Origin of the sequence: Streptococcus sp. 17.1 (assembly GCF_016648655.1) — a bacterium.
Classification (GTDB): domain Bacteria; phylum Bacillota; class Bacilli; order Lactobacillales; family Streptococcaceae; genus Streptococcus; species Streptococcus salivarius_E.
Genome location: NZ_JACLQM010000003.1, coordinates 6,773 through 64,443, shown reverse-complemented (window position 1 = coordinate 64,443; position 57,671 = coordinate 6,773). Strand labels below are relative to the sequence as shown.

Here is a 57,671-nt window from a genome sequence, read left to right as displayed (position 1 = left end):
AATTGCTTCGTGATGTCAACTATTTCGGTGTTATGCTAGTTAAACTTGGTCTTGCTGATGGGATGGTTTCAGGTGCTATTCACTCAACAGCGGATACGGTACGTCCGGCCCTTCAAATTATCAAAACAAAACCTGGTATTTCTCGTACATCAGGTGTCTTCCTTATGAACCGTGAAAATACCGATCATCGCTTGATGTTTGCTGACTGTGCCATCAACATTGAACCAAATGCTCAAGAATTGGCAGAAATTGCAATTAATACTGCTGAAACAGCTAAAGTTTTTGGTATTGATCCTAAAGTGGCCATGCTTAGCTTCTCAACAAAAGGTTCTGCTAAATCGCCAAAAGTTGACAGGGTTGTTCAAGCAACAAATATTGCAAAAGAAATGCGTCCTGACTTGGCTATTGATGGGGAGTTGCAGTTTGATGCAGCCTTTGTTCCTGCAACAGCAGCGATTAAAGCACCAGATAGTGATGTAGCAGGACATGCTAATGTCTTTGTCTTCCCAGGTTTGCAAGCAGGTAACATTGGATATAAGATTGCCCAACGTTTGGGAATGTTCGAAGCTATCGGACCAATCTTGCAAGGTCTTAATAAACCTGTTAACGATCTCTCTCGTGGTGCCAGTGCTGAAGACATCTACAATCTAGCGATTATCACTGCTGCTCAAGCTCTAAATAATTAATAAATTGAAAAAAGTAAGGTCTAGCTTAGTTGCTAGGCCATTTTTGTTTTATGCAAGGCTTATGATTAAAAATTAGCTGGCTAAAAGTTCCGATAATGCTTTAACCATAGGGAAATACCTTGCTTGATGGGTTTCATTACTCACCTAGCTTGTGCAAAATATTCTGATAATGACTACTTTTCTTGATTATTTATGCTATAATGAAAAGGTAAAATTTTATTTTTTGGAGAAATCTTATGAAAAAAAGCAAATGGTTAGCCCTTGCGGGTGTAGCACTCCTCAGTGTAGGTGCCTTAGCGGCTTGTTCTTCTAAGTCAAGTACTAGTGGAACGACTTATGGTTATGTTTATAATTCAGATCCAGAATCATTGGATTACATCACTTCAAATACAGGACCTACTAAGACAGCTGTGACAAACGGTGTAGATGGTCTTATGGAAGCAGATAAATATGGAAATCTTGTCCCTTCAGTAGCTGAAGATTGGTCTGTCTCTCAAGATGGTCTGACTTATACTTATAAAATCCGTAAGGGAATTAAATGGTATACTTCTGATGGTGAAGAGTATGCTGATGTGACTGCTAAGGACTTTGTGACTGGTCTTAAGCATGCGGCTGATTCCAAAGCTGGAGCCCTCTATTTGGTACAAGATTCTATTGCAGGCTTGTCTGACTACCTCTCTGGTGCCAATAAAGATTTCTCAAATGTAGGTGTCAAAGCAATCGACGATCACACATTGCAATATACCCTTAAAAAACCAGAACCATACTGGAATTCTAAGACAACCTATGGTTTGCTCTTCCCGGTTAACGAAGACTTTCTTAAGAATAAAGGAAAAGATTTTGGTAAGTCAACAGACCCAACCTCTATCCTTTATAACGGTCCTTTCCTTCTTAAATCTTTGACAGCTAAATCATCTATCGAGTTGACTAAGAATGAGAATTATTGGGATAAGAAGAACGTGCATTTCGACGCTATCAAATTGTCATATTATGATGGTTCTGACCAGGAGGCTCAAGAGCGTAGCTTCTCAGATGGTGCTCTCAGCATTGCACGTGTATTCCCTATGAGCTCTAACTATGCGTCAGTAGAAAAGAAATATAAAGATAATATTTATTACACAGCACCAGGTGCGTCTACAGCAGCTATTGGTGTGAATATTGATCGTCAAAGCTATAAATTCTCAGCTAAGAAGTCAGATGCTGAAAAGACATCAACTAAGAAGGCTCTTCTAAACAAAGACTTCCGTCAATCAATCAACTTCGCTATTGATCGTACAGCTTATCAATCTCAAGTTAATGGTAAAGATGGGGCAGCTCTTGCTCTACGTAACCTCTTTGTTCCTTCTGATTTTGTCAGTGCAGGGGATAAGACCTTTGGTGACCTTGTGACAGAGAAAATGAGCACTTACGGTGATGAATGGTCTGGTGTCAATTTTGCGGATGGTCAAGATGGTCTCTACAATGCAGAAAAAGCTAAGACTGAGTTTGCCAAAGCCAAAGAAGCTCTTCAAGGTGAAGGTGTTCAATTCCCAATTCACTTGGACCTTCCAGTTGATCAAAGTTCTAAACTTAATGTTGCTCAAGCTCAATCATTGAAACAAACGATTGAAAAATCATTGGGCAGTGAAAATGTCGTTATCGATATCAACCAGTTGTCATCTGATGATATGCAAAATGCTACTCTTAATGCGGCTAATGCGGCAGCAGAAGACTGGGATATTTCAAACGGTGTGGTTTGGGGTCCAGACTATCAAGATCCATCAACTTACCTTGATATCTTTAAGACAACTTCAAGTGAAAATACCAAGACTTTCATGGGTTATGATGATCCAAACAATGCGGCCGCAGCCCAAGTAGGTCTTAAAGATTATGATGCCTTGCTTGATTCAGCAGCTTCAGAAACAACAGACCTCAACGCTCGTTACGACCGTTATGCTCAAGCTCAAGCTTGGTTGGAAGATAGCTCACTTGTCATTCCATTGACTGTTGGTAACGGTGCAGCACCAGTTATCTCACGTTTGACACCATTTACGGGTGCTAGCATGCAGGTGGGTGATAAGAACTCATCAGACTACTTCAAATATGTGAAACCACAAGAAAAAGTAGTTACTAAGAAAGAATATGAACAAAGCCGTGAAAAATGGCTTAAAGAAAAGAAAGCATCTAACGAAAAAGCTCAAAAAGATCTTGAGAAACACGTTAAATAATAATCTTGAGGAAAAGGCAGTTTGCCTTTTTCTTTTGTCAAAAAAGGGCTAATTCCTAGTGTTCATAAGGGGTATAATTGTGAGAAAGTCAGTATAAGACAAAATATTCTGAAAATTGTACTCATCTTATTTTTTATGGTATAATGTTGGTACATAAAAAAAGATTTTTTGGAGAATGCTTATGAAAAAAAGTAAATGGTTGGCCCTTGCGGGTGTTTCCCTCCTAAGTGTTGGGGTTTTAGTGGCTTGTTCATCAAAATCAAACACTTCAAGCAATACTTATAACTATGTTTATACTGCTGATCCTGAAACATTGGACTATCTTATTTCCAATAAAGGTTCAACGACTGATGCTGTGACAAATGGTGTCGATGGCCTTTTGGAAAACGATAAATATGGTAACTTGGTACCTTCTATTGCCAAGGACTGGACTGTTTCAGCTGATGGTTTAACTTATACATACAAACTTCGTAAGGGAGTTAAATGGTATACTTCAGACGGTGAAGAGTATGCAGAAGTAACAGCTAAAGACTTTGTAACAGGTCTTAAGCATGCTGCTGATAAAAAGACTGAGTCAATTTACTTGGCAAAAGATTCTGTAGTAGGTCTTGCTGATTATTTCAATGGTACTGATAAAGACTTCTCTAAAGTTGGTGTTAAAGCTCTTGATGATTACACTCTTCAGTACACACTTAAACAACCAGAACCTTACTGGAATTCTAAGATGACTTATTCTCTCTTCTGGCCTGTAAATGAAGAGTTCCTTAAGTCAAAAGGGGATAGCTTTGGTAAATCAACAGATCCATCATCTATCCTTTATAATGGTCCTTACATCCTTAAGTCATTGACAGCTAAATCATCTATTGAGTTGGCTAAAAATGAAAACTACTGGGATAAGAAAAATGTCCATTTCGATGGCATTAAACTTTCTTTCTACGATGCTTCTGACCAAGAATCGCTTGTTCGTAATTTCACTGATGGCGCTTATAGTCAAGCACGTCTATATCCAACAAGCTCAAACTTTAATTCAGTAGAAAAACAATATAAAGATAATATCTTCTATACACAACCATCTGCAGATATTGGTGGGGTTGGTGTTAATATTGACCGTCAGTCTTACAACCATACATCTAAGAAGACTGATGCTGAGAAAGATTCAACTAAGAAAGCTCTTCTTAACAAGGACTTCCGTCAATCAGTTAACTTTGCTATTGACCGTACAGCTTATTCAGCACAACTTAATGGTGAAAAAGGTGCAGCACTTGCTGTTCGTAACATTCTTGTGAAACCTGATTTTGTTTATGCTGGTGACAAGTCATTCGGTGATTTGGTAACTGAAAAGATGCCTTCATATGGTGACGAGTGGTCAGGTGTTAACCTTAAAGACAGTCAAGATGGTCTCTTCAACGCTGATAAGGCTAAGACTGAATTTAATAAGGCTAAGGAAGCTCTCCAAGCACAAGGTGTTCAATTCCCAATTCACTTGGACCTTCCAGTTGACCAAGCTGCAAAACCAACTGTAGCACGTGCACAATCTTTGAAACAATCTGTTGAAAAGACACTCGGAAAAGAAAATGTGGTTGTAGACGTTCATCAAATGTCTCAAGATGATCTTCTTAACAGTACTTTGTATGCAGCTAACGCAGCAGCAGAAGACTGGGATATCAATATTTCAGTTGCTTGGGCACCTGACTACGAAGACCCATCAACATTCCTTGATATCTTCAAGACAACAGCTAGTGAGAACACAAAAACTTACATGGGATTCGACGATCCTAACAATGCAGCAGCAGCTCAAGTAGGTCTTAAAGACTTTGATGCTTTGGTTGATAATGCAGCTAAAGAAACAAGCGACCTCAACGTACGTTATGAACGTTATGCAGAGGCACAAGCTTGGTTGGAAGATAGCTCACTCTTCATGCCACTTATGGTTAACAAGGGTGCTGCTCCAATGGTAGCTCGTTTGACACCATTCTCAGGTGCTTACTCTCAAGTAGGACCTAAGGGTTCTGACAGATACTTTAAGTACCTTGAGCCTCAAAAAGATGTTGTCACTAAGAAAAACTATGATAAAGCCCGTGAAAGCTGGCTTAAAGAAAAGTCTAAGTCCAACGAAAAAGCTCAAAAAGACCTTGAGAAACACGTTAAATAAAAGGACGATGGAACTTTCTCATTAGATTGGGAAAGTTCTTTTGGAATTAAAGGAAGAGACATGAAAAAATACATTTTATTGAGAACCCTCCGTTCTCTATTGTCAATATTTGTCGTGACGGCCTTGACCTACACGATTATCTATACCATGGTGCCGAGGCGTCTGATTTTCAGACAGGACCCTAACTACAACAAGATTGCTAAAACAGCCGATTCTAAGGCTAACTATGAAAATACAATCTATGAACGTATGGGTTACATTGATTACTATGACACCAAGGAGTTGCAGGAGAAAGCTAGCTCCCTCGATAAGTCAGTAACCACTAAGCCAACAAAAGAAAATAAAGCTATTTACCAAAAATATGTGGATAGTTTAGGACGTGGCTGGCGTTTGCATCAATTCAAGCAAAGTAAACAATTCTATGCGACACGTGATGTGCCGGTGCTTGAACGTGTGTTTGGCTTCTATGCACACCTCTTTGAATTTGACAATACCGGATGGGTTAAAGATAAAACAAATCCAAACTTGAAGCGTTACATCCGTATTGAAAATGACCCAGCTATCGGTTGGTCAGTTGTCGGTTCAGGGACTAAGCATAAATATTTGCTTTACTTTAACAGTCAGTTCCCATTTGTTCACCAAAACTTTGTGAAGATGAACCTTGGTACATCTTACCCAACTTATGCTGAGCAAGGTGTTCTTGATGTTATTACACAAGGGCAAGGGCAAACACAAAGCTCTGAGGTCAACTTCCCTACTGGTAAGAAAGTATCTTCAGTAGATATCTACTCTCGTACTTATAAATCACCAAGTCAGGCTGATGCTAGGGATCGTTCTTACTATGGTGATGACCCATACACATCTACTAAGAGTCGCTACCAATACCCATCAATGGTGACAAGTTCTGCCATTGCTGGTTTGATTGGTTTGGTCTTGTCTTATGCTTTGGCAATTCCATTGGGATCATACATGGCACGCTTTAAAAATACACTCTTTGATAGTATTTCAACTGGTGTCTTGACTTTCTTGCTCTCACTACCAACCATCGCCTTGGTTTATATCATTCGTTTGATTGGTTCTGAGATTGGTCTTCCAGATTCCTTCCCTATCTTGGGTGCGGGTGACTGGCGTTCATACGTCTTGCCATCTGTTATTCTCGGTCTTTTGTCTACACCAGGTCTTGCCATTTGGATTCGTCGTTACATGATTGACTTGCAGTCACAAGACTTCGTTCGTTTTGCACGTGCCAAAGGGTTGTCAGAACAAGAAATTTCGAATAAACACATTTTCAAAAATGCTATGGTTTCCTTGGTTTCAGGGATCCCAGCATCTATCGTTAGTGTTATCACAGGGGCAACCTTGACAGAAACAATCTTTGCCTACCCTGGTATGGGTAAAATGTTGATTGACTCTGTCCGTGCTTCAAATAACGCTATGGTTGTGGGTCTTGTATTTATTTTCACAGCCCTCACCATCTTCTCATTGCTTGTGGGTGATATCCTTATGACTATGATTGACCCACGTATCAAATTGACATCTAAAGGAGGTAAATAATGGCTTCAATTGATAAAAGTAAGTTCCAATTTGTAAAGCGCGATGATTTTGCCTCTGAAACAATTGATGCGCCGGCCTATTCATACTGGAAATCGGTGATGCGTCAGTTCTTCAAGAAAAAGTCAACAACTGTCATGTTGGGAATCTTGATTGCTATCATTTTGATGAGCTTTATCTACCCAATGTTTTCAAAATTTGACTTTAATGACGTGTCTAAGGTTAATGACTTTAGTGTACGTTATGTGCATCCAAATGCTCAATACTGGTTCGGTACGGACAGTAATGGTAAGTCTCTCTTTGACAGTGTTTGGTTTGGAGCTCGTAATTCTATCCTTATTGCTGTTATCGCTACCTTCATTAACGTTGTTATTGGTTTAGTCGTTGGTGCTGTTTGGGGGATTTCTAAGACCTTTGATATGATTATGATGGAGATCTACAACATCATCTCAAACATTCCTGCCCTCCTTGTCGTTATCGTCTTGACTTACTCATTGGGTGCAGGTTTCTGGAACATGATTTTTGCCATGACTGTCACAGGTTGGATTGGTATTGCTTATACTATCCGTATTCAAATCATGCGTTACCGTGATTTGGAGTACAACTTGGCTTCTCGTACTTTGGGAACACCAACTCCTAAGATTGTGGTTAAAAATATCATGCCACAACTAGTGTCAGTTATCGTGACTATGGCTAGTCAGCTCTTGCCAGGATTTATCTCTTACGAAGCCTTCCTTTCTTACTTTGGTTTGGGGCTTCCCGTTACGACGCCTAGTCTTGGTCGTTTGATTTCAGACTATGCACAGAACGTTACAGTCAATGCTTACCTCTTCTGGATTCCATTGACTACCTTGATCCTCGTTTCCCTCTCTCTCTTTATTGTCGGTCAAAACTTGGCGGATGCCAGTGACCCACGTACGCATAGATAGGAGTCCAATATGACAGAAAATAAAAATGTAATATTATCGGCTCGCGATATCGTCGTGGAATTTGACGTTCGTGACCGTGTTTTGACAGCTATTCGAGGGGTTTCCCTTGATTTGGTTGAAGGTGAAGTTTTAGCCTTGGTTGGTGAGTCTGGTTCAGGTAAATCAGTTTTGACCAAGACCTTCACAGGGATGCTTGAAGAAAATGGTCGTGTCGCTAGTGGTTCTATTGATTATCGTGGCCAAGATTTGACCAAGCTTAAGAGTCACCAAGATTGGGCAGCAATTCGTGGAGCTAAGATTGCAACTATCTTCCAAGATCCTATGACCAGTCTTGACCCAATTAAGACTATCGGTAGCCAAATTGTTGAAGTCATTGTCAAACACCAAGGAAAATCAGCCAAAGAAGCTAAAAAAATGGCCATTGATTACATGGACAAGGTTGGTATTCCTGATGCTGAAAAACGTTTCAACGAATATCCTTTCCAATACTCTGGTGGGATGCGTCAACGTATCGTCATTGCCATTGCCTTGGCTTGTCGTCCTGATGTCCTTATCTGTGACGAGCCAACAACTGCCCTTGATGTGACCATTCAAGCTCAAATCATTGACCTTTTGAAATCACTCAAAGAGGAGTATGGTTTCTCAGTGATTTTCATTACCCATGACCTTGGTGTGGTAGCAAGTATCGCTGACAAGGTTGCTGTTATGTATGCTGGTGAAATCATCGAGTACGCAACGGTTGAGGAAATTTTCTATGAGCCTTGTCACCCATACACTTGGAGCTTGCTTTCAAGCTTGCCACAGTTGGCTGACGATAAGGGTGAGCTTTTCTCTATTCCAGGGACACCACCATCACTTTATACACCAGTTGTTGGAGATGCCTTTGCCTTGCGTTCAGACTATGCCATGCAAATTGACTTCGAGGAAAAAGCACCACAATTCCAAGTTTCAGATACTCACTGGGCTAAGACCTGGCTCTTACATGAGGATGCACCAAAAGTTGAAAAACCTGAGGTTATCCAAAATCTACATGAAAAAATCCGTACTAATATGGGATTTGCACATTTAGGAGATGAGGAGGAAGGCAATGCCTGAGAAGTTAGTTGAAGTAAAAGATGTGGAGATTTCCTTCGGTGAAGGAAGCAAGAAATTCGTTGCTGTCCACAATGCTAATTTTTTCATCAACAAGGGTGAAACCTTTTCCCTCGTTGGTGAGTCTGGTAGTGGTAAAACTACTATCGGTCGTGCCATTATTGGTCTGAATGATACAAGTAATGGTGAGATTATTTTTGACGGTAAGAAAATCAATGGGCACTTATCTCACTCTGAGAAAAACGACCTTATCCGTCGTATTCAGATGATTTTCCAAGACCCTGCGGCTAGTTTGAATGAACGTGCAACAGTTGATTATATCTTGTCTGAGGGCTTGCATAACTTCCATCTCTATAAGGATGAGGAAGATCGTAAAGCTAAAATCAAGGAAATCATCAAAGAAGTGGGACTTCTTGAGGAGCACTTGACACGTTACCCTCACGAATTTTCTGGGGGACAACGTCAACGTATCGGTATTGCGCGTTCCTTGGTTATGCAACCTGACTTGGTCATCGCTGACGAACCAATCTCAGCCCTTGACGTGTCAGTTCGTGCCCAAATTTTGAACCTGCTTAAGAAATTCCAAAAAGAGTTGGGATTGACCTACCTCTTTATCGCTCACGACTTGTCAGTGGTCCGTTTCATTTCTGACCGTATCGCTGTTATCTACAAGGGGACAATCGTGGAAGTTGCTGAGACAGAAGAACTCTACAATAATCCTATCCACCCTTACACCAAGTCACTCTTGTCTGCTGTTCCTATTCCAGACCCAATCTTGGAACGTCAGAAAGTCTTGAAGGTTTATGATCCAAACCAACACGACTATTCTGTCGATAAACCAGAAATGGTTGAAGTACGTCCAGGACACTTTGTTTGGGGTAACAAGGCCGAAATCGAGACTTATCGTAAAGAACAAAGTAAATAAGTCTTTTCAATGCAAAAAAAAATCGTGTTCCACAAGGAACACGGTTTTTCTTTAGTCTAAATTTAAGCGTTTGGTCATGATATAGTAGGTACCAAAGTAACTTGCTCCGATGAGAATGAGAGACTGAACTAGACTAAATATATATGACGAGTTATTAATTGCAGTATTTGTTGCATCTCCGGTCAAGGCTGCACCGATTCCAAAGAAGAAACCAATAAAGAATAGGATAGCCTGAATGGCAAAATAAGCGACAAATCCCATAAGAACTTTGTTAGTGTTAAAGAGGTTACCGATACTAATACAGAGGTAATAGAAAAGGATACCAGCAATCATTGACAAGATTGTAGAAGGGATGAAGAGGTAGAAAGCGCCTATCTCTTTTAGGATCTGGCCAAAGTAGCTGGTAGCTAGTAGGATATCTTTCATATCAAGGCAGAAAGCAGCTATAATTCCAATCGAAAGGAGTATAACGAGTGATGAAATGATATCTAAAATAAAGGCTACCAAGAGTTTAGACAAGATTAATTGGTGAGCAGAAACTGGGAGCGTATTGGTTAGATAACCTTCTCTCCCAAAGACAGTCTTTGCAAAGCGTCTGACAATGAGGACTATTGTCGCTATATAAATGGTTCCCCATACGATAATGGTAGCAAAAACCATCAGTGTGAAGAAAGCAAAGAAGAGTAGACTAGGTTCTTGGTGGCTCTGTTCAGTTACAAAAATAGATTTTCGAAGCATTAAACCCAAGGGGATAGAGAGTAGGATGGCAATACCATAGATGCCAAGATACCATTTACGGACCGATTGTAATTCATATTTAACTAATTTCCAAAACATGCTCATACCTCCTAGTTGTGGAACATCTCTCTAAAGAGTTTGTCGATAGATTTGCCATGGGCTTGACGGATATTATCAGCATCACCCTGAAGTTCAATCTGACCGTATTTTAAGAAGACAACTTCATCTAGGACGGATTCAATATCTGCAATCAAATGGGTTGAAATGATCACAGAAGCATCTTCAGAGTATTGGTTGATGATGGTTTTAAGAATGTAGTCACGTGACGCGGGATCGACACCACCAATAGGTTCATCGAGGAGATAGAGTTTAGCCTCACGACTCATAACCAAAATCAACTGAACTTTTTCTTTGTTACCTTTTGAGAGGTCTTTAAGGCGCAAATCAGGCTGGAGCATTAAATCCTGCAAGAGTTGCAAGGCAAGAGGATAGCGGAAGTCAGCATAGAAATCTTGGAAGAAGTCCAAGTAGTATTGGATAGTCTTACTTTCATCTAAATAGGTTGTGTCAGGCAAATAAGCCACTTGCGCCTTAGTGATAGGTGACGGCTGAAATCCATTAATGGTTACTAAACCAGAAGTTGGTTGGAGGAGGCCATTCAAAATCTTGATGAGAGTTGTTTTACCACTACCGTTTGGTCCTAAGAGACCAATGATTTTACCAGAAGGGATGGACATGGTCACATCTCTAAGGGCTGGAATACCATTATAGGTCTTGGTGAGATTTGTTAGAGTTACAATATCAGTCATCGGTCTATAAGTCCTTTCCTGTTTGTTCGATGTAGTCAGTGATGATAGCTTTGATTTCAGGTGAGTTAAAACCAATGGCTGCCATCTCAGTGACAAAGTTTTTCATGAGACTTTGGGCAATCTCGTGTCGTTTTTGATCAATTAGTTTTTCATCTTCGGTAACAAAGCGACCAGAGGTACGGGCAGAATAGACCAGCCCCTCTTTTTCAAGTTCTTGGAAGGCTCTTTGTACAGTGTTAGGATTGACCCCAGCTTCTTGAGCAAATTCTCTAACGGGTAGGAGTTGTTGTCCCATACTCAATTCCTTGGAAGCTATCTTCAGTTTGACGCGATAGGCGATTTGGAGATAAATTGGCGATTTTTCATCAAATGTCCAAGCCATAAGAGACTCCTTTCTAAAAGTATAATAGTGTTATTTTTGTACTATCGTAATGATACAACTAAAATACTGAATTTGCAAGTAAAATGCCATATTTTCTCTAATTTCTTTGGCTTTTCCCAAACTTATATTCCTATTTTTGGTACAATAGGGGCAAGTATGTTCGACCTGAAGGGAGATTATTTTGAAAATTTTAGCAACAGATATGGATGGTACCTTTCTAGACCATCTTGGTGCCTATGATAAGGCGCGTTTGGAAAACCTTTTGGATGCGTGTGAAGCTAAAGATTACGTTTTTACAGTAGCTTCTGGCCGAGCTCTCTTGGCCTTGGAGGAGCTTTTTGATGGTTTTGTGGACCGCATTGCTATTATTGCGGAGAATGGGGCCTTGGTTCAGTATAAGGGTGAAGTCCTGTTTGAGTCCAAGTTAGAACCTAAAGATTATTTAGAAATTGCAGACACGACTTTAGCCTTGCCAACTTGTGAAGGGGTTCTCTTGTCTGGACGTCGAGGTGCCTATGCACCAAACGATGCAGATCCAGCCTATCTTAAGGCCATGGAACGTTACTATGAAAATGTCATGGTAACAGACCTTGAAGCGGTCACAGATGATATTTTCAAGGTAACTGCTAAGTTCCAAGGGGATACCATTATGGAACGTGGTGACTACCTCAACACAATTTTTGAGGATATGACAGCTGTGACAACTGGCTTTGATTCCATGGATATTATCCTTAAAGGGGTGGACAAGGGCTTTGGTCTCTACCATCTTTGTCAAGAGTTGGGACGTCAGGCTTCAGATGTTGTAGCCTTTGGTGATAACCTCAACGATATGGAGATGTTGACCTTTGCTGGACGTGCAGTTGCTACGGAAAATGCGCGTGATGAGATTAAGGCAGTGGCAGATGAGGTGATTGGTCACCATAAAGATGGTGCAGTCTTTGACTACATGGAAGGGTTGGTGGGCTCAGATGTCTGAGATTAAATTACTAGCCTTGGACCTAGATGGAACCCTCTTTACTAAGGATAAGCAAGTAACAGCTGAAAATAGAGCTGCTTTGAAGGCGGCAGAAGCTAAGGGGGTTCATGTGGTCATTACGACTGGTCGTCCTCTACCAGCTATTACTCATATCTTGGAAGATTTGGGCTTGTTAGATGATAAGCACTATAGTGTGACCTTCAATGGTGGCTTGGTTCAGCGTAATAATGGGGATATCCTCATAAAGAAAGAGATGAGTCGAGAAGATTTAAAGCAGATTTATGCTGTCTTCGAACCTCTAGGGCTTCCTATGGATGTTATCAGTGATGGCATTGTCTATGGTGTTCCGAGTAAAGGCAATCATTCTCTCTATCGTCAGGCTAATCCTACCTTGACCTTCGTTGATGTGGAGAGTATTGATGACATTCCTGAAAATATCGTCTATAATAAGGTAGTTACGGTCTGTGAGGAAGAGTTTTTGGATGCCCAAATTCAAAAACTACCTGACCATCTATACCAAGCGTTTGAGGTATTTAAGTCTCGTGAGATTATCCTAGAAGTCATGCCGAAAGGGGTTCATAAAGCTGTAGGCTTGAAACTTTTGTCTGATTATCTTGCCCTTGATAAAAGTCAGGTTATGGCTATGGGAGATGAGGAAAATGACTTGACCATGTTGGAGTGGGCTGGTCTAGGTGTGGCTATGGCAAATGCTGTTCCTAAGGTTAAGGCTGTTGCCAAGGCAGTAACGACAAAAACTAATGAGGAATCTGGAGTGGCTGAGGCCATCCACAAGTATATTCTAGAGAAATAAGGAGAACCAAATGGGTCTATTTGATCGATTATTTGGACAAGAGGAAAACCAATCACAGGAAACTGTAGCAAATCAGGAAATTTCAGAAACTGAGGCTCTTGATAATCAAGACTTGTCAACAAGTGAAAGTCAAACAGAACAGCTCAGTGAGTCAGAGACTCAAGTAGAAGAGATTTCGTCTACAGAATCTGTTGAAGAAAGCGAATCTACAGTGACAGAAGAAAGTGAAGTAGCGTCTGATGAGGACCTATCTGTTGATGATCAGGCCTCAAGCGAAGCAGAGGGCGTATCAGAGTCAGAAGAAAGCCAAGTCGCTGTGGATAACCACTTCGCAGATGTCATGGCTGATTACTATGCTAAAAAGGCTCAGGTAGCTGCTGCTGCAGAAAAAGGTGAAACGGTTACTTTTGAGGCTGTTCAAACTCGTAAAGTTGAGGAAAAACCTGAAGAAGTTCAGGCTTCAAAAACTGAAACAGAACAAGAAAAATACAATCGTACCCTTAAGAAGACGCGTACAGGTTTTGCTGCCCGTTTGAATGAATTCTTCGCGAATTTCCGTCGAGTTGATGAGGAGTTCTTCGAAGAATTGGAAGAAATGCTGATTCTTTCCGATGTTGGTGTTAATGTTGCAACGCAATTAACGGAAGACTTGCGCTATGAAGCCCGCCTTGAAAATGTCAAAAAGACTGAAGATTTGCAACGCTTGATTATCGAGAAACTTGTGGACATCTACGAGAAGGATGATGTCTACAAGGAGCAGATTAATTTCCAAGATGGTTTGACAGTCATGCTTTTCGTTGGTGTCAACGGGGTTGGTAAGACAACGTCTATCGGTAAGTTGGCGCATAAATACAAACAAGAAGGCAAAAAAGTCATGTTGGTAGCTGCCGATACTTTCCGTGCAGGAGCGGTTGCTCAGTTGGTTGAGTGGGGACGTCGTGTTGATGTGCCGGTAGTGACTGGTGCAGAGAAGGCTGACCCAGCTTCAGTGGTTTATGATGGTATGGAAAAGGCCCTTGCTGAGGGAGTTGACGTCCTTATGATTGATACTGCGGGTCGTTTGCAAAATAAAGACAATCTTATGGCAGAGCTTGAAAAGATTGGTCGTATTATCAAACGTGTGGTTCCAGAAGCACCTCATGAAACCCTCTTGGCCTTGGATGCCTCAACAGGTCAAAATGCCCTTAGTCAGGCTAAGGAATTTTCAAAAATTACACCTCTTACAGGTCTTGTCTTGACTAAGTTGGATGGTAGTGCCAAGGGTGGGGTGGTTTTAGCCATTCGCCAAGAGTTGGATATTCCAGTTAAGTTAATTGGTTTTGGTGAGAAAATTGATGATATTGGTGAGTTCCATTCAGAAGAATTCATGCAAGGTCTCTTGACTGGTTTGGTTTAAAAGAGTATTTAAAAAAGAGTGAGTACTGAGAAAAGGAATTCACTCTTTTTAATGGTGTCCTCACCTTGAAAAAAGTCGCTTTTATTGGTAAAATAGTAAGGAAAAACGCATGCTCTGAAAAGTGAGCTGTAACTTAATCACTGAACAACCCCTAAGCCAAAAAAAGAGATGATTGTTTTCTCTTTTTTAAGGTGAGTCATAAGAAGATTTTTAATCTTAGTTTAAGGAGAAGACATGTCTGAACGTGGACTTTTGATTGTTTTTTCAGGGCCTTCTGGTGTCGGAAAAGGAACTGTTCGTCAGGAGATTTTTTCAACACCTGACCATAAATTTGAATACTCAGTATCAATGACCACACGTGCTCAACGTCCTGGTGAAGTTGATGGAAAGGATTATTTTTTCCGTTCGCGTGAGGAGTTTGAAGAGCTTATTCGTAAGGGTCAAATGTTGGAATATGCTGAGTATGTGGGTAACTACTACGGAACACCTTTGACTTATGTTAATGAAACCTTGGATAAAGGTATTGATGTTTTCCTTGAAATCGAGGTTCAAGGGGCCCTTCAGGTTAAGAAAAAGGTACCAGATGCTGTCTTCATCTTTTTGACGCCACCGGATTTGAACGAGCTTCAAGAACGTTTGGTTGGTCGTGGGACAGATTCTGAGGAAGTTATTGCTCAACGTATCGAGCGTGCGCGTGAAGAGATTGCTCTTATGAGCGAATACGATTATGCCATTGTTAATGACGAAGTGCCTTTGGCTGCTGAGCGTGTCAAACGTGTTATTGAAGCAGAACACTTCCGAGTTGACCGTGTGATTGGTCGCTATCGTAATATGATTTCAGAAAAGAAATTATCAGATAAATAAATTAGAAATAGGTATAGAATTATGATGTTGAAACCCTCTATTGACAAACTTTTGGATAAAGTGCCTTCAAAATATTCATTGGTTATTTTGCAAGCCAAACGTGCCCATGAATTAGCCGCTGGTGCTGAACCAACTCAAGAGTTTACGTCAGTAAAACCAACCCTTCAAGCCCTTGAAGAGATTGAATCTGGTAATGTGACTATCCACCCAGATCCAGAATCTAAACGTGAATTGGCACGTTTGAAAGTGATTCAAGCACGTCTTGCTGCTGAGGAAGAAGAACGTAAAATCAAAGAACAAATCGCTAAAGAAAAAGAAGAAGGCGATAAGATCTAAAATCAAAGTCTTGCTTTGGTTTATGAGGAGAGGGGAGCTGAGGCATAGTGTCTCAGCTTCCTTCTTTATGACGAAAATAGGCAGCTCACATTTTCTTGAGTTTGGAAGATACTGGTCTTAAGGAAGTGACAGGAGGAAATTTATGGTTTTAGTAGCACAAATTATTGTAGACGTTCCTCTGATGCAGACGGATAGGCCTTATAGTTACCTTATCCCTGAAGCCATGCAAGAACAAATCGCCATCGGTATGCGGGTTCATGTGCCTTTTGGTAAAGGAAATCGTCTACTTCAAGGTTTTATTATTGGCTTGGAAGAGCAGGAAAATTTAAGAGATTTTCCTGAACTAAAAACCATCGCTGAGCTTTTAGATTATGAGCCAGTGCTTAATCAGGAACAGCTGGATTTGGCTGATCAGATGCGACATACGGTCTTTTCTTATAAGATTTCCATCTTGAAGTCAATGCTACCCGGTCTCCTTAATTCGCAGTACGATAAGGTTATCATGGCAACTGATAAACTGGGTGAAGAGGAAAAAGCGACTCTCCTTCAAGGGCAGAATCATATTCTTTTCTCGCAGTTGTCAGAGGTACAACGTCAAGCCATTCCTCGTCTGGTCCAGTCTGGGCGTGTAACGGTTGATTACCTTGCTAAAGATAAGCAGAATATTAAGACTGAGAAGCACTATAGTGTTCAAAAGGGGATTCTCGAGACTTTGGCAATTTCGCAAAGGGCTAAGAAACGATTGGAGTTGCGAGACTTCTTGCTAGAAAAGAGTGAGTCTGGCAAGTTGACGGATCTCCACAAGCTTTTTTCACGAGATGTGGTTAAGTTTTTCATTGAAGCTGGTGCCTTGGTCATCACCGAAGTTGAGGTCAATCGTGCCGATAGCTACTTTGAAAAGGTAGAAAAGACAGATTTTCTTGAGCTTAATGCCCAACAGGCGCATGCGGTTGAAGAAATGACGTGCCAAATTGGACAAGGTGGCAAACCTTTCTTATTGGAAGGAGTGACGGGATCAGGTAAGACAGAGGTTTACCTGCATCTTATCGAGAGGACCCTGGCTATGGGAAAAACCGCCATTGTCTTAGTGCCAGAGATTTCCCTAACACCCCAAATGACCAATCGTTTCATTTCGCGTTTTGGGGACTTGGTGGCGATTATGCATTCAGGCTTGTCAGACGGTGAGAAATTTGACGAGTGGCGTAAGGTTAAATCTGGTCAGGCCAAGGTTGTGGTAGGAGCGCGTTCGGCTATCTTTGCTCCTTTGGACAATATCGGGGCAATCATTATCGATGAGGAACATGAGGCTACTTATAAACAAGAGTCCAATCCTCGCTATCATGCAAGAGATGTTGCCTTGCTTAGGGCTAAGAGTCATGGAGCTGTGCTTGTCCTTGGGTCAGCAACACCCTCTATTGAGACACGGGCGAGAGCTCAGAAAGGGGTTTACCATTTTCTTGAGTTGACACAAAGGGCTAATCCTCATGCTAAAATTCCGCAGGTGGAAGTGGTGGACTTCAAGGATTTTGTGGGCCGTCAAGAGGCGAGTGATTTTACGCCACCTCTTTTGGAAAAAATCAGGGAACGTTTGGCACGTAAGGAACAAGTCGTATTGATGTTGAACCGTCGTGGGTATTCCTCTTTTGTCATGTGTCGTGACTGTGGCTATGTGGATGATTGTCCGAATTGTGATATTTCACTGACCTTGCACATGGATACTAAGACCATGAATTGTCACTATTGTGATTTTCAAAAAGCAATACCACATGTCTGTCCCAACTGTCAGAGTCGTCAGGTTCGCTATTATGGGACTGGGACACAGAAGGCTTATGACCAGTTAACGGAACTTTTGCCAGAAGCCAGAGTGATTCGTATGGATGTTGATACGACACGTAAGAAAGGTGCTCACGAGAAACTCTTAGAGACTTTTGGAAATGGTAAGGCTGACATTTTGCTTGGGACTCAGATGATTGCCAAGGGCTTGGATTTCCCAAATGTTACCTTGGTAGGGGTCTTGAATGCAGATACATCGCTTAATTTACCAGATTTTCGTTCGGCTGAGCGTACCTTCCAGCTTTTGACACAGGTGGCTGGTCGTGCTGGTCGTGCTGACAAGGAAGGGGAAGTTATTATTCAAACCTATAATCCTAATCATTATGCCATTCGGTTTGCGCAACAACAGGATTATGAAGCTTTCTATGCCTATGAGATGGGGATTCGACGTCAGTTGGCCTATCCGCCATATTTTTATACGGTAGGAATCACGCTTTCTCACAAGGATGAAGAGTTTGTCGTCCACAAGAGCTATGAGGTTATGGCTTATTTAAGAGAGTACTTGTCAGACAAGGTGACCTTCCTAGGGCCAACGCCTAAGCCTATTGCTCGAACACATAACCTTTATCATTATCAGATTATTATCAAATACCGTTTTGAGGATAACTTGGAAGAAACGCTTAATAGGGTCCTTGACATGACTCAGGAACCTGAAAACAAGGACCTGCGTTTGATTATCGATCACGAACCTCAGAATTTTACCTAATCTAGAAAAGGAAGAATATGACAAAATTAGTATTTATGGGAACGCCTGCCTTTTCAGCGACTGTGCTGGAAGGACTTTTGACAGATGAGCGTTACGATATTGTTGCTGTGGTGACGCAACCAGACCGTGCTGTCGGCCGTAAAAAAGAAATTCGCATGACACCGGTCAAGGAAGTAGCCTTGGCGCATGACTTGCCAATTTATCAACCGGAAAAATTGTCAGGGTCAGAAGAAATGGCGCAATTGATGGCGCTTGGTGCTGATGGGATTGTTACTGCAGCTTATGGGCAATTTTTACCAAGCAAGTTGCTTAATAGCATGGATTTTGCGGTGAATGTCCACGCTTCTCTCTTGCCAAAATACCGTGGTGGGGCACCTATTCATTATGCCATTATCAATGGGGATGCAGAAGCAGGTGTGACAATTATGGAAATGGTCAAGGAGATGGACGCTGGTGACATGGTTAGCCAAAAGGCCTTGCCAATTCTTGACGAGGATAATGTTGGTACCATGTTTGAAAAATTGGCAGTCTTGGGTCGTGACCTTTTGCTTGAGACCTTGCCTGCCTATATTGCTGGAGAAATCAAACCTGTTCCTCAAGATGCCAGTCAGGTAACGTTTTCGCCAAATATTAGTCCAGAAGAGGAGAGACTTGATTGGAATAAGTCGGCTCGTGACATCTTCAATCAAATCCGTGGCATGTATCCATGGCCTGTGGCACATACCTTGCTTGACGGCAAACGTTTCAAGATTTATGAAGCAGACTTGGCAGAAGGCCAGGGACAGTCTGGTCATATCATTGAAAAGACCAAGAAGAGTTTGGTAGTTGCGACTGGTCAGGGAGCTATTTCACTTAAGACAGTTCAGCCTGCAGGAAAGCCTCGGATGGCTATTGCTGATTTCCTTAATGGGGTCGGACGCAATCTTGAAGTAGGTGATGCATTTGGCCAATGATTGGAAAAAAACAGCCCGTGGACAGGCACTTGAAGTCTTAGAAGAAGTCTTCCAGGAAGGAGCTTACTCAAATATTGCTCTCAATGCCCATCTGAGCAAGTCGCGTCTGACAGATAAGGACAAGGCCTTGGTGACGGAAATTGTCTATGGGACCGTCGCTCGTAAGATTACGTTGGAGTGGGTCCTAGCCCATGTCATCGAGGACCGTGACAAGCTTGAACCTTGGGTCTATGACTTATTACTTTTGAGTCTCTATCAGTTGGCCTATTTAGATAAGATTCCAGCCCATGCGGTGGTTAATGATGCCGTTTCTATTGCCAAAAATCGTGGCAATAAAAAGGGTGCTGAGAAGCTGGTCAATGCGGTTCTTCGTAAACTATCCAGCCAGCCTTTGCCAGATCCAAGCACGATCAAACGTGTCAATAAACGCTATTCTGTTCAGTATTCTCTACCAGTATGGTTGGTTAAAAAACTTATCGACCAGTATGGAGAGGATCGTGCCCTTGCTATTTTCCAAAGCCTTTTTGTGAGAAACAAGGCTAGTGTGCGTGTAACGGATGCGTCACGTTTGGAAGAGATTGCAGAGGCCACTGGTGCTGAGCGTTCAGTATTATCCCCAGTCGGGCTTGTTAAGTCTTCAGGTTACTTTGCTGGGACAGATTATTTTAAAGAGGGCTTGTTGACCATTCAGGATGAGACCAGTCAACTGGTTGCGCCAACTTTAGGGATTCAAGGTGAGGAAGAAATCCTGGATGCCTGTGCGGCACCTGGAGGTAAGACGGTACATATGGCCTCATATTTGACGAGTGGACATGTGACGGCACTTGACCTCTATGATCATAAGCTTGCTCTTATCGAAGAAAATGCACAACGTCTTGGACTAGCTGACAAGGTTAAGACTCAGAAACTGGATGCTAGTCAGGTACATCAAGTCTTTCCAGCTGATAGTTTTGACAAGATTTTAGTGGATGCACCTTGTTCTGGAATTGGGCTCATTCGTCGGAAACCTGACATCAAATATAACAAGGATCTCCAAGATTTTGAGTCCCTCAAGGCCGTACAGTTGGATATCCTATCCAGCGTTTGTCAAACCCTACGAAAAGGTGGTATAATAACATATAGTACTTGCACCATCATAGCAGAAGAAAATCAAGAGGTGATTCAAGCCTTTCTTGAGAGCCATCCTGATTTTGAGCAAGTTGCCTTAGACCATCCATGTAAAGACATCGTGGTCAATGGCTGTTTGGCAATTACCCCCGAACAGTATCTAACTGATGGTTTTTTCATCGCACAGTTGCGTAAAAAAGCTTAGGATTACAGAGGAGGAAATGCTGACGCAAGTCAGAAAGAAAACTATGGAAATATCATTATTAACGGACATTGGCCAAAAACGGTCAAATAACCAAGATTTTGTTAATAAATTTGTCAACCAAGCTGGTGTTACCCTTGTCGTTGTTGCAGATGGGATGGGCGGACACCGTGCTGGAAATATTGCCAGTGAGATGTCAGTGACTGATCTTGGTCGAGACTGGATTAACACTGATTTTCGTGAGTTGAGTCAGATTCGTGATTGGATGATTGCTGCCATTGATGCAGAAAATCGTAAAATTTATGAACTTGGCCAAAACGAAGAATATAAGGGAATGGGAACAACTATCGAGGTTCTTGCCTTTGTTGATAATGCTGTGATTTTTGCCCATGTTGGGGATTCACGTATTGCCCTTATCCGTAATGGTGAGTATAAGCAATTGACGAATGACCATTCTTTGGTCAATGCTCTTATCAAGGCTGGTCAGTTGACCGAAGAAGAAGCAGCGGTTCACCCACAACGTAATATCATTACGCAATCTATTGGGCAAGCTGCTCCGATTGAGGCTGACCTTGGTGTTCAACAATTGGAACCAGGGGACTATATTTTGGCCAATTCAGATGGTTTGACCAACATGATTTCAGTCGAACAGATTGTTCATATTGTCAACAGCCCTGGTTTCGTCGAAGAAAAAACGAGTCGTTTGGTAGCTGCAGCCAATGAGGCAGGTGGACTTGATAATATTACCGTTGCTCTCATTAAGATAGAAAGTGAGGAAGGATAATGATCCAAGTTGGCAAATTATTTGCTGGACGTTATCGAATCCTTAAATCTATCGGACGTGGTGGTATGGCGGATGTTTATCTGGCTAATGACCTGATTCTGGATAATGAAAAAGTGGCTATTAAGGTACTTCGTACCAATTACCAAACTGATCAGGTGGCTGTGGCCCGTTTCCAACGTGAAGCGCGTGCCATGGCAGAACTCAGTCATCCTAATATCGTTGCTATCCGAGATATTGGCGAAGAAGACGGCCAGCAGTTCTTGGTGATGGAGTATGTGGACGGTTCGGACTTGAAGAAATACATTCAAGACCATGCGCCACTTTCTAACCAAGATGTTGTGCGTATCATGGGGGAGGTCCTTTCCGCCATGACTCTTGCCCATCAAAAGGGCATTATCCACCGTGACCTTAAGCCACAAAACGTTCTTTTAACTAAGGACGGTACAGCCAAGGTCACAGACTTCGGAATTGCGGTTGCCTTTGCAGAGACCAGTCTAACTCAAACGAACTCTATGTTGGGTTCTGTCCACTACCTCTCACCAGAGCAGGCTCGTGGATCTAAAGCGACTATCCAAAGTGACATCTATGCTATGGGTATTATGCTTTTTGAAATGTTGACAGGTCATATTCCTTATGATGGCGATAGTGCAGTAACCATTGCACTCCAACATTTCCAAAAACCACTACCATCGATTTTGGCAGAGAACCGTAACGTTCCCCAAGCTTTGGAAAACGTGGTTATTCGAGCAACAGCCAAAAAACTAGAAAATCGTTACAATAGTACTTTGGAAATGAGCCGTGACTTGGTAACGAGTTTGCATCCTAGTCATCGACGCGATGCCAAGGTAGTCTTTGATGATATGACGGATACCAAGACCTTGCCGAAGGTTGATCCAGTTCCATCAGCAAGTCTTGAGAAAAAAGCCGTTGCTGCTGAACCATCAGAGCCTACACCTGCTCCAAGTAAACAACCAAGGAAAAAAACGACACCAGCTAAGAAGAAAAAGAAGAACTTCTTCTCAACCTTACTCAAGGTTTTCCTAGGACTTGTCTTTATTGGTATTATCATCTTTGCCTATTTAGTCTTTACCAATCCTGATAATGTCCAAGTACCTAATGTGGTCGGTCAGGAGTTGTCCACAGCTCAGACTAAAATTGAGGGTGCTGGATTTAAGGTAGGAGAAGTCAAAGAAGTGGAAGATGACTCTGTCGATACGGGGAAGGTCATCAAGACCGATCCTACAGCTGGAACCACACGAAAAGAGGGATCAAGCATTGATGTCTATGTTTCTTCTGGTAGTAAAGGTTTCGCTTTGAAAGACTACAAGGGTAAAAACTATAAGGATGCCATTGAGGACTTAACTTCGAATTATGGTGTTTCTGAGGACCAAATTGATATTCAGCATGTCGAAGACGACAGTGCTGAAGAGGGAGAAATCCTATCTCAAAGTCCAGGGAAAAACAAGTCTTTCAATCCTAAGGATAGTAAGGCTAAGATTAAGTTCCGTGTGGCAACTCCTAAGATAGTTACCATGCCTGATGTGACTGGTTTGACGGTTTCAACAGCAGTTCAAACCTTGAATCGTAAGAATATCTCAAGTAGTAGCATCGAGTACCACGACTATAATACTGGTGCTAAGTTAGATAAGGATAAGATTCCTAGCAGTACGGAGGTCCTTTATCAAGATCCACAAGCTGGTACAAGTGTTGATGGTACAGTGATTCTCTATGTTTCGGTTGCAACAGCAAGTTCAAACCTTCAGTCAAGCTCAAGTAGTACGACACATTCGTCATCAACGAGCTCAAGTACTGACAGTACAACTTCAAGCACTGAAACCTCGACAGAGGCTACTCACACAGAACTACAATAGATTACAAAACTTAGACATAATGAAGAGAGGTTATTTAATCTCTCTTTTTTGCTACCTAGAGATATTGTCGATAGCCTAAAAAGCTTGCTTGCCAGAGGTCAGAGATTCTTTTATAATGAAGACATCACATATAGGAGAGACGCTATGAGAAACCGTAGAAAACTGAGAAGGTATATCATTACCTACGATATTGTCATAACAGTCCTGGCCCTGATTTCCATTGGCTTGGTTATCTTTGATTTAGTTGGCTTAATTTCAATTGGAAGGCGACCTTTTAGAGTGATAGATCAGTCTATAACGCTCATCTTTGCCATTGATTATGCGATTCGTTTCTCCTTAGCACCTCGTAAGCGAATTTTTGTTAAAACACATGTGTTGGACTTGTTGGCTATTATTCCCTATAATGAAGTCTTTACCTTCCTACGTTTTTCAAGAGTGGGACGCTTTGCCAGGTTGGCCAAACTCTCACGTTTAATTGGTTTGAGTGGCAAGCTCAAGCATATTTCCAATCGTATCAATCGCAGAAATGGCTTTTATTTTCTACTTTCGGTTAATAGTATTATCATTCTTATCAGTAGTGCTGTTATTGCTCGAGTAGAACACCATAATTTTATAGATGCTATTTGGTGGTCTGTAGCAACGGTGACTACGGTTGGTTATGGAGATATCGTCCCTAAAACGCTTGTAGGTAAGGCAGTCGCTGTTATTCTCATGTTTAGTGGGATTGCCACTCTAGGGTTGTTAACTAGCTCTCTTAATAATATTTTTGTGCGGTCAGGTCGTCAGACTGAACGAAAATTAGCCGAACTTAAGAAAGAATTAGCAGAGCAGCGTGTCATACTGGAGGAAATCAGAAGTACAGTGCTAATGATAAAAAGCAAAATGGACGATACTGACGATTAAGATTTTTGAATGAAAGACTGTGTTTCCTGTAATGGAGGCACTTTTTTGCTTTCTTCTGCCTCTTTTCTATCTTGGTTAGTCAGTGCTCAAACTGGGTCTTTTTGTCAATTGCCTTAAAATTTGATAGAATGAAGCCTGTATACTTTTATTTGAGAGGTCCTTATGACCAAATTTAATTTTTTCTTAGTGGTGGAAGCCCTGCTTTTGACTCTGGGCCTGATTACCATTTTTAATAATGATATTACCAGTTTTATTTTCATTCTGGTTTTGACCTTGTTAGCGGTTCGCTTTTTTAATAAGGAATCCAAAAGTGATTTTGTCTTGACCATCTGTTTGATCTCACTTTTTCTGGTTTCCATGTGGAATATCTATGTGGTGCTTGCGATTTTGGTGGGTGTGGCCTATGTCATGATTAACCATTTTTCACAGGTCAAGAAAAAGAATCGCTACGCTCTTATTCAATTCAAGGAAGACGACTTGGATCCTCAGGCTGTGCGAAATCAGTGGATTGGAACTCGGATGGAACCTGTCAGTGATCGCTATGACTTTGATGATATCAATATCATTCGTTTCTTTGGGACAGATGTGATTGATTTGACCCAAGTTATCGTCTCGGGGCGAGATAATGTTGTGATTTTGCAGAAACTTTATGGTCCGACGACTATCTTGGTACCAATTGATGTTTCCGTCAAGCTCAATATATCAGCGATTTATAGCTCTGTCACCTTCTTCAATGAAGATGAGTACGACCTCCGTTACGAAAGATTGACCTTGCAGGGGGCGGAGTATGAACATGCTCATCGAACAGTGAAATTGATTCTCAATGTGGGAGCTGGACCAGTGGAGGTACGTCGCAAATGAAGAAACAGTACCTATTTTTGATTCTGATTTATTCAGTTGTTGTTCTGGTTGGCGTTACCCTAGTGGTTATGGATAGCTTTAACCTTAACTTTTCATTGGTTTTTGGTAATCTGTCTCAGGTCTTCCATTTCCTTTTTAACATGTTTTTTGTGGTTCTGAGTTTGCTCATTTTGCTTTATATTCTTTGGGCCATTGCCAATGATAACAGTATGCGATCAGTCAATCAGGATTTGCGCCGCATTATCAATAATCAACCAGTCAAACGTCAGGGAGATATTGAGTTAGACAAGAATATGATGCGTTTATCTCATAAGATGCGTAAATTGACTAAGGACTTGCAGAAAACTGAGAATGCCCAAGCTCTTCAAAGCCGTGATATTATTAAGAAGGAGCGAGGACGTATTGCTCGTGACCTTCACGATACCGTTAGTCAGGAGCTTTTTGCGGCTAGTATGATCCTATCTGGTGTCTCTCAGATGGCGGACCAGCTAAGTAAAGAAGATTTGCATAATCAAATTCAGGCGGTTGAGGCCATGCTGACGGACGCTCAAAAAGATATGCGTGTCTTGCTTTTGCATCTTCGTCCGACAGAGCTTGAGAACAAGACCTTGCAAGAAGGCTTGCAGATGATTCTTAAGGAATTAACCGATAAATCCAATATCCATGTCGTCTACAAGGATATGGTTAAGAAAGTGCCTAAGCGTATTGAAAATAATCTCTTTAGGATTGCCCAAGAGTTTATCTCTAATACTCTTAAACACGCCAAGGCTAGCCAGATAGAGGTTTATCTCTATCAAAATAGTCAGGAAATTCAATTGAAAATGTTGGATAATGGTGTTGGTTATGATTTAAATGCGTCGACTGACGAGATGAGTTATGGACTGAAAAATATCCAGGAGCGTGTCGATGAAATGGCGGGAACTGTGCAGTTCCTATCTGCTACAGGTAAAGGAACATCTATTGATGTTCGTGTGCCGATATTAAGAGGAGAAGACAATGTCGAATAAGATAAATGTGATTTTGGTCGATGACCATGAGATGGTCCGTTTGGGCCTTAAGAGTTTCCTGAATCTCCAAGGAGATGTCGAAGTGGTTGGAGAAGCGAGCAATGGCCGAGAAGGTGTTGACCTTGCCCTGGAACTTCGTCCAGATGTCGTCGTAATGGACCTTGTCATGCCTGAATTAGATGGTGTTCAAGCGACTTTGGAATTGCTCAAAGAATGGCCAGAAGCCAAGATTTTGGTTTTGACTAGCTATTTGGATAATGAAAAAATTTATCCAGTCATTGAAGCTGGTGCTAAAGGTTATATGCTTAAAACTAGCAGTGCGGCAGAGATTCTTAATAGTATCCGTAAGGTTTACCGTGGTGAAGAAGCTATCGAAACTGAGGTGGACAATAAGATTAAATACCACGATAGCCACCCGGACCTACACGACGACTTGACGGCACGTGAACGTGATATCCTGGCACTTTTGGCTAAGGGTTATGACAATCAGACCATTGCTAACGAGCTATTCATTTCATTGAAAACCGTTAAAACTCACGTGTCTAACATCCTAGGAAAACTCAATGTTGATGATCGTACTCAGGCTGTCGTTTATGCCTTTAGACATCATTTGGTTTCACAGGATGATGAATAAAGTTATCAACTAACCTTGTTATTTAGAGGCTAGGGAGAGTTATCATAATTCTTACCCCTTACTCGGATTTTTCAAGTCAAATCTTTTGACTTTATTTCTAGTAAAACATATAATGAAATCATCCTAAAACTTTTCTTTTTTCATATGAGGTTGAAGCGACCTCATATCATCTATCTAAGTTCGCTTAGATGATGAAATCTCCTAACTCCTAGCAATCGGTATTTCCGGTTGCTTTTTTTGAAAAAAGTTTAAAAAAGTGTTGACAGCCCACTAGTTTTTCTGTAGAATAATAAGAGTCTTTTGGGGTATAGCCAAGCGGTAAGGCAAGGGACTTTGACTCCCTCATGCGTTGGTTCGAATCCAGCTACCCCAGTTCTACCTGAGGGTAGAGACACAGATTATGGTCCGTTGGTCAAGGGGTTAAGACACCGCCTTTTCACGGCGGTAACACGGGTTCGAATCCCGTACGGACTATAAGTGCCAGCTGGAGAAAGCTGGTTTTTTTGTGTCCTTTTTGATAAAATAGAGGGGTTGGCTGGCCTAAGCCAGACATTTTATACCACTTTAAAATTATAAATGACAAGACCTCGACCTGATGTAAAATGTTTGTTTTGTGATGGTTATCAGATGATGCTATGCAGTTAGTCGAGTCGTGGTTTCATTTGCATAAGAAAACATATAATAAGGAAATTCAATGACATACTATAACGTTGGAAAGATTGTGAATACACAGGGCTTGCAGGGGGAACTTCGTGTTTTATCTGTAACAGATTTTGCGGATGAGCGTTTTAAGAAGAAGAGTGTCCTAGCCCTTTTTGATGACAAAGACAATTACATCACGGATGTTGAGATTGCGAGTCACCGTAAACATAAAAACTTTGATATCGTTAAGTTTAAGGGGCTTTACCATATCAATGATGTGGAGAAGTATAAGGGCTGCAGCCTCAAGATTGCTGAGGAAAATTTAACAGACCTTGATGATGGGGAATTTTACTACCATGAAATCATTGGCCTTGATGTTTACGAAGGTGATACTTTGATTGGTCAGGTCAAAGAGATTCTCCAGCCGGGCGCTAATGATGTTTGGGTAGTAAAACGTAAAGGCAAAAAAGATTTGCTCTTGCCATACATCCCACCTGTAGTTCTCGATGTTGATGTTGCAGCTGGACGTGTTGAGGTTGAGCTCATGGAAGGATTAGACGATGAAGATTGATATCTTGACCCTATTTCCAGATATGTTTGCTCCCTTAGAGCATTCCATTGTTGGTAAGGCAAAGGATAAGGGCCTTCTAGAAATCAACTATCACAATTTTCGTGAAAATGCGGAGAAGGCTCGTCACGTAGATGATGAACCTTACGGTGGCGGTCAAGGTATGTTGCTACGTGCCCAGCCAATTTTTGATACCTTTGACAAGTTAGACGTCACAAAACCTCGCGTTATTCTCTTAGATCCTGCGGGTCGTACCTTTGATCAGGCCTATGCAGAAGAATTGGCGCAAGAAGAGGAATTGGTCTTTATCTGTGGTCACTATGAGGGCTATGATGAGCGCATCAAAACCTTAGTGACAGATGAGATTTCCTTGGGAGATTTTGTCTTAACTGGGGGAGAGTTGGCTGCAATGACTATTGTAGATGCGACTGTCCGCTTGATTCCTGAAGTTTTAGGTAAGGAAGCTAGTCATAAGGATGATAGTTTCTCATCAGGGCTTTTGGAATTTCCACAGTACACGCGCCCAGCTGAGTTTCGTGGCATGAAGGTGCCAGATGTTCTCTTGTCAGGGCACCACGTCAATATTCGACGTTGGCGTATGGAACAGAGTTTGCGTAAGACCTGGGAGCGTCGACCAGACCTCTTGGAAAACTATGACTTTACGGATGAAGAACGTCAGATTTTAGATGAGATAAAAGCAGAAGGGAAATAAAATGTCAGAAGAAAAGATTTACGATATTACCATTATCGGTGGTGGGCCAGTAGGACTTTGGGCTGCCTTTTACGCCGGTCTACGTGGTATGACTGTTAATATTATTGAGAGTCTGTCAGAGCTTGGTGGACAACCTGCCGTTCTCTATCCAGAGAAGAAGATCTACGATATTCCAGCCTTTCCGCAAACGACAGGTGCGGAATTGACAGAAAATCTCTTGACTCAACTTAAGCGTTTTGAAGATCGTGTCAGTATTCATTTGAAAGAAGAAGTGCAAACCTTTGAAAAGAAAGAAGGCATCTTCATAATTGCCACTAGTAAGGGCCAACACTTGTCTAAGGCTATCGTCATTGCTTGTGGGAATGGTGCCTTCGCTCCCCGTCCTTTGGGTGTGGACAATGAAGAAGATTATGCGGACAATAACTTGTTCTATAATGTGCATAGTCTTGACCAATTTGCCGGCAAGAAGGTTGTGATTGCTGGTGGTGGAGATTCAGCTGTTGACTGGGCTAATCACTTGGATGGGATTGCTGAGAGCGTGACTTTGATTCACCGTCGTGATGCCTTTCGTGCCCATGAGCATAGTGTAGAACTGCTTCATCAATCGTCAGTTAATGTGATGACGCCTTATGTGCCACTTGAAATTAAGGGTGAAAATGGTCTTGCCCAAAGTTTGACCGTTCAAAAAGTTAATTCAGATGAGGTTGTGGAATTGCCACTTGATGCCCTTATTGTTAGCTTTGGCTTCTCAACCAACAATAAAAATCTTCGTAACTGGAATGTTGATTACAAACGCTCTAGCATTACTGTTAATGCGCAGTTTGAAACCTCACAAGAAGGTGTTTATGCTATCGGTGATGCGGCAGAATATGAGGGTAAGATTGATTTGATTGCTGTGGGAATGGGTGAAGCTCCTATCGCTATCAACCAAGCTATCCAATATATTGATCCAGACGGTAAGAATCGTCCGGTTCACTCAACATCATTAATTGAAGAATAATGTCAAAAGAAGGAAAGTCTCAAAAAAAGACTTTGTCTTCAATCTAAGGAGAGACCTATCTCTCTTTTTTCATGTCTAAAAACGTGGTATAATACACCTATGGCTACAACGAAAAAAACGAAAAAAGGGTCGACTTCTAAGAACAGTAAGAAGCGGCTTACAAAAGCAGAATTAGACAGACAGAAGGCGATTAAGCGAATGCTATGGACCTTCTTTTTTGCCTTTGTCTTAATTTTCCCAGTCTTTCGATTGGGTTTCTTTGGGGTTACCCTCTATAATCTCTTTCGAGTATTTGTGGGGAGTATGGCTTATCCTTTAATTTTTGCTATCTATGTTTATCTCTTTGGCTTTAAATGGTTACGTAAACATAGTAACTACGTAACAGGATTTTGGATGATCTTCGCGGGTCTCTTGTTGGAGTTTCACGCCTATCTCTTTAGTCTAGAACGCATGAGTGGTCTGGATATTTTCCCTGGTACCAAGGACTTGCTTTTTGGGGAACTGGTCAGTGTGCAAGTAGCTCGTTTTGCGGGTGGTGGTATGTTGGGGGCTCTCCTATACCAACCGATTTCCTTCCTCTTTTCAAATATCGGTAGCTTCATGATTGGGGTATTGATCATTTTCTTGGGTGCCTTCATTCTTAGCCCTTGGGATGTCTTGGATATCATGGAGTATGCTAAGGATGCTTGGCAGAAAGGGGCTGAGAAACGTTTGGAACGGACGGCACAACGTCAGGAAAAGAAGGCAGAACGTCAGGCTCAGAAAGAACGTGAGGCGGAAGAACGTGCCGAAGCCGAGCGTCTGGCTGATTTAACTGTTGACGAGGAGACGGGAGAAATCTTAGATGATGCTGCAGAGGAGTTACCACAAGAAACTGAGATTTTTGCACCTGAACCTGAAATCAGTGATTATGCCTCTGAGGACTACTATGATAATCTCCCTCCAGAGGATTATGAGGATTTTCAAGAAGATTATGCACCTTATCCAGAGGATGTGCCAACCGAGGAGTTTCCGCCATCTATGGTTGTTGAGGGAGATGATGCACCTGTCGAGGTTGATTTCACACCGAAGGAGCTCTTACAGTATAAATTACCTCAGATAGATCTCTTTGCACCTGATAAGCCTAAGAGTCAATCTAAAGAGAAAAACATCGTTCGTAAGAATATTCGAATCTTAGAAGATACTTTCAAGAGTTTCAATATTGACGTCAAGGTTGAGCGAGCCGAAATTGGACCATCAGTGACCAAGTACGAGGTCAAGCCTGCTGTTGGGGTTCGTGTTAATCGTATTTCAAATCTAGCTGATGACTTGGCTCTGGCTCTAGCTGCGAAAGATGTCCGTATTGAGGCCCCTATTCCTGGAAAATCTTTGGTTGGGATCGAAGTGCCTAACTCTGAGATTGCGACGGTTTCTTTCCGTGAACTTTGGGAACAGTCCAAGACGGATTCTAATAAGCTCTTGGAAGTTCCTCTCGGTAAGGCAGTTGATGGCTCGGCTCGTAGCTTTGATTTGGGACGGATGCCTCACTTGCTGGTGGCTGGGTCAACAGGTTCTGGTAAATCGGTTGCGGTTAACGGAATCATCTCTAGTATTCTTATGAAGGCTCGTCCTGACCAGGTTAAGTTCCTCATGGTCGATCCTAAGATGGTTGAGCTCTCTGTTTACAATGATATTCCTCATCTCCTTATCCCTGTGGTGACTAACCCACGTAAGGCTGCCAAGGCTCTTCAAAAAGTGGTAGATGAGATGGAAAATCGTTACGAACTCTTTAGTAAGTTTGGCGTACGTAACATTGCTGGCTACAATGCCAAGGTTGAAGATTGGAATGCCCAATCCCAAGAAAAACAGATTCCCCTACCTTTAATTGTGGTTATCGTTGATGAGCTGGCTGACTTGATGATGGTAGCCAGTAAGGAAGTGGAAGATGCCATCATTCGTCTGGGACAAAAAGCGCGTGCTGCGGGAATTCACATGATTCTCGCCACTCAACGTCCGTCGGTTGATGTTATCTCTGGTTTGATTAAGGCCAATGTGCCTTCTCGTGTGGCCTTTGCGGTGTCTTCGGGAACGGATAGTCGTACCATTTTAGATGAAAATGGGGCAGAAAAGCTACTCGGACGTGGGGATATGCTTTTCAAACCGATTGATGAGAACCACCCTGTTCGTCTACAAGGTTCCTTCATTTCTGATGATGACGTGGAACGTATTGTGACCTTTATCAAGGATCAGGCTTCTGCTGACTACGATGAGAGCTTTGACCCTGGTGAAGTTTCTGAGAATGATTTTGGTGGAGGTTCGTCTGCCAATGCTGGTAGCTCAGAAGGAGACCCTCTCTTTGAAGAAGCTAAGGCTTTGGTCCTTGAAACACAAAAAGCCAGTGCTTCCATGATTCAGCGACGTCTGTCAGTTGGTTTCAACCGTGCCACTCGTTTAATGGAAGAATTGGAAGAAGCCGGTGTTATCGGACCGGCTGAAGGCACCAAACCACGTAAGGTTTTGATGACTCAAGAATAATGAACTGGAAAGAGTCACAAGCCTGGTTTTGAAAGGAATTAGAACAGACAAAAGAAATGAGAAAAATGAGTATTTTGCCATTTGTTTTCTCATTCTTTTTTTATGTTCAAAATAGACCAAAAAATTGCAAAATATTCCATAAGAACGCTTACAAAACGAACATTTTCTGCTATAATAGGAGAAAGAGTGAGTAATAAAAACTAAGGAGTTAAAAAATGGACAATTTATTAACCGTTCATTTTCATAGTATGCATGGCGACTATTCCCGATATAGTATGTGGAAGTGGCTAGATGGTTATTGGGGCGAAGAGGCCCATTTTTCACGTGAGGACGATTTTGGCCTTGTTGGTCAGGTTACTTCTCCCTCTAATCGTTTTATTGATTCTGTCAATCTTTTGGTCAAAACGGAAGACTGGTCGAGGCAAACACATGATTATCGTGTCCGACGCTTCCTAGGGGATGCTCCCAATGCTATTTGGATAGTTGAAGGTGATCCAACGGTCTATTATTCTAAACAGGCAGCCTTGACTAGCCATAGTTTTGAAGGTAGCGACCAGCATGCCTTTGATATGGCTCTTCGTAGACAGGAATTTGATCAAAAGTGGGGTTTTCAAGGTTGGTTAGGGCATAAGTATGAAAAAGGGGCTACAGAGTTTCGCCTTTGGTCACCACTAGCTCGTCGTGTGCAGCTCTTACTTTTTAAAAAGGGTAGTAAAAATCCTAAGGTCATTAAGATGAGCCGAGGAACCAGTGTCAATAAGGATCGTCATGAGATGAATACTCACGGTGTTTGGAGTACCACTGTCAAAAAGGATTTGGATGGGGTAGCCTACCAGTTTCGTGTTTATCATGAGGAAAGCTTCTATCAGGATACGAGAGACCCTTATAGCATTGCCCTTAGCTTTGATAATAAAAAAAGTTTAGTGGTCGATCCTAAGCGACTTGTACCAAGAGGGTATGAAAAGGTTACGAAGCAAAAAGCGAGCTGGCGTAATGAAAATGCTTGCTCATCCGTTATCTGTGAAATGCACCTCCGTGATTTCTCAATCTCAGAGACGTCTGGTGTTAAGAAGTCCTATAGAGGGACATACCTAGGTGCCTGTCAGAAAGGGACTAGAAATGCCCTAGGAGATGTGACTGGTTTTGATTACCTCAAACGCATGGGTTACAATTATGTCCAGTTGCAACCGGTCTTTGATCACCATAAAACCTACGATAAAGATGGGAAGCTTCTCTATAACTGGGGGTATGATCCTGAGAATTATAATGTCCCAGATCGTCAATTTGCTGCTGATCAAAAGAATCCCGTGGCACCAATTTTGGAGCTTAAGAAAATGATTCAGGCCTACCATGAGGCAGGCATTGGGGTCATCATGGATGTGGTTTATAACCATACTTATTCTTCTTACAGCTCTCCCTTCCAACTGTCTGTGCCGGCCTATTACTACCGTATGCATGACAATGGGTCTTTCCAAGACGGGTCAGGATGTGGAAATGAAACAGCCAGTGAAAAGGAAATGTACCGTAAGTATATGATTGATTCTTTGGCCTATTGGGCAGAAGAATTTGGAGTGGATGGTTTCCGTTTTGACCTTATGGGCTTGCATGATGTTGCTACTATGAATGCCATTCGTTCGGCCATGGATGATATTGATCCTAGGATTCTTCTATATGGTGAAGGATGGGATATGGGAATTGGTCTTCCTGTGGATCAAAAGGGCAAGAAGGATAATGCAGCCTTGATGCCTAGAATCGGATTTTTCAATGACAATGCGCGTGACGCCGTTAAAGGGGCAGAAGTCTATGGACACATCAGTAACGGTTATGTGTCCGGAGCCCCATTGGAAGACCAGATTGCCAAGAGTCTGCTTGGTAGCCGTGGTTTTGTAAACTACCTCATGCCAGGTCAGGTCCTCAACTATATCGAAGCTCATGACAATTACAATTTGAATGATCTTATGCATCATTTGCATCCACATGATTCGCCAGAAGATATTGAAAAACGTATCTACTTGGCAAATGCTCTTAATCTAAGTATGCAAGGGATGTGTTTCATGCAGTTGGGACAAGAATTCCAGCGTAGTAAGATGGTTGCAACAGGTGAAGATGGAAATTACACAGAAGCAGATGTTAAGCGTGCTATGAATAGCTACAATGCCCCTGATGAGGTCAATCGGGTGGATTGGAATCAGGTGACCCTTAAGAAAAAATTGATTGCTAAAGTTGCCAAATTAATTGAGCGTAAGCAAACCGTACCAGAATTGTCATATCGTTCATATGCAGATATTTACGATAATCTCTATGTCGCAAAAGCGGAGTACGATTCAGGTATTGTTGAATTGCACATTTCTGGAAAATTACGTAAGACTTTTGTGTTCAATAATATGAAAAAAGATTTGGAGATTTACTGACAAGGCAGTCAAAAAATGTTATAATACAGGAAACGCTTACACAAGCAGTTTTATTCGCTTGTGAGCCCTATCAATCTGAAGGGTTTTCTAGTGTATTTACATATATTTCAATGTTTTAATTTCTTGATAGTTAGATCTATCAAGGCTAGTTTTAGAAAGGAGTGATGGTATGAATCTCGATGAAGCCATGTACACGTTTGGGACAGGTGAGAACTTCCACCTTCAGAATTATCTGGGTGTGCATGAATTGGAGGGAGAAGAAGGATTTGTCTTCCGTGTGTGGGCCCCTCATGCTGAGCAGATTCAGGTAATTGGAGATTTCACAGGTTGGTTTGATGAACCTCTGGATATGACCAAAAACCATATCGGTGTTTGGGAGGTAAGTTCAGCCCTCCCTCAAGAAGGACAACTCTATAAGTTCTTGGTGAAACGTAAGGGAGGTCAAGTAGTCGAAAAGATGGATCCTTTCGCTACTTATTTGGAGCCACGTCCAGGAACAGGAGCTGTGATTCGTAAGAAGAAAACTAAGAAGTGGAAGGATGGCCTTTGGATGGGTCGTCGTAAACGCTTTGGTTTCCAAAAACGTCCGGTTAATATCTATGAAGCTCATGCATCATCTTGGAAACTAAAAGAGGATGGTCAACCTTATACTTTCAAAGAATTGAAAGAAGAGTTGATTCCATATTTGGTTGAGATGAACTATACCCACGTGGAATTCATGCCACTCATGGCTCACCCTCTTGGGATGAGTTGGGGTTACCAGCTCATGGGTTACTTTGCTTTTGAGCATACCTATGGTACACCAGAAGATTTTCAAGATTTTGTTGAAGCATGTCACCAGAATAATATCGGTGTCTTGGTAGACTGGGTCCCAGGTCACTATACACAGAATGACGATGCTTTAGCCTACTTTGATGGTACACCAACTTTCGAATATCAGGATCACGATCGAGCTCATAACTATCGTTGGGGTGCACTTAACTTTGACTTAGGGAAAAATCAAGTACAGTCTTTCCTTATTTCAAGTGCTCTTTACTGGATTGAAAATTATCATATCGATGGTATCCGAGTGGATGCAGTTTCAAACATGCTCTATTTGGACTATGATGAGGGTCCATGGATGCCAAACAAGGACGGTGGTAACCGTAACTTGGAAGGCTATGGCTTCCTTCAAAAACTCAATCGTGAGATTAAAAAACGCTATCCAGATGTCATGATGGTTGCGGAAGAATCAACTGCAGCAACACCAATTACACAACCGATTGAAGAGGGTGGTCTAGGTTTCGACTTCAAATGGAATATGGGTTGGATGAACGATATCCTCAAATTCTACGAAGAAGATCCAGTTTACCGTCAGTACGATTTCAATCTGATGACTTTCAGTTTCATGTATTGCTTCAATGAAAACTATGTTCTGCCATTCTCACATGATGAAGTAGTTCATGGTAAGAAGAGTATGATGCATAAGATGTGGGGGGATCGCTACAATCAGTTTGCTGGCCTACGTAACCTCTATGCTTACCAACTCTGTCACCCAGGTAAGAAATTGCTCTTCATGGGTTCTGAGTTTGGTCAATTCTTGGAGTGGAAGTTTGATTATCAACTCGAATGGGGTAATCTTGAAGATGAGATGAACCAGAAGATGCAGGCCTTTACTAGCCATATGAATGCTTTCTACAAGGACCATAAATCTCTCTGGCAAATTGATGATTCTTACGATGGTATTGAAATTATCGATGCGGATAACCGCGCTGAAAGTGTTCTTTCCTTCATTCGTAAGGATGACAAAGGCGATAAGGGTGACTTCCTCGTCTGTGTCTTCAACCTAGCTCCAGTGGAACGACAAAACTTCACAATTGGATTGCCAGTAGCTGGTATCTACCAAGAAGTGCTTAACACTGAGATGGAAGAGTTCGGTGGTGTCTGGAAAGAAGGAAATCCTGAAACCCGTACCCAAAAGGCGAAGTGGAAGGACTATGAAAATACCCTTAGCTTCACCCTACCTGCTCTAGGAGCAAGTATCTGGCGTGTAAAACGTCGCTTGAAATAAAGGGTAGACTTAAACGTGTACACGATTTGTTTTTCGGGGTGATAGATAGAAAATCACAATTCTAAGATGCTTTTGATTTTCGAACTGTTACCATTAGTGAAAAACTTACTTTAATTGTCATAACCAGTTTCGACTGATTATCTCGTCATCCTTTTTGGGATGAAACTAAAAATCATGAGGGGGACTATTCATGAAAAATGAAATGTTGGCTTTGATCCTTGCTGGTGGGCAAGGAACTCGTCTTGGAAAATTGACCCAAAGTATTGCCAAACCAGCTGTTCAGTTTGGTGGACGCTACCGTATCATTGACTTTGGTTTGTCAAACTGTGCCAATTCAGGAATTAACAATGTTGGTGTCATTACACAGTATCAACCACTTGCTTTGAACAACCATATCGGAAATGGTTCAAGTTGGGGCTTGGATGGTGTTAACTCTGGTGTATCAATTCTTCAACCTTACTCAGCTAGTGAAGGTAATCGTTGGTTCGAAGGTACCAGCCACGCTATTTACCAAAACATTGACTATATCGACAGCATCAATCCTGAATACGTTCTAATCTTGTCTGGTGACCATATTTACAAGATGGATTATGATGATATGCTCCAAGCACACAAAGACAACAACGCGAGTCTTACTGTAGCAGTTCTTGATGTGCCACTTAAGGAAGCTAGCCGTTTCGGTATCATGAACACAGACGCTAATAACCGTATCGTCGAATTCGAAGAAAAACCTGAAAATCCTAAATCTACTAAGGCATCAATGGGTATTTACATCTTTGACTGGAAACGTCTTCGCAATATGTTGGTTTCAGCTGAAAAGAGTGCAGTTGATATGTCTGACTTTGGTAAGAACGTTATTCCTGCTTATCTTGAAACAGGTGAAAGCGTCTATGCTTATGAATTTGAAGGCTACTGGAAGGACGTAGGTACTATCGAATCCCTTTGGGAAGCAAATATGGAGTATATTTCTCCAGAAAATGCTTTGGATAGCCGTAACCGTCAATGGAAAATTTATTCACGTAACATGATTGCTCCACCAAACTTCTTTGGTGAACATGCTGAAATTGAAGACTCACTCGTTGTTGATGGCTGTTTGGTTGATGGAACTGTTAAACATTCAGTGCTTTCAACAAGTGCCCAAATCCGTGAAGGTGCGGTCGTTGAAGATTCAGTGATTATGAGTGGTGCAGTTATCGGTAAAGGGGCAAAAATTAAACGTGCGATTATCGGTGAAGGGGCACACATTTCTGATGGCGTGGAAATTGACGGTACAGAAGAAGTGCAAGTCGTAGGATACAATGAAGTAGTGGGGGTACCAAAAGATGAAGATTGATAAATATTCTGCAATTCTAGGAAATACCGTAGGATTCCATGACATGGATGGTTTGACTGAGCACCGTCCTATTGCCAGCCTACCATTTGGTGGAAAATATCGCCTCATCGACTTCCCGTTGTCTAACTTGGCTAACGCTGGTATCCGTAGCGTCTTTGGTATCTTCCAAAACGAAAATATCAGTTCTGTTTTCGACCACATTCGTTCAGGTCGTGAGTGGGGCTTATCAACACTCCTCAGCCACTACTACCTTGGTATTTATAACACTCCAGTTGAAAGTTCAACGGTTGATGAAGAATACTATCGTCAAATTTTGACTTACCTTAAACGTTCAGGGTCAGACCAAACGGTAGCGCTTAACAGTGATGTTTTGGTCAATATTGATCTTAACCAAGTTTTCCACCTTCACAATACAGCAGAGCCAAAAATTACTGTTGTCTACAAAAAACTTCCGAAAGAACTCATTTCAGATGTAAACAGCATTTTGGAAATTGATGAATCTGACAAAGTGCTTGGCCATGAACTCTTCCAGGGTGGAGATAAAGAAGTTTACAATATGTCTACAGATATCTTTGTTGTGGATACACCATTCTTGATTGAAAAATTGGAAGAAGAAGCAGCTAAAGAAGAACCACGTAAGCTTCGTTATGTACTTCGTGATTTGGCAGTTGCTGAAAATGCTTTTGCTTACGAGTACACTGGTTACCTTTCAAATATCCACTCAGTGAAAGCGTACTTTGATGCTAACTTGGATATGTTGGAATCACAAAAATTCTATTCACTTTTTGCACCAAACCAAAAAGTTTATACAAAAGTTAAAAATGAAGAGCCAACATACTATGCAGCTTCATCTGATGTTAAAGTTTCTCAGTTTGCCTCAGGTTCTCTTGTCCGTGGTAAAGTAGATCATTCTGTTGTTTCACGTAATGTTGACTTGGCAGAAGGTTCAACTGTAAACCATGCAGTCATCTTCCCACGTGTTGAAGTTGGTAAGAATGCTACTGTTGAATATGCTATTGTGGATAAAGGTGTTAAAATTGCTGACGGCGTTACTATCCGCGGTACAGAAAACAACCCAGTTGTCATCAAAAAAGGTAGCGTTGTAACAGAGGATATTGTACGATGAAAATTTTATTTGTAGCAGCTGAAGGTGCGCCTTTCGCTAAAACAGGTGGCCTAGGTGACGTTATCGGTGCCCTTCCTAAATCTCTTGTTAAAAATGGTCACGAAGTTGCCGTAATTCTCCCTTATTATGATGTAGTTTCGGCTAAGTTTGGCGATCAGGTTGAAGACCTTGGCTTCTTCTATACAAATGTTGGTTGGCGTCGTCAATATGTCGGCATCAAGAAAATCGTTCGCGATGGTGTGACTTTCTACTTCATTGATAATGAGCAGTATTTCAACCGTGGAACGGTATACGGTGAGTGGGATGATGGTGAGCGTTTTGGCTTCTTCCAAATGGCTGCCCTTGAGTTGATGGAAAAAGTGGACTTTATTCCAGATGTTCTCCACGTTCATGACTACCACACAGGCATGATTCCATTCCTTCTTAAGGAAAAATACCATTGGATTCAAGCTTACCAAGGTATTAAGACAGTCTTCACTATCCACAATATTGAGTTCCAAGGTCAATTTGACAGTGGTATGCTTTGGGAAATCTTCGGTGTTGGTTATGAGCGTTATGCAGATGGTACCCTTCGTTGGAATGACTGCCTCAACTGGATGAAAGCTGCTGTTCTTTACGCAGACCGTGTAACAACAGTTTCACCTTCATATGCTGGAGAAATCCAAACACCTGAATTTGGTAAAGGCCTTGATCAAATCATGCGCATGGAATCTGGTAAGTTATCTGGTATTGTTAATGGTATCGATACGGACCTCCTTGATCCAGAAACGGATACTCACATTCCTTACCACTTCTCAGTGGATGATTTGTCAGGTAAAGCCAAAGACAAGGCAGCGCTTCAAGAACGTCTTGGTCTTCCAGTTCGTGAAGATGTACCAGTCATTGGTATGGTGTCTCGTTTGACAGACCAAAAAGGTTTCGATTTGGTGGTCAATGAGCTCCACAATATCTTGCAACATGATGTTCAGATTGTTCTTTTGGGTACTGGTTACAGTGACTATGAGAATTCTTTCTCTTGGTTCGCTCATGCCTACCCAGAGAAAATGTCTGCCAACATTACTTTCAACCTAGAGTTGGCTCAACAAATTTATGCTGGTTGTGACATTTTCCTTATGCCTTCAGCCTTCGAACCATGTGGTCTCTCTCAAATGATGTCTATGCGCTATGGTACCTTGCCAGTGGTTAGTGAGGTTGGTGGTCTTCGTGACACTGTTGAACCTTACAACCCTGTAACAGGCTCAGGTACTGGCTTCTCATTTGGTAACTTCTCAGGTTACTGGATGGTTCAAACCCTTGAAAAAGCTCTCGATGTCTACGAAAATCATGCTGAAGCTTGGAAACAACTTCAACACAATGCGATGACACGTGACTTCTCATGGGATACAGCAAGTTTGGCATATGTTGATTTGTACAAACAATTAGTATAGTTCCAAAGATAACTTTTCTCGTGAGGGAAAAGTTATCTTCATGTAAAGAGTTTGAAAATGCTTCTATACTTATTTAGTTCTTTAAGATTCGCTTGAAAGCAATTATGGAGATAACATCTAAAAATCTGAATAGAAGAATAACTCTAATCATGTTATAATGAATTTAACTGCTTTAGCAGTTTTGTAAAAAGATTTTGAAACCTTTGTTTTGAATCTTATCTGGCAAGGTTTGGGAGTTAAAAATTTCCAATCCCCCTTATCCTAATTATTCTCTTTTAGAGGTGGATCCAAGGTATAGAAGTAGTAAGAAAGGAATTCTATGCAACTAGAAAATTTAACAAAAGAACAATTTATCCGTGACTTTAAAGATACTCTCCATCAAGAGCAGTTGATTAAAGTTGCTAAGGCGACACCAACAGAAATCTTTACAGCCTTGGCTGGTTTGATCCGCAAGTATTACACAAATACATGGATTGAACGCAACCATGCACTTTCAGACAATCAAGAAAAGATTGCTTACTACTTCTCGATTGAATTTCTTCCAGGTCGTATGTTGGAAACTAACCTTCTCAACCTTGGTATTCTTGACCCTGTTAAAGAGGGATTCGCAGAACTTGATATTGACTTCCGTGAAGTTGTAGAAGCTGAGCATGACATGGCACTTGGTAATGGTGGTCTTGGTCGTTTGGCGGCTGCCTTCATGGATTCACTTGCGACTACTGGTTATCCAGGTTTTGGTAACGGTCTTCGTTACCGTTACGGACTTTTCAAACAACGTATTGTGGATGGTTACCAAGTGGAATTACCAGATGGTTGGTTTGGTTCTACAGGTAATGTTTGGGAAACACGTAAAGACCACGATATTGTCTATGTGAAACTCTTTGGTGATGTGGTTCTTGAAAGCAATGAAGATGGTCGCTTTGTCCCAACTTATAAGAATGCTCAAGTCCTTCGTGCCGTACCTTATGATGTGCCGCAAATTGGTTATAAGAATGGTGTGATTAACAACCTTCGTCTTTGGGATGTAGAAATTCCTGAAGAATACGAATTGGATTATCCTACGCTTGATGCACGTCGTCGTGTGAAAGATATTACTGCTATTCTTTATCCAGATGATTCAACGATTGAAGGTAAAGAATTGCGTTTGGTTCAAGAGTACTTCATGACAAGTGCCGGTCTCCAAACAATCATTAAATCTTACCTCAAGATGGGCTTGCCATTGAAAGATATCCACGAAAAAGTATCTGTTCACATCAATGATACGCACCCTGCGGTTGCACCAGCTGAATTCATGCGTCTCCTCCTTGATGAATATGGTCTTTCATGGGAAGATGCTTGGAATGCGACTGTTAAAACTATGAGCTACACTAACCACACTATTCTTCAAGAAGCCCTTGAAAAATGGGATCAACAGCTCTTCAAACGTGTCCTTCCACGTGTTTACCAAATCATCTTGGAAATCGACAACCGTTACATCGCTGAAATGGCTGGACGTGGTATTGCTGCAGATGTCATTGAACGCACACGTATCGTTAAGGATAACCAAGTCCACATGGCTAACTTGGCTATCATTGGTGGTCACTCAGTTAACGGGGTTGCCAAACTCCACACAGAACTCCTTAAAGAAGATACCCTTCACGATTTCTATACTATTTATCCAGAAAAATTCAATAACAAGACAAATGGTATCGTTCAACGTCGTTGGACACAAATTGCAGCTCCAGAACTTTCAGCAGCAATTGATGACGTGATTGGTGACGGTTGGCGTAACGACATCCATGAGCTTGAAAATCTTACAACTTACTTGGATGACAAGGAAGTCTTGAACCAGTTCTATCAAGTTAAGAAGACTGCTAAACAACGTTTGGCAGACTATATCAAGGAAACAACAGGTGTAGAAGTGTCTACAGATGCTATCTTTGATGTTCAAGTAAAACGTCTTCACGCTTACAAACGTCAATTGCTTAACCTTCTTCACATCATCAAACTTTATTGGGATCTGAAAGATAATCCAGATAAAGACATGGTACCTCGTGTATTCATCTTTGGTGCCAAAGCTGCCCCTGGTTATCACTTCGCTAAATCTGTTATCAAACTCATCAACGAAGTTGCCAACCTTGTTAACAATGATGAAAGCCTTCAAGGGAAACTTAAAGTGGTCTTCCTTGAAAACTACCGTGTCAGTCTTGCAGAACTTATCATCCCAGCAGCAGATGTCTCTGAGCAAATCTCATTGGCTTCTAAAGAAGCATCTGGTACATCAAACATGAAATTCATGATGACTGGTGCTATTACCTTGGCAACACTTGATGGTGCCAACATTGAAATCAAGGATGAAGTTGGCGATGAGAATGTTGTCATCTTCGGTATGGACAAGGACGAAGTTTATGAACACTATGCACGTCACGATTACTACTCTCGTGCAGTTTATGAAAATAACCCAGTCATTCGTCGTGTCGTTGATACCTTTGTTAATGGTACGATTCCAAATGCTCAATCTGAAGGTACTGAAATTTACGAAGCCCTCATCACCCACAACGATGAGTACTTCCTCTTGGAAGACTTCGCTGCTTATGTAGAAGCTCAAGAGAAAATCGATGCGCTTTATCGTGATCATGACAAGTGGGCACGTATGAGCTTAGCTAATATTGCTAAATCTCACAAATTCACTTCAGATGATACGATCACAGAGTATGCTAAAGAAATTTGGGAATTGAAAAAATAGGCGATAGCTTATGAATCACAAAAAGATAACGACTAGAAATGGTCGTTGTCTTTTATTTTTTAAGAAGAGAGAAGTCGTAGACAGCCAAGCAGCATTTATACACGGCAGTAGGAGTTTACCAGTAGACTTATCTTAGTCCTTGAAACTTGCACTTGCTTATCAAGATGTTATAATGACCTATAGGTATAAGCATCAAAAAGGGGGGAAATTTATGGCTTTACGCAGCCAATTGATTACCAAAGAGTTTCCAGAATTAGATAGGGTAGAGCGCTTAAACAACGAGGCCTTTCCAGAAGAAGAACGTATTCCATTAAGTGACTTCTTAAAATTGGATGGTCGTGATGATTATCATTTCTTTGCCTTTTATGACGAGGATGATTTTGTTGGATTTGCCTCAGTTCTCTACAATGCCAAAGTTTTTTATGTGAGCTTCTTCGCCATCGTACCTCAAATGCGGAGTCATGGCTACGGAAGTGAGATTATTGATAAACTGGTGGACTTTTATGGACCATCTCGTTCTATGGTCTTGGAAGTAGAGCGCTTGGATGAACCCAATGACAATCCTGAGCAACGTGTGGCGCGTTGGGATTTCTACAAGCGTAATGGTTTTAAGACTTCTAATGCCTTCTTGGAATACGAAGGTTTGAGCTTTGAGATTCTCTATCGTGGCGATCACTTTGACGAAAAAGCCTACAGAGACATATTCCACAAACTTCAGGAAAATGCTTATTTTGATTTTAGTATCAAACATCGTCGCTTGAGCGATTTATAAACAATTCATTCAAACAGGTCTTAGTCGGCCTGTTTTTTTCATTTGTTTTCAACGTTTGCCAATCCTTTTCAGAATATTTTGTCCTCCTATGCTATAATGGAAGTACTATGAAGAAAGTAATTTTACAGTATCTGGCAAGTGCCCTGGCTGTAATCCTCATACTTGGTCTTGTGGTTTTCAATCGACAGCGCAATCACTCTTTGGTAAAGAAGGTCAAAGACCCTGAGATTTCCTATATTTATCAGGATTCTTTGGAAAATATAGATAGACTGGCACTTAGTCAGGCTGGGGTTATCCAATCTTATCAACTCGATGCTTTGTCTGTTAGGAAGGAAGACGGGAAGATTTACCTCGTTCTCCATATCAATCATTCCTATGATATGCAGGTAAATCTTGTCCTAAAGTCTGATATCTACGGTGATTTATCTGTGGTTCAAGCGACGCCATCAAAGGCTTTAAAGCTGGCCTTGGAGGACGCGTCTTATCAGAAACGCTTGACCTTGATTTCACAAAAGGCAGATGCTATTATGGCTCGTGACCACTGGGATCAGGGCATTAAGCCGGCTTATGTGGCTCAGGTGAGAAGTAAGATGAAGAAGACTTCTCTGACCCAGCTAGACAAGGTTCTACGGGATATTGACCAAGAAAGTAAGGAAGTGGGCTCAGATACCTATACGGCCTTTTTCCAAGCTTCTCAACTACCTAATCATGACAAGCTCAATTTGGTTATGGAGCACATGCAGGTTTATGTGGACAAGTACCAGTTCCTCCAGTTAGGGAAGTCAGGTTATAAATTTTCCAAGAAGCTAGAGCCAACCAGTCCTTTTTATAGTTACTTCCGTGAGGCTATTATGGAGACCTATCAGACGGATCTAGGGCTTGGGGTGGATGACTTAGGTATCAAGCTCCATCTTTTTAGGTCTTGGATTGATAAGCAGTCCATGGACTATATTAGGACCAACTACAAGGGCAAGACAGATTTAGACAAACTTCTGGCCTACAGCAAGGACAAGAAGATTCATTTGGATTACACTACGGGTGCTTCCTACCATAATCGAAGCTTGGGAGACTTTACCTATCCGCAGAACATGAAAATTCAGCTACCTCAGACCAGTGTCATGGGCCCATACGGAGTTAGCAATTCCCGTTTTATTGAGTTTATTGTCAATATGGATACGGGGAGATTTGTCTCTGAGTGGAATGTCTACAAGAAAAGGAAAGACGGTAGCATCGACTCTAATCCTAAGCATTATAAGATTGAAGACGGTGCTGACATTGCCGATACTGATTCTGCTAACTATGGGCTGTCTAAGGGCTTGAATGCTGACCTACCAGCCTATCTCAATAATAGCCATACCTATCTTGACGTTCGTCATCCTGCTGACAATGCGATTAGACGCAAGATGGTCAAGAAGTGGAAAAATGCCAAGAATGTCTTAAACGGTGGGCGCTATGCTGATATTGTTAAAAAAGGAGGCTTGAAAGACCTTGAAACATGGAGACAAGTTAAAGCTGAAGACCGGCTCCAGGTCTACAATGCTTACCTTGATTATATTCGCTCTCATCTTGTGCTTAATGGGTTTGACAGCTTTTACCAAGAAACCTACAAGCCCCAAGGTTGAGATAAAAAAGACTGAAACCCTTGATAGTGTTCTTGTCGCTAAAAATTTCTATCGTGTAAGGGATGCCTATGCCATCAAGCTCTACGGGCAGGATGAGGGGATGTCCTTTGATGTAGCTGGCCAAAGACTTTTTGGATCAAACATTGCTATTAAGGATGGCCTATTATATGGCTCCAGTCTTGGGGATTTAACCATTGAGGCTTATTTTCAAGGAGAGGTGTCCTACCTTTTAGAGGCTACCCAGAAGCTCCCAGTGGACAAAAATCGCATCAAGGCTAATCACTATAGTCAGGACATTGTTCTGAATAAAGTTTGGACTAGTCTGGAAGGCCAAGAAACCTCCAACAGTATCATCACTCAGTTTCAGGATAAGACCCTACTCAAGCTGCGGATCAGCTACAACAAAGAGTTTCTTCCCACAAAGATTCAAGGTTTCTACAATAGCCAAACCTTGAATGGCTGGCGGGACCTCTTTTACATAGATTATCCTTACAGTGATCAGGAAGCCTTCAATCAGGCTCAAGATGCCTATATACAACACATCCAGTACATGGAAACTCATCCTGAGGAAGAAGCAGGAGAGTTTGGTTAATAAAGCAAAATCACCTTTATCTCGAGATAAAGGTGATTTGTTTGCGCCTAAGATTTAAGTTTTAGTTTTGATTTGTGGCAACTTCTGGAAAAAGCTTGTCTAAGATTTTTGAAGTGATAGCCTGTCCAGGTCCTTCAGCACAGTAGGTGTGCATATACATAGAAGGGTTAAAGTTGAGCTCGATGCAGGTGCAATGAGGGTTTTCTTTGCTAGCAGGTTGGGTTTCATCTGGAATAATGAGGTCAACCCCACAAGCCCAAGCTCCCATACTAGTTGCCATAGCTGCAGCTAGTTCTTGGTAAGAGGAATCCATGGTCTCAGTGACATCAATAGAGTCACCACCCGTAGAAATGTTTGAGTTACGACGTAGATTGACCTTTTTCCCTTCTGGGAGAATATCATCAGGTGTATAACCCTGTTGCGTTAACATCAGTTGTTCAATGTCTCCAAGCGCAATGATTTCAAGTGGTGAGCGGTGATCACGTCCTCGCAATGGATTGGCATTTTTCTGAGCGACCAATTCACGAATGGTGTGTTTGCCATCACCGACAACATTCGCAGCGACACGAAGGAGTACAGCCTCACAACGTCCATCCAAGATAAAGAAACGGTATTCGGTTCCTGGGATAAATTCTTCAACAAGAACAGCTGTATCTTCTGCAAAGGCAATCTCGAGGGCTTTCTTATAGTTATCAAGGCTGGCAGGCTCTTGGAAAATGGAAATGCCCAGACCAAAGTTGGTTGATTTTGGTTTAACTACAATTTGCTTGTCCTTGATAAGAGGATAGTAGGCTAGACCTTGCTCCAGACTGGTAAATTCGTCGCCAGCAGGAACAGGGAAACCAGCGTCAGCCAGGATTTTTTTGGTCACGGTTTTATTAGCCATGGCAAGAGGTACTACATAGTTGTCTTTTGAGGTCATGTTACCATTTTTGACGTACTCAACATGATCTTTATGCCAGAGTTTAAGGAATTGATCCTGCTCATCTAGGATTTCAAAATGGATTCCTTTTTGAATGGCATCAAAGAGTAGCATCTGAGTAGAAAGTTCCATCTCCTCATAACCCTTAAGAGCATAGTGGGCAGTCCAGTCATAATCATGATAGGCAAGAGCCTTGTCAAGGGCAAAGTCAGCAAGAGACTTGTCTTTGATATAAGATAAGAGTTGGGCTGCTAGTGTATGACTAGGATCAGCAAAGGCATCTTTAACTTGTTTGACCAAACCTTGATGATAGCCACCTAGTCCAAAATGTTGCACCAGTTGGTCCAGAGCCGTCGTAATGTTCTGAGTTTCAGCTTCAGAAGGTAGAGGCTCTAAAGGATGAGAGAGGGCGATTTTTTCATTCAACGCGTGACCTTGAGCCAGAGCCTGATCGACATTTTCAGGGGCATCCATCCAGAGGAAGGCTAGGAGAAGCAGGTGTACGGTATCCATGGTAGTTTGGCTAATACCGATACGCTCAAAGGGGTTGAGGTCGAAGTTACGGAATTCCAGGTAGGTAATTCCCTTGTCAAGGAAGGAGCGATTAACCTTTTGTCCACGGAAACGAACAGCCGAGTAAAATTCCTTTTCCGCAATCAAATCACCTTGTTCGACATAGTTTTCGATGGCAGAGACATAGTCTTCTAGGCTTGCAAAAGATACTTGGATTTCTTCCTTATTGACATAACCATGGTCGCTGTTTCGGAAGGAACGCACGGGTTCTGGCACTTCTTGGTCGAAGAAGCCTTGCTCAGCAACAGGTGCAGCACCAAAGAGATAGGTAATCACCCAACGATAGCGCAAATAGTTCTGAGCCAGCTTAAGATATAGGGCGTTCTTGAAAGCAATCATATCGGTCTGATTACTTTCTTGGAACAAGGCCTCAACCAAATCTTTACCCAACTCCATATTATAGTGGATACCTGAGATAGCTTGTAGTTTAGTTCCGTATTTTTCGGCCAGGTAGTTACGATAATGGCGTTCAAATTCATTTTCCAGTTGGGCAACTTGGATTTCTTGGGCGTTGATACGAGGAGGCATGGACAAGGGCCAGAGAAGTTCATCTTTACTGATGGAACGTCCAGCTACATCGGTAATGGCTCCAAGAAATCGACGAGCCTCAGTGGTAGATTTAGCAACTGGTGTGATGAGTTCCATCTGAAACTCACAAAAATCTGTTTGAATATAAGGGTGGAAACTTCGAGCTCCTAGGCAGGAAGGGTGAGGCGTATGTGCTAATTTTCCCTGTCTATCGACACGAAGACTTTCGCGTTCAATTCCAAAGTTAGCTTGAAGGATAGGGCTAGTAGGCTCCAGCTTTTGAAGCAGTTGATTTATAGTCATAGAGTCACCTTTTCATCTAATGTTAGTGATAGTCTATTATAAATAGGAGAAGAAAACAACTTTCCGCTACGGTTAAGGGGAATTTCCGAATGTTTTAGATAAGAATTCTTAAAACCAGTTGCTTTTTAGCTCTATTATATGCAAAAATTGTAAAATACCCACCGATTTTTATGTAAAATGTTATTTCTCTTGCAATTTAAATCAAATTAGCCTATACTAATGACGTATATATAAGAATGAAAGAATCCCTAGGGTCTGCCCTCAGGGGCTTTTGTATGCTCTCAAAAGGGTATAACCGTTCTTTTATAGATAAAGGATGAGCGTTAAGAGTAGCTTTCAGACAGTATGCTCTGCCTAAAAGCGATGCTTTCGCCGTGATGGATTACAGGACTAGCTTATATCTATCAATGCCTGAAACACGCTCTGCTCAGGGTAGGCGATATTTTTCGCCGAGGTAGGGGTTATCCTGGACCTATTTGCACTTGTTCGAAGTTGCTCACGATTCGACAGCTCGCTCTGCCCAAAAGTGATGCTTTCGTCGTGATGGATTACAGGACTAGATTATATCTATCAATGCCTGAAACACGCTCTGCTCAGGGTAGGCGATATTTTTCACCGTGGCAATAGTTATAGAAGTCCAGAGACTTCTATAACTCGGAAGTTTTGAGACTTTGGCTCAAAACTTAGCTATGAGATTCCGAAGGAAGCTACTAGCGTCCGAAGCCACTTAAGAAAAATATCAAAAAAAGAAAAAGAATAAAAAACGGAGGTAATTATGTTTCAAACCCTTATCCCCCAGATAAAGGAATACAAGAAACCCTCAATCCTAGCGTCCGTCTTTATGACACTAGAAGTCATGTTTGAGATTTCCATTCCCTTTGTCATGGCTAATCTTTTGGACAAAGGTGTCCAGCAATCCAACATGTCTAACATTTGGCTCTACGGTGGCCTCATGCTGGTCTGCGCCTTTCTATCACTATTCTGCGGCATGCAGTCGGCTCGCTATGCAGCTTTTGCCTCTGCTGGATTTGCCAAGAATCTACGTCAGGCCATTTTCAAAAAGGTTCAAACTTTCTCTTTTGAAAATATCGATAAGTTCTCAGCTGGTGGTTTGGTGACACGTATGATGACTGATGTTACCAACGTGCAGAACTCTTATCAGATGATTATCCGTGTCTGTGTGCGTGCACCACTTAACCTGATTTTTGCTATTGCAGCAAGTTTCTTGATTAATGCTGAAATGGCTTGGATTTTTGTTGGTGTAACGATCTTCCTTGGTGTGGTTTTGGCCATTATTACCAAAATCGTATATCCTCTTTTTACTCAAGTATTTGAGGCTTATGACAACCTTAACAACAGTATCAAGGAAAATATCACCAACATGCGTGTGGTGAAATCCTATGTTAAAGAGCAGGAAGAGACTGACAAATTTAAGAAGGCCTCACGTCGTATTTACAAGATGTTCATGCGTGCCATTCGTGTAGTTATCATGTCTAACCCAGCTATGATGTTGTCTATGTATGCGTCCTTCCTTATGATTTCCTGGTTTGGTGCCCATCTCATCGTTGGTGGTAGCTTAACTACAGGGGAATTGACTTCGATGTTCAGTTACACCATGACCATCCTCATGTCACTCATGATGTTCATGATGATCTTTGTCATGTTGTCTATCTCTACAGCATCTGTTGAACGTATTGATGAAGTTCTTAGCACTGAAGCCACCATTGTTTCACCTGAAAATGGTTTAACAGAAGTTGCAGATGGTTCTATCAGCTTTGATCATGTGGATTTCTCATACACGGATGAAAATGGTGACAAGACCCATGTCCTCAAAGATATCACTTTGGATATTAAGTCTGGTGAAGTTATTGGTATCCTTGGTGGAACGGGTTCGGGTAAATCAAGCTTGGTTCAGCTGATTCCTCGCCTTTATGATGTGGAAGAAGGTCAGGTTAGGGTTGCTGGGCATGATGTTAAGGACTATGATTTGGATAGCTTACGTAAGCAAGTTGCCATGGTCCTTCAAACCAATGTCCTTTTCTCAGGAACCATTAAAGAAAATATGCGTTGGGGAAATAAACAGGCAACAGATGAGGAAATCATTGAAGCTTGTAAGATTGCCCAAGCTGATGAATTTATCCAAGAGTTTAAGGATGGCTATGATACTAAGATTGAACGTGGTGGAGCCAATGTCTCAGGGGGACAACGTCAACGTCTTTGTATCGCACGTGCCCTTCTCATGAATCCGAAAATCTTGATTTTGGATGATTCGACATCGGCAGTCGATACCAAGACAGATAGTTTGATTCGTCAAGGCTTCGCTTCAAGTCTTAAGGACACGACCAAAATCATCATCGGTCAACGTATTTCATCTATCCAAGATGCCGACCGTATCATCGTCATGAATGATGGTCGTATCGATGCTGTTGGTACGCATGACGACTTGGTGGCTAATAATGCTATCTATCGTGAGGTTTACAAGATGCAAACACAAGGGAAAGGAGTAGCAGATGCAGAATAAGAAAAAAGCTAATTGGGGCTCTCTAGCACGTCTTCTACGCTTTTTGTGGCAAGACTACAAACTTTCACTTAGTATTGCCTTTGTCCTCATTGTTGTTGCTTCTTTGGCAACGGTTAATTTGACGGCTTCGATTCAGTCCTTGGTGGACGTTTACGTTCAACCCATGCTCAAATCTGGTAGTCATGATTTTGGGCCACTGTTACGTTTCTTGACGTCAGTTGGGGTCTTTTGTCTTATCGGTGTGGTTGCCAACTATGTGGCCTCCCTCCTCATGGCGACGATTTCACAAGATTCCCTGCGTTCCCTTCGTAATCAGCTTTTTGCTCGTATGCAAAAGCTTCCGATTCGCTACTTTGATGCTCACCAACACGGTGACATCATGTCTATTTACACCAACGATATCGATGCCCTCCGTCAAGCTGTCGAGCAATCTATTCCGCAGTTGTTACAAACGGCCATTACCCTTATCGGGGTGACTGTAACCATGCTTACGGTTAGTCCCCTTCTCTTTATCGTGGTTCTAGTCATGGTAGGCATCATGTTTATGGTCATCAAAAATGTATCAGCCAAATCAGGCCGTTACTTCGGTGAACAACAAAAGAATTTGGGGATTGAGAATGGTTTCATCGAGGAAATGATGTCAGGTCAAAAAGTGGTCAAGGCCTTTGTTCACGAAGAAGAAAGCATGGCTGATTTTGACAAGATTAACGAGCAACTCTTTGAATCTTCTTACTTGGCCAACCGCTATGCCAATGTTCTCATGCCAATTCTTGGGAACTTAGGAAATGTTTCCTTTGTTTTGACCGCCTTGGTCGGTGGACTCTTTGCCCTTAATGGTGTCGGTGGTTTGACTATCGGTGGTCTCATGGCCTTCCTACAATTGAACCGTTCCTTCAACGGACCTATTACTCAGGTCTCTCAACAACTGAACTTTGTTCTTATGGCACTTGCTGGTGCTGACCGTATCTTTGACCTTCTGGACGAACCAGAAGAAGTTGACCAAGGTAAGGTCACTTTGGTCAACTACGAATTGGTAGATGGTCAAATGGTTGTGACAGACAAGAAAACCAATCTTTGGGCTTGGAAACACCCACGTCCAAATGGCGACTACGAATTGGTCGAGTTGGTCGGAAATGTGGTCTTCCAAGACGTTGATTTCTCTTACGATGGTAAGAAACAAATCCTTCATGACGTTAACCTCTATGCAGACAAGGGGCAAAAGGTAGCCTTTGTGGGTGCGACAGGTGCTGGTAAGACGACGATTACCAACTTGATTAACCGTTTCTACGATATCCAATCTGGTGTGATTACTTATGATGGTATTGATGTCAAGCTGATTGAGAAAGATTCTCTTCGTCGCTCGCTTGGTATCGTGCTTCAAGATACCCATCTCTTCACAGGGACTATCGCTGAAAATATTGCCTATGGTCGTGCTGATGCGACACGCGAGGAAATTCTTGAAGCTGCCCGTATTGCTAACGTGGATTCCTTTGTGCAACACTTGGATAATGGGTATGACACTGTTCTTACAGATGACGGTGCAGGCTTGTCTAATGGGCAACGCCAGCTGATTGCCATTGCGCGTGCTGCCCTTGCTAATGCACCAGTTCTGATCCTTGATGAAGCGACATCCTCTATTGACTCTCGTACCGAAAAAATGGTGCAAGAGGGGATGGACAGACTCATGGAAGGACGCACGGTCTTTGTTATCGCCCACCGTCTTTCAACCATCGTTAACTCTGACGTTATCATGGTTATGGACCACGGACGTATCATTGAACGTGGTGACCATGACAGCCTTATGGAACAAGGTGGTACTTACTACCGACTCTATACTGGTGGTCTTGAAATTGATTAACATTAAAAGAACTCAGGCTTTGCCTGAGTTTTTTTGCATATGAAGAAGATGTTTCTTTTGAGACTTTTCTTGTAAAAACGATAGATTTGATATCTTAAATCTCAACTTCTTTTAAACCGTGTGAGTCCAGGCGATAAATCTTTTGGCAAACTTGTCTGAGGTAGTTGACATCATGTGAGACTGTCAGAATGGCACCTGGATAGTTCTCGAAGAGCTGTCGAACTTGAGGCTGTGAGGTGGGTGAAAAATTTCTGGTTGGTTCATCTAAGATAAGGAGCTGAGGGCTTTCTAAGACTAAGTGCAGTAGGAGTAGTTTCCCTTTCTGTCCGCCAGATAAATCAGAAATGGCATGGTTCATTTCATCATGACTAAAGTTGAGGTTGGCGAGATGGGAGCTTATAACCTCTCGTTCAGACTTGTCGCCTGTCTTACTTAAAAACGCTATCGGTGACAAATCATTTTGAAAGATAGCGTCATAACGTTGAGGCATGTAGCCAATAGTCAGGTCTGTCTTCTTGCTAAGTTCTTGGTAGAGAAAGTGTAAGAGAGTAGATTTACCACAGCCGTTATCTCCAACAATACCAATTTTTTCTTGCCCTTTCAAAGAAAGTTTGAGATGGTCAATGGTTAGGTGAGGAGCGATGTTTATCTGCTTTTCATCCAGATTTAAGAGATATTTTCCCTGAGGTAGAGGAGTGATATGAGAGAAGAATAGTTCAATACTGTCTTCTTTATCAGGCATTTGTGTCATATCTTGGGCAAGACGGTCGTAGCGTTTCTCTTGCGAGAGGACTGCTTTCATCTTTTTGGCAACCAATCGTCCTTGCGTGCTATCATGCGTATTACGTAGGGTAGTTTGGACATTTTGTTTGATACGGCGATGCTTGGCCATGGCTTTGTCATAGGCTTTTTTCTCGGTTTTCGCTTGCTGCATTTGTTGCTGGAAGGCATCAGTGCGTTGCTGGCTATAGTTATCATAGTCGAGGTGCTCCACACTAGTCCTTGCCTGACGGCGACGTTTAAGGAGTTCCAGATGGATAATGGTATCTGCTGTCTGGCTTAGTAGGTCTTCGTCATGTGAGATATAGATTATGGTTTGATCAGAATGTTTGATAAAATTTTTTAGCCAAGTCATAGTAGTCAAGTCCATATCGTTTGAGGGCTCATCAAGAAAAATGATGTCGTGGGGACGGGCTAATTCTCGGATGAGTTGAATTTTGAGTTTCTCGCCACCTGACAGAGAGGAGACAAGCTGACTGCTAGCAAAACGCTCACTATCAAAATGAAGTTCATCAGCCAGACGATAGAGGGTAGCATAGTCTAGGTCATAAGTATCCGCAAAGAAGTAGTCGTTAAGGGTTAGGGATTGTAAGTCATCCGAAATCTGTTGGGGAATATAGACCTGTGGGCTATCTGGTTTATTAATAGTTCCCTCGTAAGAAAGATGGTCGAAATGTGCTTTAGGATTGACAAGAAGGGCAAGGAGACTAGATTTTCCATTGCCTTCCTCCCCAATGATGGCGACTTTTTCACCAGTAGCTATCGTTAGATTTAAGTCATGAACGAGTTCACGCAAATCTTTGGTATGGGTAATAGTTAGATGTTGAATCTGTATCATAGGACCTCCTAGGTCTGAGTGCTTGTTGATAGTGTTTTATGGGTAGTACAGTTTTTACTTCAAACAATATCAAAGGTCAAAAAACAGTTCTACCTTATAAGATAGAACCGTCTTGAATCTAGCTAAAAAGCCCTCTAGGAGATAGTGATGGTGTGGATGCAAAAAAACTCAGATACCACCAATAAATTTTCTATAGAAAAAGAGCGCAAAAAAGACATGAAAACAATCTATCAAATAAAGCAGGTTTATTGTGAATAGACTTAGTTGTTCATGTCTCCATTTACCTCCGAATGTTACTTGCCTTGATTGTACGCTATCCGAGAGATTTTGTCAAATGAAAATAAAATATCTAACCTTATTAGACTGCCAATCTACCTTATCAATAGTCTCCACCTATGCTATACTAAAAGCAATACTAAAAATGGAGATTATTTATGGAAAATAAGTTTGTAAAGAAACCAACACCTAAGGGGGATAAGTCCACAAGAATTGTTTTTATAGGTCTCTTAGTGGCATTGCTTTTTATAATCGCAGGGACGGCTTTCTTCTTTGCTGTGAATAGTAGCAGTAAGGCTACCAAAGGTTCAGTTGCATCCAGTAAGTCGAGTACGACTGTCTATTCCGGCAGCAATGTAGAGGATCCCTTGTTCAAAATCACCCTGAAAACCTTCGGAGATAATAAAGAATTTTTACTCGTGACACCAAATCCTGGTCATGATAGAAACATGTTTAACATTGTGGGGGTAGCTGGTCAATACTTAGTCACTCAAGAGTACAAGGGGGGTGAATCTGGTAAGAAAAATGCCAAGGGTGAGACACTTTATAAGTATGACTACTTTAATATCTATATGTATGACACGGAAAAACCAAATCAAAAACCTAAACAAATTGACCTCTTGAAATTGGCTAAAAAAGCTGGGGATGAAGATTATTTAAATCAGGCAAGTCTAAGGCTTTTCATGCTTAATGAGCAAGCTTACTTACAAATGCCTTTTGGTGCGTCATCAGCTGATTTTGCTTCTAATAAAAAATACCTCAATCTTAAGACACAAAAGATCGAGGAAATGAATATTCCAGCTAACTCGAATACTTTGGACTCGGAATTGGATTACGCCAATGTTGATATGCGTAAGACTTTAGAGCCTTTTGGACTTGAGATGTGGACAGGTGCAACTAATGGTAGGGATTTAGATCATCCAACAGAAACACCAATTGCGAGTCTGCCTGCTCTTTATTACATTTCTGAAAAAGACAGAAGCCTCAATATGGATAGTACCAACTTTGCCAAAGAGCATAAGGATGCTTATGAAGCGATTAAGACCAAACATGCTAGAATCTACACCATTCCAAGCAAGATTAACAATGAAACCTGGTTCAATACCTTACTCCATTGGATGGCACCTGAAGGCCAGGATGCCTACGAGTTACCGGTTAGGGCATTTAGACCGACTCAGGAAGAAGGGAAAGTCAAGTCCTACCAAGAATTGCAGACTTGGAATGACAACCATATCAGAAAAAAATAGAGGAACTTACCTCTGAGACCCATAAGATTATGAACCCAAGTCTATAATACTTGGGTTTTTTAGTGTGGTCTGATATAGCAATTGTTGTTTTAGTTTTTTTGTGAAATTCTTGTTATATGATAGCTAAGTTTAAAATAGATTGTTTATTAGTTTGTTTAGCTGATTATTAAAAATATTTCAATCGGGTCTATAGGCTTATAATAAGCAGAACAAATCATTTAATAAAGATTAAAATTATTGACACTTATATTGACGTGTAATTATCAGAATGTTAGAATTTAAAGTGCATCATCATAATAAAATAAAATTAAAGCAATAAACCAAATATTACAATTTTTTATGGAGACTTTATGAAAGATTTTTTTAATCAACGTCAACGTTATTCATTGAGAAAATATTCTATTGGCGTTTGCTCAGTCTTGCTTGGAATTGTTCTTTTTTCTGGACAGGCTGTACAAGCTGATGAAGTTATAACAGGTAATGATAACGTTGTGAAATCTGTAGAAGCAGCTGAATCCGCAATATCGGATACTACTATATCAGAAGTTCCAACTGCTATAGAAAAGTTACCAGTAGAAGAAGTAGTAACTGTACAGAATGAAACAGTTTCTAAGCAACAAGACACGTCATCTGAAACAAACACTAGTAGAAATTCTACGTCTTTTGCTAGTTCTGAAGAATCATATGTGGCTCAAGTAAATCAAAGTCAAGCTACAAGTGATTTATCTGAAGGATTAAAATCAGAAACGATAACATCTGAAATATCAAGAACTAGTCTCCGTCGAGGGAGAATTTTAGCGTCTGAAGAAACAGTCGAGAGTTCTACAGAGATACTATCATCAGAAGCAATCCCAGCTGAAATACCTATACGACGTAGTGGACGTCGAGGAAGAAATATGTCATCTTTAAATACGTCTGAATCGAATAACGGGACTCCTATAAATAGTAGTTTACCTACGGTCACCATACCAACCAGCAATCAAAATAATACTTTAGCTACACCAGACGAAAATATAACGAAATCAACCAAGCAAACGGTTGTTTTTGAAGGTGCAGGAGAAAAGACGCCAGCTACTAATATTAAAGATGATTATGTTTTCACAGGTAAGAAAGATTTAACAACAAACGCTATTACTTGGAAAACAAGCTCGCATACATACGGCAGTGTGCCAGTTCCAGTGGTTCCAGGCTACTATGCAGATAAGGCGGAAGCTGGATTTAAGACAGTTACTCTTGATGAACCAGAGGTGACAGATAAGGTTATATACAAACCGTTGGGAAAAATTATTCAAGTAGATGAGAACTTTAACGTCATTCCTAACTCAAATTCAGTAACTTATGAGAACAATCCGTACAATCCAAGAGAGGCTGTAGAAACTGCTATTCCAGATGCTCCTGCAGGATATAAGATTAGAGAATTACAACCTCATGCATGGGGCTATAATATTGTTGACAAAACAATTGAACCCAATGATGAAAGTGATCCAGATCGTATCTCAAAAGATACTCCAATTGTTTATGTACCACTTACTTCTGACGTAACGAAATCAACCAAGCAAACGGTTGTTTTTGAAGGTGCAGGAGAAAAGACGCCAGCTACTAATATTAAAGATGAT

The 57,671-nt window shown here is 41.5% G+C and carries 43 protein-coding genes and 2 tRNA genes (1 of these 45 cut by a window edge); 40 read left to right on the top strand and 5 right to left on the bottom strand.

Translation table 11 applies throughout. The features are described 5' to 3' along the window. The 7 genes from pta to H7T99_RS02930 all read left to right on the top strand — a co-directional run. Positions 1 to 686, top strand: the 3' portion of a protein-coding gene (gene pta, locus H7T99_RS02960) for a phosphate acetyltransferase (RefSeq protein ID WP_049554142.1). Its footprint begins 298 nt before the window's first position; the window shows 686 of its 984 coding nt (coding positions 299-984); its start codon lies beyond the left edge, outside the window; the stop codon is at positions 684 to 686. 236 nt (positions 687 to 922) lie between these two features. After that, on the top strand, positions 923 to 2,893 hold the full coding sequence (locus H7T99_RS02955) for a peptide ABC transporter substrate-binding protein (protein WP_037603035.1): 1,971 nt from the start codon (positions 923 to 925) through the stop codon (positions 2,891 to 2,893). A gap of 181 nt (positions 2,894 to 3,074) precedes the next feature. Then, entirely contained in the window at positions 3,075 to 5,045 is a 1,971-nt protein-coding gene (locus H7T99_RS02950) for a peptide ABC transporter substrate-binding protein (RefSeq protein ID WP_037603032.1), read from the top strand. A 60-nt stretch (positions 5,046 to 5,105) separates the two neighbouring features. Further along, a complete protein-coding gene (locus H7T99_RS02945; RefSeq protein ID WP_037603029.1) occupies positions 5,106 to 6,599 on the top strand; it encodes an ABC transporter permease in 1,494 nt (497 codons plus the stop codon). After that, positions 6,599 to 7,525, top strand: coding sequence for an oligopeptide ABC transporter permease OppC (oppC, locus tag H7T99_RS02940; protein WP_022496729.1), 927 nt, complete (start codon positions 6,599 to 6,601; stop codon positions 7,523 to 7,525). The genes H7T99_RS02945 and oppC overlap by 1 nt, the downstream gene beginning before the upstream one ends. Positions 7,526 to 7,534: 9 nt before the next feature. Continuing rightward, the gene (locus H7T99_RS02935; RefSeq protein WP_037601740.1) at positions 7,535 to 8,620 is read left to right on the top strand and encodes an ABC transporter ATP-binding protein; all 1,086 of its coding nucleotides are present in this window, start codon (positions 7,535 to 7,537) and stop codon (positions 8,618 to 8,620) included. Continuing rightward, complete coding sequence (locus H7T99_RS02930) at positions 8,613 to 9,542, top strand: ATP-binding cassette domain-containing protein (RefSeq protein ID WP_037603026.1); 930 nt, start codon at positions 8,613 to 8,615, stop codon at positions 9,540 to 9,542. The genes H7T99_RS02935 and H7T99_RS02930 overlap by 8 nt, the downstream gene beginning before the upstream one ends. 51 nt (positions 9,543 to 9,593) lie before the next feature. On the opposite strand, the gene H7T99_RS02925 is transcribed toward H7T99_RS02930, so the two are convergent. From H7T99_RS02925 to H7T99_RS02915, 3 genes are read right to left on the bottom strand one after another with little or no spacing between them, the layout of a single operon-like run. Further along, the gene (locus H7T99_RS02925) at positions 9,594 to 10,379 is read right to left on the bottom strand and encodes a hypothetical protein (RefSeq protein WP_037601745.1); all 786 of its coding nucleotides are present in this window, start codon (positions 10,377 to 10,379) and stop codon (positions 9,594 to 9,596) included. 11 nt (positions 10,380 to 10,390) lie between these two features. Continuing rightward, the gene (locus tag H7T99_RS02920; protein WP_037601748.1) at positions 10,391 to 11,089 is read right to left on the bottom strand and encodes an ABC transporter ATP-binding protein; all 699 of its coding nucleotides are present in this window, start codon (positions 11,087 to 11,089) and stop codon (positions 10,391 to 10,393) included. Between the two features lie 4 nt (positions 11,090 to 11,093). Further along, positions 11,094 to 11,471, bottom strand: a complete 378-nt coding sequence (locus H7T99_RS02915) for a GntR family transcriptional regulator (RefSeq protein WP_002886850.1) — start codon at positions 11,469 to 11,471, stop codon at positions 11,094 to 11,096. A gap of 181 nt (positions 11,472 to 11,652) precedes the next feature. On the opposite strand from H7T99_RS02915, the gene H7T99_RS02910 reads away from it, so the two are divergent. From H7T99_RS02910 to H7T99_RS02770, 29 genes are all read left to right on the top strand, one after another. Next, positions 11,653 to 12,447 carry an HAD-IIB family hydrolase gene (locus H7T99_RS02910; RefSeq protein WP_037603019.1) on the top strand — a complete coding sequence of 265 codons (795 nt, stop codon included), beginning with the start codon at positions 11,653 to 11,655 and terminating at the stop codon, positions 12,445 to 12,447. Then, positions 12,440 to 13,258, top strand: a complete 819-nt coding sequence (locus H7T99_RS02905) for a Cof-type HAD-IIB family hydrolase (protein ID WP_037603016.1) — start codon at positions 12,440 to 12,442, stop codon at positions 13,256 to 13,258. Before H7T99_RS02910 ends, H7T99_RS02905 begins: the two co-directional genes overlap by 8 nt. Positions 13,259 to 13,268: 10 nt before the next feature. Beyond that, on the top strand, positions 13,269 to 14,654 hold the full coding sequence (ftsY, locus tag H7T99_RS02900; protein WP_037603013.1) for a signal recognition particle-docking protein FtsY: 1,386 nt from the start codon (positions 13,269 to 13,271) through the stop codon (positions 14,652 to 14,654). 234 nt (positions 14,655 to 14,888) lie between these two features. Beyond that, entirely contained in the window at positions 14,889 to 15,518 is a 630-nt protein-coding gene (gene gmk / locus H7T99_RS02895; RefSeq protein ID WP_002886854.1) for a guanylate kinase, read from the top strand. 21 nt (positions 15,519 to 15,539) lie between these two features. Further along, on the top strand, positions 15,540 to 15,854 hold the full coding sequence (gene rpoZ / locus H7T99_RS02890) for a DNA-directed RNA polymerase subunit omega (RefSeq protein ID WP_002886855.1): 315 nt from the start codon (positions 15,540 to 15,542) through the stop codon (positions 15,852 to 15,854). 142 nt (positions 15,855 to 15,996) lie between these two features. After that, entirely contained in the window at positions 15,997 to 18,393 is a 2,397-nt protein-coding gene (locus tag H7T99_RS02885; protein WP_037603010.1) for a primosomal protein N', read from the top strand. 17 nt (positions 18,394 to 18,410) lie between these two features. Next, positions 18,411 to 19,346: a methionyl-tRNA formyltransferase gene (gene fmt, locus H7T99_RS02880; RefSeq protein WP_037603007.1), complete on the top strand. Its 936-nt coding sequence runs from the start codon at positions 18,411 to 18,413 to the stop codon at positions 19,344 to 19,346. Continuing rightward, positions 19,336 to 20,658 carry a 16S rRNA (cytosine(967)-C(5))-methyltransferase RsmB gene (gene rsmB, locus H7T99_RS02875; RefSeq protein ID WP_037603115.1) on the top strand — a complete coding sequence of 441 codons (1,323 nt, stop codon included), beginning with the start codon at positions 19,336 to 19,338 and terminating at the stop codon, positions 20,656 to 20,658. Before fmt ends, rsmB begins: the two co-directional genes overlap by 11 nt. Before the next feature lie 43 nt (positions 20,659 to 20,701). Next, positions 20,702 to 21,439, top strand: a complete 738-nt coding sequence (locus H7T99_RS02870; RefSeq protein ID WP_037603112.1) for a Stp1/IreP family PP2C-type Ser/Thr phosphatase — start codon at positions 20,702 to 20,704, stop codon at positions 21,437 to 21,439. Beyond that, positions 21,439 to 23,310 carry a Stk1 family PASTA domain-containing Ser/Thr kinase gene (gene pknB / locus H7T99_RS02865; RefSeq protein WP_037603004.1) on the top strand — a complete coding sequence of 624 codons (1,872 nt, stop codon included), beginning with the start codon at positions 21,439 to 21,441 and terminating at the stop codon, positions 23,308 to 23,310. Before H7T99_RS02870 ends, pknB begins: the two co-directional genes overlap by 1 nt. A gap of 144 nt (positions 23,311 to 23,454) precedes the next feature. Continuing rightward, a complete protein-coding gene (locus tag H7T99_RS02860) occupies positions 23,455 to 24,213 on the top strand; it encodes a potassium channel family protein (protein ID WP_037598279.1) in 759 nt (252 codons plus the stop codon). Positions 24,214 to 24,375: 162 nt separating this feature from the next. Further along, positions 24,376 to 25,074, top strand: a complete 699-nt coding sequence (gene liaF, locus H7T99_RS02855; protein WP_037603001.1) for a cell wall-active antibiotics response protein LiaF — start codon at positions 24,376 to 24,378, stop codon at positions 25,072 to 25,074. Beyond that, positions 25,071 to 26,081, top strand: a complete 1,011-nt coding sequence (locus tag H7T99_RS02850) for a sensor histidine kinase (protein WP_037602997.1) — start codon at positions 25,071 to 25,073, stop codon at positions 26,079 to 26,081. The genes liaF and H7T99_RS02850 overlap by 4 nt, the downstream gene beginning before the upstream one ends. Beyond that, positions 26,071 to 26,715: a response regulator transcription factor gene (locus H7T99_RS02845; RefSeq protein WP_002891417.1), complete on the top strand. Its 645-nt coding sequence runs from the start codon at positions 26,071 to 26,073 to the stop codon at positions 26,713 to 26,715. Before H7T99_RS02850 ends, H7T99_RS02845 begins: the two co-directional genes overlap by 11 nt. A 301-nt stretch (positions 26,716 to 27,016) precedes the next feature. Next, a tRNA-Gln gene (locus H7T99_RS02840) sits at positions 27,017 to 27,088 on the top strand. 29 nt (positions 27,089 to 27,117) lie between these two features. Next, positions 27,118 to 27,189, top strand: a tRNA-Glu gene (locus H7T99_RS02835). Between the two features lie 220 nt (positions 27,190 to 27,409). Continuing rightward, a complete protein-coding gene (rimM, locus tag H7T99_RS02830) occupies positions 27,410 to 27,928 on the top strand; it encodes a ribosome maturation factor RimM (protein ID WP_037602994.1) in 519 nt (172 codons plus the stop codon). After that, on the top strand, positions 27,918 to 28,637 hold the full coding sequence (trmD, locus tag H7T99_RS02825; protein WP_037602991.1) for a tRNA (guanosine(37)-N1)-methyltransferase TrmD: 720 nt from the start codon (positions 27,918 to 27,920) through the stop codon (positions 28,635 to 28,637). Before rimM ends, trmD begins: the two co-directional genes overlap by 11 nt. A gap of 1 nt (position 28,638) precedes the next feature. Then, positions 28,639 to 29,637 (top strand): NAD(P)/FAD-dependent oxidoreductase, encoded by a 999-nt coding sequence (locus H7T99_RS02820; RefSeq protein WP_037602988.1) that lies wholly within the window; start codon positions 28,639 to 28,641, stop codon positions 29,635 to 29,637. Between the two features lie 99 nt (positions 29,638 to 29,736). Continuing rightward, on the top strand, positions 29,737 to 32,151 hold the full coding sequence (locus tag H7T99_RS02815) for a DNA translocase FtsK (protein WP_037602985.1): 2,415 nt from the start codon (positions 29,737 to 29,739) through the stop codon (positions 32,149 to 32,151). Between the two features lie 215 nt (positions 32,152 to 32,366). Beyond that, positions 32,367 to 34,562, top strand: a complete 2,196-nt coding sequence (pulA, locus tag H7T99_RS02810; protein WP_051677080.1) for a type I pullulanase — start codon at positions 32,367 to 32,369, stop codon at positions 34,560 to 34,562. A gap of 169 nt (positions 34,563 to 34,731) precedes the next feature. Beyond that, a complete protein-coding gene (glgB, locus tag H7T99_RS02805) occupies positions 34,732 to 36,612 on the top strand; it encodes a 1,4-alpha-glucan branching protein GlgB (protein ID WP_037602982.1) in 1,881 nt (626 codons plus the stop codon). A gap of 190 nt (positions 36,613 to 36,802) precedes the next feature. Then, positions 36,803 to 37,945 (top strand): glucose-1-phosphate adenylyltransferase, encoded by a 1,143-nt coding sequence (locus H7T99_RS02800; RefSeq protein ID WP_014634805.1) that lies wholly within the window; start codon positions 36,803 to 36,805, stop codon positions 37,943 to 37,945. Beyond that, positions 37,935 to 39,071, top strand: coding sequence for a glucose-1-phosphate adenylyltransferase subunit GlgD (glgD, locus tag H7T99_RS02795; protein WP_037602979.1), 1,137 nt, complete (start codon positions 37,935 to 37,937; stop codon positions 39,069 to 39,071). Before H7T99_RS02800 ends, glgD begins: the two co-directional genes overlap by 11 nt. Then, positions 39,068 to 40,498: a glycogen synthase GlgA gene (gene glgA, locus H7T99_RS02790; RefSeq protein ID WP_037602976.1), complete on the top strand. Its 1,431-nt coding sequence runs from the start codon at positions 39,068 to 39,070 to the stop codon at positions 40,496 to 40,498. The genes glgD and glgA overlap by 4 nt, the downstream gene beginning before the upstream one ends. Before the next feature lie 319 nt (positions 40,499 to 40,817). Next, a complete protein-coding gene (locus tag H7T99_RS02785; protein ID WP_037602973.1) occupies positions 40,818 to 43,223 on the top strand; it encodes a glycogen/starch/alpha-glucan phosphorylase in 2,406 nt (801 codons plus the stop codon). Between the two features lie 211 nt (positions 43,224 to 43,434). Next, a complete protein-coding gene (locus H7T99_RS02780) occupies positions 43,435 to 43,995 on the top strand; it encodes a GNAT family N-acetyltransferase (RefSeq protein ID WP_002884295.1) in 561 nt (186 codons plus the stop codon). A 107-nt stretch (positions 43,996 to 44,102) separates the two neighbouring features. Beyond that, complete coding sequence (locus H7T99_RS02775; protein ID WP_037602970.1) at positions 44,103 to 45,617, top strand: DUF1310 family protein; 1,515 nt, start codon at positions 44,103 to 44,105, stop codon at positions 45,615 to 45,617. Beyond that, positions 45,571 to 46,209, top strand: a complete 639-nt coding sequence (locus tag H7T99_RS02770) for a hypothetical protein (RefSeq protein ID WP_002884472.1) — start codon at positions 45,571 to 45,573, stop codon at positions 46,207 to 46,209. The genes H7T99_RS02775 and H7T99_RS02770 overlap by 47 nt, the downstream gene beginning before the upstream one ends. A 61-nt stretch (positions 46,210 to 46,270) precedes the next feature. On the opposite strand, the gene gshAB is transcribed toward H7T99_RS02770, so the two are convergent. Then, positions 46,271 to 48,535, bottom strand: coding sequence for a bifunctional glutamate--cysteine ligase GshA/glutathione synthetase GshB (gene gshAB / locus H7T99_RS02765; protein WP_037602967.1), 2,265 nt, complete (start codon positions 48,533 to 48,535; stop codon positions 46,271 to 46,273). 775 nt (positions 48,536 to 49,310) lie between these two features. On the opposite strand from gshAB, the gene H7T99_RS02760 reads away from it, so the two are divergent. Next, complete coding sequence (locus H7T99_RS02760; RefSeq protein ID WP_037602964.1) at positions 49,311 to 51,056, top strand: ABC transporter ATP-binding protein; 1,746 nt, start codon at positions 49,311 to 49,313, stop codon at positions 51,054 to 51,056. Further along, entirely contained in the window at positions 51,046 to 52,914 is a 1,869-nt protein-coding gene (locus H7T99_RS02755; protein WP_037602961.1) for an ABC transporter ATP-binding protein, read from the top strand. Before H7T99_RS02760 ends, H7T99_RS02755 begins: the two co-directional genes overlap by 11 nt. Positions 52,915 to 53,008: 94 nt before the next feature. Here the strand turns inward: H7T99_RS02755 and H7T99_RS02750 are convergent, their stop codons facing one another. Next, a complete protein-coding gene (locus H7T99_RS02750) occupies positions 53,009 to 54,532 on the bottom strand; it encodes an ATP-binding cassette domain-containing protein (RefSeq protein ID WP_037602958.1) in 1,524 nt (507 codons plus the stop codon). Between the two features lie 434 nt (positions 54,533 to 54,966). Here H7T99_RS02750 and H7T99_RS02745 point away from each other — a divergent pair, with 434 nt between their 5' ends. After that, positions 54,967 to 56,055, top strand: coding sequence for a hypothetical protein (locus H7T99_RS02745; RefSeq protein WP_037602955.1), 1,089 nt, complete (start codon positions 54,967 to 54,969; stop codon positions 56,053 to 56,055). A gap of 350 nt (positions 56,056 to 56,405) precedes the next feature. Next, a partial coding sequence (locus H7T99_RS02740; RefSeq protein WP_201035945.1) for a YSIRK-type signal peptide-containing protein occupies positions 56,406 to 57,671 on the top strand: 1,266 nt, incomplete at its 3' end.

Coding starts and splice junctions, on each gene's coding strand:
- fmt (WP_037603007.1), top strand. CDS start 18,411: ATGACAAAATTAGTATTTATGGGAACGCCTGCCTTTTCAGCGACTGTG.
- H7T99_RS02860 (WP_037598279.1), top strand. CDS start 23,455: ATGAGAAACCGTAGAAAACTGAGAAGGTATATCATTACCTACGATATT.
- H7T99_RS02885 (WP_037603010.1), top strand. CDS start 15,997: ATGGTTTTAGTAGCACAAATTATTGTAGACGTTCCTCTGATGCAGACG.
- H7T99_RS02800 (WP_014634805.1), top strand. CDS start 36,803: ATGAAAAATGAAATGTTGGCTTTGATCCTTGCTGGTGGGCAAGGAACT.
- H7T99_RS02955 (WP_037603035.1), top strand. CDS start 923: ATGAAAAAAAGCAAATGGTTAGCCCTTGCGGGTGTAGCACTCCTCAGT.
- pknB (WP_037603004.1), top strand. CDS start 21,439: ATGATCCAAGTTGGCAAATTATTTGCTGGACGTTATCGAATCCTTAAA.
- H7T99_RS02870 (WP_037603112.1), top strand. CDS start 20,702: ATGGAAATATCATTATTAACGGACATTGGCCAAAAACGGTCAAATAAC.
- H7T99_RS02905 (WP_037603016.1), top strand. CDS start 12,440: ATGTCTGAGATTAAATTACTAGCCTTGGACCTAGATGGAACCCTCTTT.
- H7T99_RS02770 (WP_002884472.1), top strand. CDS start 45,571: ATGGGTTTGACAGCTTTTACCAAGAAACCTACAAGCCCCAAGGTTGAG.
- H7T99_RS02750 (WP_037602958.1), bottom strand. CDS start 54,532: ATGATACAGATTCAACATCTAACTATTACCCATACCAAAGATTTGCGT.
- rpoZ (WP_002886855.1), top strand. CDS start 15,540: ATGATGTTGAAACCCTCTATTGACAAACTTTTGGATAAAGTGCCTTCA.
- H7T99_RS02760 (WP_037602964.1), top strand. CDS start 49,311: ATGTTTCAAACCCTTATCCCCCAGATAAAGGAATACAAGAAACCCTCA.
- H7T99_RS02915 (WP_002886850.1), bottom strand. CDS start 11,471: ATGGCTTGGACATTTGATGAAAAATCGCCAATTTATCTCCAAATCGCC.
- H7T99_RS02935 (WP_037601740.1), top strand. CDS start 7,535: ATGACAGAAAATAAAAATGTAATATTATCGGCTCGCGATATCGTCGTG.
- H7T99_RS02845 (WP_002891417.1), top strand. CDS start 26,071: ATGTCGAATAAGATAAATGTGATTTTGGTCGATGACCATGAGATGGTC.
- H7T99_RS02850 (WP_037602997.1), top strand. CDS start 25,071: ATGAAGAAACAGTACCTATTTTTGATTCTGATTTATTCAGTTGTTGTT.
- glgA (WP_037602976.1), top strand. CDS start 39,068: ATGAAAATTTTATTTGTAGCAGCTGAAGGTGCGCCTTTCGCTAAAACA.
- H7T99_RS02950 (WP_037603032.1), top strand. CDS start 3,075: ATGAAAAAAAGTAAATGGTTGGCCCTTGCGGGTGTTTCCCTCCTAAGT.
- H7T99_RS02925 (WP_037601745.1), bottom strand. CDS start 10,379: ATGTTTTGGAAATTAGTTAAATATGAATTACAATCGGTCCGTAAATGG.
- pulA (WP_051677080.1), top strand. CDS start 32,367: ATGGACAATTTATTAACCGTTCATTTTCATAGTATGCATGGCGACTAT.
- H7T99_RS02820 (WP_037602988.1), top strand. CDS start 28,639: ATGTCAGAAGAAAAGATTTACGATATTACCATTATCGGTGGTGGGCCA.
- H7T99_RS02780 (WP_002884295.1), top strand. CDS start 43,435: ATGGCTTTACGCAGCCAATTGATTACCAAAGAGTTTCCAGAATTAGAT.
- H7T99_RS02930 (WP_037603026.1), top strand. CDS start 8,613: ATGCCTGAGAAGTTAGTTGAAGTAAAAGATGTGGAGATTTCCTTCGGT.
- oppC (WP_022496729.1), top strand. CDS start 6,599: ATGGCTTCAATTGATAAAAGTAAGTTCCAATTTGTAAAGCGCGATGAT.
- gmk (WP_002886854.1), top strand. CDS start 14,889: ATGTCTGAACGTGGACTTTTGATTGTTTTTTCAGGGCCTTCTGGTGTC.
- glgB (WP_037602982.1), top strand. CDS start 34,732: ATGAATCTCGATGAAGCCATGTACACGTTTGGGACAGGTGAGAACTTC.
- H7T99_RS02785 (WP_037602973.1), top strand. CDS start 40,818: ATGCAACTAGAAAATTTAACAAAAGAACAATTTATCCGTGACTTTAAA.
- H7T99_RS02945 (WP_037603029.1), top strand. CDS start 5,106: ATGAAAAAATACATTTTATTGAGAACCCTCCGTTCTCTATTGTCAATA.
- gshAB (WP_037602967.1), bottom strand. CDS start 48,535: ATGACTATAAATCAACTGCTTCAAAAGCTGGAGCCTACTAGCCCTATC.
- liaF (WP_037603001.1), top strand. CDS start 24,376: ATGACCAAATTTAATTTTTTCTTAGTGGTGGAAGCCCTGCTTTTGACT.
- rimM (WP_037602994.1), top strand. CDS start 27,410: ATGACATACTATAACGTTGGAAAGATTGTGAATACACAGGGCTTGCAG.
- H7T99_RS02745 (WP_037602955.1), top strand. CDS start 54,967: ATGGAAAATAAGTTTGTAAAGAAACCAACACCTAAGGGGGATAAGTCC.
- H7T99_RS02755 (WP_037602961.1), top strand. CDS start 51,046: ATGCAGAATAAGAAAAAAGCTAATTGGGGCTCTCTAGCACGTCTTCTA.
- glgD (WP_037602979.1), top strand. CDS start 37,935: ATGAAGATTGATAAATATTCTGCAATTCTAGGAAATACCGTAGGATTC.
- trmD (WP_037602991.1), top strand. CDS start 27,918: ATGAAGATTGATATCTTGACCCTATTTCCAGATATGTTTGCTCCCTTA.
- H7T99_RS02815 (WP_037602985.1), top strand. CDS start 29,737: ATGGCTACAACGAAAAAAACGAAAAAAGGGTCGACTTCTAAGAACAGT.
- H7T99_RS02920 (WP_037601748.1), bottom strand. CDS start 11,089: ATGACTGATATTGTAACTCTAACAAATCTCACCAAGACCTATAATGGT.
- H7T99_RS02775 (WP_037602970.1), top strand. CDS start 44,103: ATGAAGAAAGTAATTTTACAGTATCTGGCAAGTGCCCTGGCTGTAATC.
- ftsY (WP_037603013.1), top strand. CDS start 13,269: ATGGGTCTATTTGATCGATTATTTGGACAAGAGGAAAACCAATCACAG.